Genomic DNA, 57671 nt, shown 5'->3' on the forward strand with positions numbered 1-57671 from the left:
CCTTCAAGAATGTGAGCAGCCCAACAGAGAATTTAAAGAGGAGGATTTTGTCGTTTGTAACCCGGATGGCAGACCCGTTAGCATCGGTAATTTCCATAAATTCTGGACAAGAATTCAGACCAAGACCAACATGCGTAAAATTCGCTTTCATGATCTACGCCATACGTGCGCCTCACTTCTTCTAGCGTTAGGGACTCATCCAAAGGTTGTCCAGGAATTATTAGGTCATTCATCAATCAAGATTACTTTAGATATGTACTCTCATTTAATGCCTAACATGCATAGTGACGCAGTCAACAAAATGGACGACCTTTTACGTTAAAGTCCTATAGCTTCCTCTTGTTGACTTTCATTATCTTTGATTTCCTACCAATTGCCCTACCAAAGTCCATCTCCCTGCACAAAAAAACCGCCAAGAACCCTTGATATGACTGGGTTTTTGGCGGTTTCACTGTATGAGGGACACTCTTCCTGCCCTGAAGGATTGTCATATTCATTTGAGCCGATATAAATACCGACGTGTATGACGGTATCTTATCATTATATCGCGCAAAAATCAATCATTACTAAATCACATAATTAAATTTACTTTATAATTGTAAGTTAAGTGCCGCATCCCTTATTTTTTCAGCACCGGAATCCATATTTCACTTCTAAATGTCGACGAGGCCACATCTTTACTCTCATTCCATAGAATTTCCGGACCTTCCATTTGCTCATAGTTCGCGGACGGGAACCATTCCGAATAGATGCGCCCCCATATATTCTGTAGTGTACCGGGGAAAGGTCCGATGGCTTCGAATACCGCCCAAGTTAAAGCGGGAACTTCAAGCTGCGCCAAGCTGGCCGGACACTCTTCTGTCGTTGCCGCGCCAATGTAGTGATCCAGCTCCCCTTTTTCTTCCATTCTGCCTTCGGAAAAGTTCGCGGATGCGCTGATCAGCCCCCTAGGCTCCACATTGGAAAGTCCCTTAAGCCTGCAGATTGTTTCGCTATCCAAGCTTTCCCACATCGCCGCAATCTCCGGGTTAACCCCTTCGAACTGGATCGGGACTCTTTTCTTAATCCCCACAATGCGAAAGGCTTCTTTCTCTTCGATCCGATAGTTCATTTCACTTCCTCCTTTAATGGTTAACTGGAAGGTCATCGGTGGAAAAGCTTTAAGCAAATAGCCGTTATTTCTCGCTTCTGATGGTGTAACACCATGCAGCTTCTGAAAAGCTCTCGCGAAAGCGTCCGACGAGTCATAGCCGTATTTGACCGCGATATCAATGATCTTTACGCTGCTCCCTTGAAGCTCAAATGCCGCCAGAGTAAGACGTCTGCGCCGAATATATTCAGATAGCGTGATACCTGCGAGGAAGGAAAACATTCTTCTAAAATGAAAATCGGAGCAGTGGGCCGTTTTGGCCGCTTCTTTAATGTCGATGTCGCCTGCGATATTTTCCTCGATATATTTCAACGCACTATTCATACTTTTGAGCAGATCCATGAATCTAACCTCCTTTTCATCATTAAAATAACAGAAAATGAAAACGTTCATCCGACAATTCGTGCCTGATTATGCAGGCAAGACAGCCCCATTGCGGATTCTCACCGTAGGGATCTTATGCTGTGGGCGTACACTAATAAAGGCAGATGGCGAACTCCGCCATCCGCCTTTATATTTGGCGCCGTATACGATTGAATCAGGCTCCCGACACGGACAACGAGCTGACCTTGAGCGATGGAGAGGTGCAGCTGCCGATAAACCGCAGATCATTTCCAATCTCCTCAATCCCATTAAGCAGCTCAAAAAAATTGCCCGATACCGTAATCTGGTTCACCGGTCTTACGATTTCACCGTGCTCGATCAAATAGCCTATCGCCGCCAAGGAAAAGCTGCCCGAAGTCGCATTCGTCCCCGCATGCAAACCCTGAAGCTCCACGATCAGAATTCCCCGGTCCGTTTTACGGATGATTTCCGCAAGGCTAGCTGCTCCGGGTGCGATATACAGGTTATGATGCGAAACTTCGACCAGGCCTTTGTATCCGCCCTTTGCGGCATTAGCCGTGTTTGCAGCTCCAGCCTTTCGGGCCGTTTTACGGTTGTGCAAAAAGGTAAGCAGTCTGCCGTCCTTAATCAGCTCATGCCGCGCGGTGGCGCTGCCTTCCGCATCGAACGCCTTGCTTGACGGCACATTAACCATCAGCGGGTCATCGATGATCGATATATTACTCCCCGCCACCTGCTCGCCCAGTTTGCCTTTTAGGCGGGAAAATCCTTTGTCCACCGACTCGGCAGAGAACACCGAAGCGAAGCTTGACAGCAGTGAGGTCGCAGCGTCATTTCTAAAAATAATGGGATAATTGTCCGACTGCACCGTCGACGCTCCCAGCTTGGAAACAGCCTCCCGGACGCCTGTCAGCGCCACGGCTTCCAGATCAATATCATCAAAGCTGCGCAGAGAGAAATCGAACCAGCCCCCGGTCACGGTCTCCTTCGCATCCTTGGATTCTTTAGCCAGCACATAAATGCTCGCAGAGGCCGAGCTGTGCTGTCTGTGGCAGTTGAGCCCTTTCGTATTGCTGATCAGTACTTCGCTTTCGCTGACCGAGGCGGCGGAGCGCCTAACCATATCAATGCGGTGGTCGGCGTTCAGGGCAATGCGTTCCATCGCAAGGGCGGCTTCGATCAATTGATCGGGGGGAGTCTTAATCAGAGAAGCCGAATAGGTATTCACGGAATGGTAGTGTTCGGAACCGGCAAACAATTCTTCCGGCTCCTCGTTCTCCAGCACCTCGGCATTGCTTCCCGCTTCGTCAAGCAAATAAGCAATGGATTCATTATCCAGCCTCTCGGTGGATGAGTAGCCCATTTTGCCGCCGATAAGGCCGCGAAAAGACAGGCCGCCGCTCTCGACGATGTTGTACGCATCAATTTCACCTTTAAGCACCGAGACCGAGGTGGACCGGCCGTTCGCATAGTAGATTTCCATTTCGGTGAAGCCCGCTTCCCGGCCTTTGGCAAAAAGAACTTCCTGAAACTCTTCAATATTCAACGTTACTCCCCCTTTCTTCCCCCGACCGTCATTTCCGACACCCGGATGGTGGGCTGACCGCAGTTAACCGGCAGGCTGCCGCTGACGGACCCGCACATACCCTGTCCGTGTTCGAGGTTATTGCCGACCATGTCGATTTTGCTTAAGCAATCGATCCCCTTGCCGATCAGGGTCGCGCCCTTGACCGGTTCGGCGATTTTACCATTGCGTATGATATAGGCTTCCTGAACGGCAAAATTGAAATCGCTCGTAGCCGTGTTAACCGAGCCGCCGCCCATGGACTTGGCGTAAATGCCGTATTCGGTATTGGCGATAATCTCCTCGCGGGTCGAAGTTCCATTGCTGATGAACGTATTGTTCATCCGCGACGCCGGAGCGAATTTATAGGATTGCCGGCGGCCGGAGCCCGTGGAAGGCATGCCCATTCTGCGGGAGCCCATCCGGTCAATCAAATAGCCCTTCAGTATGCCGTTCTCAATCAGGACGTTGCGCTGCGTCTTGGCGCCCTCGTCGTCGATATTCAGCGAGCCCCAAGCATTGGCAATCGTGCCATCGTCGACTGCGGTTACTAGAGGCGAAGCGACCCGCTCGCCGATTTTACCCGCGAAGACTGACGATCCTGGAGCGACGGCGGTCGACTCCAGCCCATGGCCGCAGGCTTCATGGAACAAGACGCCGCCAAACCCGTTGTCGATAATGACGGGAAGCCTTCCGCTGGGAGCATTGCCCGCTTTGACCATCGTGACCGCAATCCGGGAAGCCTTGCGGGCATGCTCTTCGATGTCCAGACTCTCCAGAAACTCGTGACCGGCATAGGCGCCCGGCCCGCTGAAGCCGGACTGTTTCTGGTCGCCATCCTCCGCCACCGCGCTGATTCCCAGTCTCGTATAGACCCGTATGTCCTGAACCAATAAGCCCTCGGTATTGGCGATCAATATATTTTGTAATTGATTCATCGCGTGAATTTTCGTCTGGGCGATGCTTGGATCATATGCTGTCGCCGTGCTGTGGGCGCGCCGCATCAGTTCAATATTGCGCTTTTTCTGCGAGCTGTCCGGCATAATTCCGATGTAATGGCGATTATCGGTGACTGTCCGCCGAAGATCCATTACCCGGCTGCCGGCTGCGCCACCGCGAATAGCTGCCGCCGCCGAACGGGCCGTGTCGATCAGATTCTCCTCGCTGCTGTCGTTCGTGTACGCATAGACGGAAAAGTTACCCTGCAAAACCCGGATGCCTACTCCGTAATCTCGGCCGGACAGGGAGCTTTCCAGCATTCCTCCCACCATCTCGAGCCGTCCGCTTGTCTTATCCTCGGCGAAGATTTCCGCAAAATCAGCGCCGGTTTCAAGCGCGGCGGTAAGTACTCTATATATCACTTGTTCCTGCAGCATACTCTTCCTCCCCGCTCTCTGGATTCTCTTGCACTTCTTTACCAGTATAGCTTATCATGAACGCTCAATGCCCTCAAAAAATCAGGAAATCCGTGTAATCCCGTCCTTGCATGGTTGTTTAGCAAAAAGCGCCCGGGTTGGCTCCCGGGCGCTTACCGACTCAGCCGGCTTGAATGAATGTTAGGCCGGCCGTTATTTCGTTTTCTTGTTATGGGTCAACCAACGGTTGAGGATGAGTCCGACCAGGATAAGGCCCAGGCCGCCCATGTATATCGGAAGCGAGCTTCCTTCACCGGTCTTCGGCAGGTTGCCGGAGGCGGGACTTGGCGACGGATCGGAAGGACCGCCTTTGGGAACGTCATCCTCGTCAATATCGACCCCGCCAAGCGGAACCTCTCCATCCGCAGGCACTTCCGTCGGCGTTACACTTGGCACCGGTGAAGGCTGCGGCTCACTTGAGTTCGCCGGACCTGCCGGAATTTGCTCATCCGGGATAATGACGGTCGAAGCCGTAGGTGTAGCTGATGGAGCCGGTGTAATTGGCGGCGTCACGGATGGCGATTCAGATGGTGCAGCTGACGGGTTCGCGATCGGCGGCTCAGACGGCGTAGCCGACGGCGGCTCAGACGGCGCAGCCGACGGTGTCGCAGTCGGCGGCTCAGATGGTGCCTCAGACGGCGGCACCGATGGCGCAACCGACGGGGTCACGGACGGCGGCACCGATGGTACGGCCGACGGCGTCACAGACGGTGTAGCGGACGGCGTTGGCGACGGTGTTACGGATGGTGTCGGCGAAGGGAGCTTATGATTGGTTATTGGCAGTACAATATTTGCCCCTGCACCAACGGTCACCGGACGCTCGGCCGCATCGAGAACATAGCCTTCGGGAGCCTTCGTCTCGACCAATACATAACTGCCGGACAAAATACCGTTAAATAAAACCGTGCCGTCCGCCCCTGTCGTCTTCGTTCCGATTAACAAGCGTTCGCTTCCGTTCAGACGATACAAATCAAATGTCGCTCCAACTAGCAGCTTCAGGTGATCGCCCTCGTCCAGCTTCTTGATCGTCAGCAAGCTTCTTGAACCGCTGCCTGTTCCAGAGCCGCTGGATACGCCGACGATAATCTCCGTCGAAGTTTCCTTCGTCACTTCCACCACATTGTTGCCGCTGAGCGTTACGGCATTCGTCACGGTTTCTCCGCTGCGGGCCGCAATCAGCGACTGGTACTCCAGGATATACGCCGATTTAATGTCCTTCAAGAAGCTTAAGACGAATGTCTGCCGGCCTTCGTTCGTTGTGGTGATATCGAGCGTATAATCCGTTCCCTTAACAAGCTCCGGTACGGCTTTGGATAGCGTTCCGTCCTGAGCAACCGTCGTAGGATAGAGATGGAACGAATCGGTCAGCAGCATTTGATTCGCGCTTCCGACATCCGTAATCTTCGCATCCTTTATGAAAGATTGGCCCCTGTTGATAGGAATGGTCCAGTTAATCTTGTCGCCAGCCTGTGCTCCGCTCTTGACGACATATTCTCCGCCATATGGAATGGTCACAACGCCAGTCAGATCTCCCGATACCTTCTTATTTCCGTCATAAATGCTTGCCGTATTATAGACCTTGCTGCTGTTAATCAGCTGTCCTTCGAGAGTCGTTTTGAACTCAACATAGAAAGGATAGTTGACCGGTTCATCAAATTTCACTCTCAGCACATTGTCGTTGCCCAATGTAACCGTATACTTCACGTTCAGATCGGACATTTTCCAGGTCAGGCCGTTCGGCCATAAATATAACTGTTTGATCTTCACCGATCCGGGTACCAGTTGCTGCGGCGCCTCAATGGCGTCAACAATCTCCGCATTTTGCAGCGGCTTGCCGTTGTAGTTGGCTCCGATCGACCATGTTATTTCCTTGGACGCCGCATTGTACTGCCCATATTTGAATCCGTTGTTCTTGACCTCGATCCGGGGATTGAATACAGCCTTTGCCGAAGCGGTTCCGCCCTCCCAGGCAACGGTTGCCGTATTATAGAATTTATCCCCGCCGTCCTTGATGCCGTAATAGTCAAAGCGCAGCTTATAGCTGATCGTATATTTTCCGGTAATCGGCTTTTTGAAAGCTACGGTGAATCCTTCCCCTTGCACAATCGGCTGGGCATACTCCAATGTATATTCCGAAGCAGGCACCACGGTTCCCGCAGCGCTCTTGACGACCAACGACTCCGGAATAAAAGTAAGGCCGCCGGAAGGGAAGGTATCCTTGACGACAACGTTACTCATCGGATAGTTGTCTTCGTTGAGCGTAATTTTCCAATCTACGGTTTTGTTGCGGTAATCGGCTCCGGCGGCATCGACCGTTTTATAAATAATGACGGGGTGAATATCCTGATTGTATTCCGCTTTATAAGTGCCTGAGGTTACCGTGTTGTATATTCTTTTGGAGTCAAATAGACGCCCTTTGTTCTTGGTCTTGTATTCAATAAAATAAGGCGTGTTCACATCCCGCAAAAACTGAAGCTTAAACCCGGTTTTTCCAGCTGCGGATGCCGGTGTAACCGTATAATCCGTTCCTTCCGCCAGCTGCGAGCCTACCGTCGCTTTTCCATCGGAATCCACGCTCACATTATAGACTTTAACGGAATCCGCAACCAATTCCTGACTGTCATTGAATAAATCCTTGAGCACCGCATCTGTCTGCGGAATCATGCCATAGTTATAATTGTAATTGATCCCCCAGGTGACAGTCTGAGTTGAGGGTTCATATCCAATTGGATATTTCTGCAGGCTTGGCGCGCGTTGAACCGCAACTGTTGCCGAGGCGGTCACCGGAGACAAATTGTCGCCAGAGAAGGATGCCGTATTTGTAAATTTTGTTTTGGTCAGATCGGTAATCGCTGTGGAAAACACAATACGGTATGCGCCCGTGATCGGCGAATCGGCAAACTTCAACTTAAGCGTGCCATTTTTAACATCAAAGGTGTATTTGGCTGAATCAACGAGAGGGCCTTGACTCACCGTCCCATCCAGCTGAACATCAAGCTGATAGACGGCGGCAGTCACCGTGTCAACGGTCAATCCCGCCGGAATGGGATCGCTCATCTCCGCGCCATAGACGGATTCCAGCGTCTTGTTCACATCCACCGACCACTGAATGCTCTCCGCATTGTACCCCTCGGGCGTTCCTTTTTTCTCAATGGTGGACGCGACATTCGGCTTGAAGCGCAGGGTGACCACTTGGGTATCCCCGTTGACCGGGAACAGGATCTGTTGAACCGTACTTCCTTTGATTACCTCTTTATCGAACTTGGTGCGGAAACTCAGCGTTCCATGCACATTGTCATGGTTCTCAATAAAGCTGTTGAAGGTCATGACAACAAGATGGTTATCCTTGTTCACAGTGAAGCTGCCCACGTCGCCTTCATCGGAAGCCAGCGGACCGCTGATATCGTTGAAGAGCTTGAACTGGTCCGGCAGATGGAAAGTAAACGCGTCCCCGGCCTTATAACTATGCCCATCCTGCAAAGCCCAGGTATAATTCAACGTGACCTCCGAGCCCTGCTCGTAGACATCGCCCGTAACTGTCTCTCCTCCGGGACCATAGACCGCCATTGAAACACTGGTGATAATATTTGTGTCGTTCTCGATAGCTCCCGCCTTGACTTCAGTCGTGAACCCGAGGCCATAGCTGTATTGGGCAACCAGCATCAGGATCACGAGCCACATAGCGATTCTTTTCTTCATCAATTTCCGCAACGTCATCCCTTTCTTCCCCTCTCCCATGTCAATTGACGGTAAAGTACCGTGTTCAAATATATAAATTGGATTGCTCGCTAAACAGGGGAATTGTCCGTTACAATTAATACAGCAGAACTGACGATAAAAGAACCATTTTTCTTGTTTGCGCACTTATGTATAGCTCATCACGCATTAATCATCACACTCCTTCATGTTCTTGGCCGGTAAGTCAGGAGCGGCGACAGCACCGTGTATCCCTAATTTGTATTACCCACTTTTTCACTTTCGATCTTGGTTTTTTTGTTTTCTAAAGGAGGAATTATTTGGGGGTCTGTCTTCCGTATCGCAGCAGCCTATACCTGTTCTTAATAAGGAATAATTACAGTCTACTATAAAGAACATGGTCTGCACAAGAAGCCGCGGGATGGAAAATGGTGGGGAGCTGGAAGATAGAGCGTTTAACCGTCTAAAAAAGCCCGGCTGCATTCCGAATAACTCGGAGCATGCGGCCGGGCTTATGTTTTCTGATTGAGCTTGGACTGAGAATGTACTTACGCTTCGTACACTTCCACGGAAGTCATTTTGTCGCGGCCTTGGAAGGCGTCGACGTATTCCATGCCTTTTACTACTTTGCCGAATACGGTATGCTGGCCGTCAAGATGCGGCTGCGGAGCATAGCAGATGTAGAACTGGCTGCCGCCCGTGTTGCGTCCGGCATGCGCCATGGCCAGCGTTCCGCGCTCGTGCTTGTTCGGGTTGATCTCGCAGTTGATCGTGTACCCTGGGCCGCCGGTGCCGGTTCCGTTCGGACAGCCGCCTTGGGCCACGAAGCCCGGAATAACACGGTGGAACACCAGACCGTTATAGAAACCGTCATTCGCCAGCTTTTCAAAGTTAGCTACGGTATTGGGAGCATCCTGATCGAACAGATCGAGCAGGACTTCGCCGCCGTTTTCGAGAGTGATTTTCGCTTGTTTTGCCATATATAAATACCCCTTTCACGTTGGACAAAATGTGCAATACTTTTACAGTTTACTATGAAAGTCTTCCCAAAGCAAAGCATGCAAAGCCGCCTCTGATGCCTGCATTGTCTTCCCCGGCCGGACAGGAGGCACAGCAGCAGTGAACGGCAATGCGCAACTAAAGCCGGGAATTTTGGGGCAGTTATCGCCCGGCGCCCGGCACGGCAAAAAAGCCATCACGGCACAGGATGTGCATGATGACCTTTAAGCCCGCGCTACACGCTTTATTTCGTTACCGGCAGTTTCGCGATACGCTCAGGAATAATATCATTGGCAATCAGATCGCTATGGCTTTCGCGCTTGACCACAAGATCGCTTTGTCCGTTCTGCACGAATACAACGGCCGGACGGGCGATACGGTTGTAGTTACTCGCCATGGAATAGTTATAGGCGCCTGTGCAAGCTACGGCGAGCAGATCGCCGCTCTTCGCCTCCGGCAGCTCCACATCCCAAATCAGCATATCGCCGCTTTCACAGCATTTGCCCGCAATGGAAACCGTCTCTACGGCTGGGTCATTTGCGCGGTTCGCCAGCAGCGCTTCATATTTCGATTCGTAGAGCGCTGGACGCGGATTGTCGCCCATTCCTCCGTCAACGGCAACGTACTTGCGTACGCCCGGGATCGTCTTGTTCGTGCCGATCGTATAAAGGGTCGTTCCCGCGTCACCGACAATGCTGCGTCCCGGCTCCACCCAAATTTCAGGCAGCTTGGCGCCGATTCCGGCAAAATACTTCTTCACCGCGCCCGTGATGGCAGCGACATATTCGGATACCTGCAGCGGCGTGTCGCCTTCGGTATAACGGATACCGAAGCCTCCGCCAAGGTTGACCACGCTGAACTCGGTGTTCAGTTCTTCCTTCACGCGGCGGGCAAAGTCGGCTACACGCTCAACCGCCATTTCAAAGCCATCCGTCTCAAAAATTTGGGAGCCGATATGCGAATGTACGCCCAGCAGCGTCAGATTGTCCTTGGCGGATGCCTGTTTGACCGCTTCAAAGGCCGAGCCGTTGCCAATATCGAAACCGAACTTCGAATCGGTCTGGCCGGTAGCGGCATAGGCGTGATGCGCATGCGCCTCGACGCCTGGCGTCACGCGCAGCAGAACATTGACGTTTGCATTCTTACTCGCCGCGATGGCTTGCAGAAGCTCCAGCTCGACGAAGTTGTCGACGACGAAGCAGCCAATTCCCGCGTCCAGTGCCATCTCGATTTCAAACGGCGTCTTGTTGTTGCCATGAAAGTGAATCCGCTCCGCCGGAAATCCGGCCTGCAAAGCTGTGTAAAGCTCACCGTCGGAGACAACATCAAGGGAAAGCCCCTCTTCATCCGCGATCCGGCACATCGCCATGACCGAGAACGCCTTGCTGGCATAGGCTACTTGAAAACCAAGCCCGCTGGCGGCAAAAGCGTCCATATATTCGCGGCAGCGGCGGCGGATCAACTGTTCGTCCATGATATATAGCGGAGTACCGTATTCGGCTTTGAGTTCCGTAACGTCGCACCCGCCGATTTCCAAATGACCGGCATCGTTAATCCGGCTCGTCCCGTGTAAAAACATATTCGCAATCCTCCGATTTCTGTGAGAATATCCATCCCAGTTTTTTATGGTATTCAGTATACCAGAGGAAGGGAACGCCATAGAATGGACAAATATGCAGTTGATTTGTATTATCCTACGATTTGTCCTTATTACCGTCGGACAAAGGCATGCGCGTATTATCCCTCGTTTTATCAAAAGACGGCCTTGTTTTGGCAGAAAGCACCGGCACGCGGAACAGAATCGCCCCCATCGCCTTTGCATTAAATGGTATGAATGGCCACAAATACGATGAGTTGTAGGAACGGTTGACCGTCAGCAAAATGATGAACAGGGTCGAGGCGATCACAAGTCCGGCAACGCCGAAGAAGCCTGTGGCCAGAAGCAGGAGCAGCCGGACAATCCGGTTGGCCAGACCAAGCTCATAGCTAGGCGTGGCAAACATGCCGATAGCGGCCACGGCCATATATAAGACAACCTCATTGACGAACAGCCCTGTTTTTACGGCAATGTCTCCGATCAGAATCGCGGCGATCAGGCCCATGGCCGAACCTAGCGGTGTCGGCGTATGCACTGCGGCCATGCGCAGCAAATCCACCCCGAACTCGATAATCAGAAACTGGGCGAGCAGCGGAAGCTTGGCATTTTTCTGCGGACCGATAAATTCGAGCATCGGGGGCTTTAGCTCGGGATGGATAACTAGCAGCATCCAGAGCGGCAGCAGGAAGATCGAAGCGAAGATTCCGGCGAGCCGCACCCATCGCAAATAAGAACCCATGAGCGGGGTCTGGCGGTTCTCTTCCGCATGCTGGCATAAATCGAAAAACGTTGTCGGGATAACCATCACGCTCGGGGACGTATCTACGAATAGGACTACCCTGCCTTCAAGCAGATGGGAAGCCACAACGTCCGGCCGTTCGGAGTAACGGACCATAGGATAGGGATTCCAGTTTTCCCCTATAATTGCTTCCTCCAACTGCTTGTCGGCCAGCGGAATGCCTTCGATGTTTATACTCTTCATTTTGTCTACGACCGCTTTGACCTGCGTTTTATCCACAATATCGTCGATATAGGCGATGGACACATCCGTTTGCGTTCTCCGGCCTACCTTGTGCAGTTCGAATTTCAGTCCCGGATCGCGCAGCCTGCGTCGTACAAGGGCGATATTGCTCAGCAGCGTCTCCGTGAACCCGTCGCGCGCGCCCCGCACCACCCGCTCGATGGATGGCTCCTCAGGTCCGCGAACCGGATAAAGCCGTGTATCCATGATAATGACCCGGGATTCACCCTCGATAAACAGAACGCTCATCCCCGCCAACGCCTGGTTGATCGCCACGCTTAGCTCTTCTGCCTTTTCAACTTGGATATGAGGGATGTACTCATGCATAAATGCGGCTAAGGCGTCGGAAGACATGTCGTTAGGGGTTAAGTAGGTAAGCCTTTTTAGAATCTCATCCAGAACGACGTCTTTGGCAAAGCCGCTGATTAATAAAAGACCTGTTTTTCTTCCTCCTAAGAACATTTCCCGGAACACTACGTCGAAAGATGCTCCAAGGCCCATCACTTCGGTCAGAACCTCTTTCGTCTGATCAAGCGTTTCCGGAATCTTGTCCTCGCCATGCCAGTATATAATCGATTCTTTTACCGAATTCGACAGTTCCTTATCCCTTTTCTCCTGCTTGGGATCTTTAGGCTGACCCGAACCTGCCTGAGCCTGCTCCGAAGAAGATTCGTCACTGGTATCTTCACCAGGCAAAATACTCTTGATAAAGCCGGACAATCCTCCTTCGGAGCTCTCATCCGGAGCTTCCAGCTCCCGGGATGCTTCCATGTCGCCTGATTCGGCGCTGTGCTTCACCACGAACCCTGTCGCCAAGTCAACCGCTTCAGCGCTTACACCTTCACTGGCACCCATCGCCGCTCCGCTCTCCACAGCTTCCCGCTGCTTGTTGGCGTCTGCCATTGCGCCGCTTGCCACGGCGCCCTGCTCAGCGTCGGTGCCAGCCGCCGCACCGGTTTCTCCGGCGCCCAAGTCCTCGCCTGAACCTGCCGCCAAGTTGCCAGCTCCAGCGCTCTGCTCCTCCCCGGCGCTTGCCGCGCCATCTTCCACGGCTCCTTGCTCCGCCCCGGCATCTGCCGCCGCGCCGCTCTCCTCGGCGCTCTGCTCCACAACTGGATCAGATACCCCGCCGATGTCCCCAGCGTTCTCCGCATCCGAAAGCGGCTGCTCCGGCCCTTCGCTGTCCAAGTAATCACCGCTATGAATGTATTTGCTCATCTCTAGCCCTCCCTTTACTGTCGATACACAAACCAATCAAATAAGGAACCCGCCACTTTGCCAAACACCATCGCCATCAGCAGACCGAACAGATGTGAAGTCATATGAAGGCGTTTAGCCAAAATTGGCAGCACGTTGAGAACTTCCGTCAAGGCAGCGGCAAGCATGCCGACAAAGATGCCCCCGAACAGGCCGACCGCCGCTTCAACCGCCGGGCCTGCCGCAATCTTCCAGTTCCAAAAATCGCTCACCGTGCCAACCAGCGACCCGCTGACCATCGCGCCCTCATACCAGTGAACCTTATCGTAAGATTTCGTCAGCTGCGCCAACCGCGGAATCATGTCGAGCACGACGAACAGAGCGATCACCCCGCCGCCGACGGCGATGCCTCCCGCAATGCCAAGGATCAAATTCAGGCCCACCTCAATCGGAGCCGTCATTTACACTTCCTCCCTTTCGCTTGCTCCGCCTTCATCCCGCTTCATTTTCCGGTATTCCTCATGAACAACGTACTGGTCGATATTTTTCTGATACAGGAACATTTCCACCTCAAGCGGGGTCGGCTCCTCATTCCATTTTTTCTTAAACAGATGATTGAAAAAGATGACCATACCGAATCCGATACCGATGGAATAAGCCAGTTGGAACAGATAAGGATGCTCGTCCCTACGGCCGGTCAGCATCTCTACAATCCGGATTTGAACCTCCTGCATGCTCACGTCCGCATGAAAATTCATAATGGTCAGCGCCGCGCCAAAGAACAGCAGCAGCCAGACAAGCGCAAACATGGCAGGTGACGGCTTCCGCTCACCCTTGGATTCGATGATCTGGACAATCGTCCTGCCTTCTCCAATCGGCTCGATATCGGCATCCGGCACCAGCTTCTTTACCAGAGGAATGACCTTCAGCAAATCGATGAGGATCAGGTTTCCGTCACTGTACTCCGGCTGGACCAGAAGCAGCGATTTCAGCCGCTCCTCCCACTCCGGGGGGGCGATCAGGTAAGCGACGTCGCCAAGCTTCACACCTTTACCTTGAGGAAGCATCACCCGATTCTTCAGTTGTATGTAGATGGCCGAACCAGAGTCGGTCTTCATCATCCGCTTGTCCTCCTAAATCAAGCAATCTCATACAGGGCCGCCCGTCCCGGACGGGAATGATCTTACTTAAGGCTCTAAACTGAACGCCAGTGTGCCAGAATAACGGTAGTATGGATGAAAAGGGTTATTTTTACTCTAGTCCAGCGGCATCCCGAAACTTTTCGCGGTTGAATGAGTCTATACTTCAATAGCAAAAGAAGGAGGAACAACCAAAAAAATGAAGTTATTATCGCAAGTCTTTATCCGAACAATTCTGGCGGCTGCGGTGCTGCTGGCCCTTAGTGTACAAGTCCTGTCTCCCGTACATGCCAAATCCGAAAACAGCGTGCAGGATTACGCGGTGGATGCCTCAAAAGGAGTCGAGATATACTCGGTCAGCTACGTGGTTGACGGAAAGTACCAAAATGCGGTGGTATATAAGCAGCAGGACGGCACTTTTGCGAAATGGCAGGAACCGTTCCATTTTTTCAGAACAGCAGAGGATGGCTCACTGATAATCGGCGGGTCGGATGATCCCGAAGGCGGCTATGTATACGATCCGGATCGCCAAGCCATTGTCCATAAAAATATCTATTCGCTGTCACCGGACGGGAAATGGGGAATTCTGGAGCGTTCCCGTTATCTTTATGTAAAGAATCTATCGCCATACAGCGACTATATTGCCAAGCTTAACGACTATTATTTGAAAAATATGAAGACCGGCGATGTTTCTTTGTACAAAACTATGCGGACAAGCTTTCGTACGGGTTGGTACGATCAACACACGCTGCTGGAGTCCGGTTATGACAGCCAGACGAAACAAAATTTGATTACGGCCTACAATCCAGAGACGGGAACAAGAACCACTGTCCTTGCAGGCTCGATGTATGCCTTCAACAATTCCATCTCCAAGCTGGTGTATGTGGAGAATGAGTCGCACCGTCTGCTGCGGGTGTACGATCTGAAGACGTCCGCCTCCCATCTTCTCACGAGTGAAGCAAAGCGGTCGGCCATCTATCCTTCCGCCCTTTCCAGACCGGCATCGGCCCTTCCTGTTGGAATTAACCCTGCCGAACTACCCGTCGTCCCGGTTCCCGTTATTGAAGAATATGAGTATACGGCGGAAATCAACGGCCTCAGCATCCCGGTAAGCACGGTGTTTGAGGCGAACGGCAAACGCTGGATTCCTGTGCGGCCGCTCGCGAAAGCCTTGGGCTGGAAGGTGGAACTCATGGATCAGCCGGGAACCTCCTATAAAGCCTTGAACTATCAATATACAATCTCGAAGGGAGCGGCAAAAATCACTCTCACACCTGCCAACAGCTTTAGTACCGGCGGCAGGCTGTTCATGAATCCTGGTCAGCTGGCATCGCTTGGCTGCGGAGACGTTAAGCTGGTTCCCCGTATCAACTGACTGTTCTCATAAAAAAACGTCCAAGCCTGCAGCGATAACTGGTCATACCCCTGTCAAGTAGACAATGAAAAAAGGCTAAGCAGCCAGCGCGTGCCGGTACTCAATCGGTGCGCGCTGTTTGAGTTTGGCCTGAAATCGCTGGTAATTGTAAAAATAGATATACTCCTCCACTGCTTGATGTATCTCGGTTTCTGACTTACACTGGTGGAGGTACAACTTCTCCGTCTTGAGATGCGAAAAGAAGGATTCGATGCAGGCGTTATCCAGGCAGGTTGCTTTGCGAGAGTGGCTGCCCTTGACGCCGAATTCCTCGAGTCGCGTGTTGTACGCCGCAGACGTGTACTGGAAGCCCTGATCCGAGTGGAGCACGGCCCCGGACACGTCTCTTTTTCGTGTCCATTGTTCGACCGTATCCAGGACGAGCTTGACGTCATTTCGCTCTGAGATCTGCCAAGCCACAATCTCATTGTTAAACAGGTCCTGAATGGCGGACAAGTAATAAAAGCGCGCACCGTCTGAGATATACGTAATGTCAGTCACCAGCTTCTGCTGTGGCCCTGCCGCATGAAACTGACGCCTCAGCCGGTTCGGGTAGACCACAGAAGGCGTGTAGCTCGAGTACTTTCGTTTCTTCCGGATCACCGAGGGAATCGACAACTCCTTCATTAGTCGCCATACTTTCTTGTGATTGACGAGATAACCCGCCTCCCGTAAAGCGGTTTTCATCCGGGGATATCCGAAGTAGGGATGAATCAAGTGAATCGCTAGCATATGCTCTTTGATTTCATGATCCCGCGAATGAGTTTCTTTACGCTTTGACCCGCTTGCTCGCCACTTGTAGTAGCTGGCTCTAGGGATTCCGGCAATGGCTAACAGACGTGTCACGCCGTGCCGGTCGCGTAACTCCTCTACGATTTGGTAGTTGTCCTGCGGACGGGGGCGACCTCCCTGACCAGATTTGGGTACCGCTTTTTTAGATAATCTACCTGCGCTTTCAGATAATCCCGTTCTTCCTCGACGCTAGCAAATTTCGTGCGTTGCCGCCCTTTAAGAGGGTTGGTTAATCCCTTGCGGGTGTCATACGCTTCCCCCGTTTTGTACTTCTTCACCCACTCCTGAAGTTGGGTCTTACTCCGGATTCCCAGTCGGGCTGAAACCGTCGTGTAACTGCCCGTCCCCTCCAAATAGGCCTGAACCGCCGCCGTCTTAAACTCTTCTCCATAGGTTTGAAATTTCTGTCCCTTTTTGGCCATACAAATATCCCCTCCAAGTTCACTCTATCCTCATGATACCATGAGGACTTTTTTGAGTGTCTACCTGAAGGGGATAATATCAAACCGGCTTGGACGTTTCTATATTCGAGCATTTGCCCTGGGGCTGTCCCCTCAGGCGTTCCATGGCATTTTATTTAATTCGGCTGGCTCGCCGCCTCAAGCGGTTCCCTTTGCTGGCTGGAGATAAAGAACAGCGCGGTCCAGATCATCGCAAAGCCCAGAACCTGCGGCCAGGTGACAAGCTGGTGGTAGACGATCCAGTTCAGTACTAAGCTGGTCATCGGGAAGCTTAGCTCTGCAAATGTGGCAAAGGAGGCTTTGGTTGTACTCAGCCCTTTGTAGTACAGCAGCATGCTGAGCAGCCCGGGAAGAAGCGCCTGCAGCAGCAGATTGACCGCCACGGCTGCGGAGGAACCGAGTCCGCCATGCAGCTGCCAAGGCGCTCCCTCCACCGACGTAAGGACAAATAGGAACGGCAGCGCCAGAACAAAGCGCAGTGAAGTAACAGTCTCGTACTTCATTGTCCCAAGCAGATAACGGCCCATGACGGTCGAGCCGCCCCACAGCGCAGCTGCTCCAAGTGCCATTATGCTGCCGATTCCGATGAAGCTGGCGGCCTCTCCGAATGGCATGCTCCAGCCAAAGGTCAGCAAATAAGTGCCAAGGAGCGCAACCAGAAAGAGCGGAGCGAAATAGCGGGGCAGCCGTTCCTTCAGCAGCAGAGCAGCAAGGCCGACTGCGAACAGCGGCTGCAGCTTCTGAAGCAGCACCACGGCATTAATGTCGCCGCTTGAGAGCGCCTTGGTGAACAGGATGGTCGCCACGGCCGATCCGCCCCAGGATACGAAGATCAGGGCGGCCGCATGCCGGAGCCGGATTCGCTTCAGCTCGGCACGGTGGCGCCACAGCACGGGAGCGGCAGCCAGAAAGAGCACCACATGCTCCAGCAATACAATTTGCGACGAAGTCAGGGACTTCAGCAGCAGGATGCGGAACAGCGGATCGACGCCCCACAGGGCCGCCCCCAGAGCCACCAGCCAGAATCCGCCGTGCAGCGGTGTTGTCCGCACCGTTTGAGTTTGCGAAGATGCCGTTACATTACTCATGATCATTTCTCCTTGTCGATACAAAACCTCGTTCCAGACCAAAAACCCCCGGACTGCCAAATTGAGCAATCTCGGGGGTTATACCGATAAAAACGTCCATAAGAAAAGCACCGATTGGTGCCCTTTCGAAGATGCCGCCGAATCCTTCATTCGCGGTAGCTTTTCTTGCGATTAAAGAATTGTTCAGCTCCGCTGAAAACTTATAAATTCTTTAATCTTAGCAAAAAGCCGTTCCTATCCTTTGATCCTCTCTCCTCCGGACTTTACCGTCGGCTCTGGATTTCCACCAGATCAGTCCCTCCTTTCCAGCTTGGAAAAAAGAGAGTCGCGGGCTGCGGTCCGCCTTCGCGAACCTCACCGCCGGTCAGGAATTTCACCTTACCCCGAGAATCTTGTATTCCGTAATTTTTTTCACAAACCTAGCATATTCCTTTTTTCCTGATTCGTAAAGAGTTTTGTGCAAACGGTTGGCTATTACGAAATATATTTGAACACCAGCCGGCGTTTCTCCGGGTCAGGGTCCTTCACCACACATGCGGTTTCATCAAAAATAAGGGTGGCGCGCTCCGTAAGCCCGTACTCCGGCCACGGAAGCTTTCCGGTATCCGGACTTCCCTGGTGGGCAAACGAGGTCCAAGCACTCTGCATCGCACTCGAAAGCGACTTCATCGCCGGGCTGATTGCCAGTCCCAAGCGCCGCAAGTGCGACATATTTCCAAACACATAGGGGATCTCTGCGGTATGTACCGCTCTGGTGAGCAGCGGATGCTCCTCCACTCCCCAATCGAAGCGGTACATATAGACCGATCCGTGCTCCAATTGGCTCTCCACAAACGCAATTGCGCCGCCCCAGAAGAACAGATCGGTCAAGATTCCCGCTGGCCCCTCCCAGTTCGCGGGATAATGTGCGGCAAGCCCTGACAGATCCGGTGTACCCAGCGCTTGCTGAAGCGCCTTTAGCGATTCTTCGATTGCCGGTACCTGCGTGTCTTCACGGAAAAAATAGTGGCCTTCGTGGCGGTTCGTTCCGATCAGCAGCGGAATGCCAGCCGCCGAACCGTTCGCAACGGCCCGAATCGGCTCTTCCGGCAGCGTCAGGGGATCGATCACCGGCTGAAAGATCATGGCGGGCGAACCGCCGGTCAGCCGCTGTACTAGCCTTCCAGCGGCTTCCATAATAGCTTCGGCCGGAAGCTCCAGCAGCTTCCCTGCGTTCGCCCGGTCTATGCCCAGCTCGGCGAGCAGCGCTAAGGCAACTGCCTCCCCCTGCTCGGGACGAAACGCCTGGGATGGGCCGCTCTGCATAATCGCTCCGGTAAGCAGGCCGCGCGCAGCCGGCATCGCCAGCAGCGCGGCGATGCTCATGCTTCCCGCCGACTCGCCGAATACCGTTACCCGCTGCGGGTCGCCGCCAAAACCGGCAATATTGCCGCGAATCCATTCCAGCGCGGCGATCTGATCCAGCAGTCCCACATTGGATGAATAACCATTACCCAGGGGGGCCAGGTGAAGAAATCCGAACGGCCCCAGACGGTAATTGACCGATACGACAACCACATTTCCGCTGAGGGCAAGAGCGGCTCCGTCGAACAGCGGCTGGCTGCCCGCTCCGGTCAGGAACGTCCCGCCGTGAATCCATACCATAACAGGCAGAGACTCCGCCCCGGCGGGGGCCCATACATTCAGGTATAGGCAGTCCTCATCGTAGACCGGCGCTTCTTCGGGAAAGCGGGTGCCTTTCCGGTCAGGCGGCTGGTGGCATACCGGGCCATAGGCGAAGCAGTCCCGCACCCCGTCCCAGCTCGCCGGAGGCTCAGGCGCTCTGAAACGCCGTTCGCCGGCGGGAGGAGCGGCGAACGGAATACCGCGCCAGATGTTAATGCCATGGTCTTGTATGCCGCGTACTTTTCCGTATATCGTTGCAGCTTCAGGCTCTCTCACAAGCGATCATCCTTTCGTCAGTTTGTCTTATGGCTGTTCTTTGCCATCCTGGGACGAGTCGTACAGTCCGGAACGGAAACGGAACCACTGAAAAATATGCGTGACCACTACCTTCAGCACGGCGTACCCGGGCACGGCCAGAATAATGCCGACCACACCGAACATTTTGCCGGCAAAAACAATCACGAAAATGATCGTAATCGGATGAATCTTCAGCGTCTTGCCCATGATCTGCGGAGAGATGAACTTTCCTTCAATCAGCTGAACGGCTGTCCAGACCATAATCATTTTCAGCAGCATGAATGGCGAGGTGACCAGTGCCACGACAAGCGCGGGCGTAATTGCGATGGCCGGACCCAGATAAGGCACAACGGCCGTACAAGCGGCAACAATGGCGAGCACAAGCGAATATTTCAGGCCGATGATCAGATAGCCGATGTAGAGCAGCGCTCCGATACAGCAGCTAACGATGATCTGCCCGCGGATATAGGAAGAAATCTGCTGGTTCATCTCGGACATGACCATCCGGGTCTGCGGCTTTAGCGCGGTAGGAACCATATGCAGAATATAATCGGGGAAACGTTTGCCGTCCCTGAGCATGTAAAAAAGGATAAACGGGGTCGTTACAATTCCCAGTATGATCTCGGTAAGCGTTCCGACCAAGCTGCCCACACCCGTTAGAGCGTTGCGTAGAAATGTAGTCAGCCATTCGGACACTCTCGTTGTCAGCGAGCTGACGTCTGCTCCCATGCTCTGCTGCAGCTGATCGAATAGCCGGCTGCCCGTTAAATCACTGATTTCCTCCTGGATTTGGGCGCTGTAACGGGGGAAATTGTCAATTAGATCCATGAGCTGACCCTTGATAATCGGAATGACCGTCAGCAGAATAACAGTTATGACACCGATTATAAGAAGGTACAAAATCACGATCCCATAGGCGCGCTTAACCTTGCTCTTACGCTCCAACCGGTCCACCAGCGGATTAAGTAGGTAATAAGCGACCCCCGACAAAATAACAGGCAGCGCCACCGTATGGAGCAGCACCGACAACGGAATGAAGATGAACGGTATCCTCGCGAATACAAGCACATTGAGTCCGATCAGCAGCAGCACAAGCAGGAAAACGACGAATTTATTGTTCAGAAAAAATTTACGGAATCTCTCCGGCCAGATTTGCATTCTTTGCATCCACAAGCCTCCCAATGCGGCGATTAATCAAGCGTACGTCGGCTTTTTTAATAGCATAGTCAACTTGCGGAGGGCAAGTCAAATCGGGCGGCCTTATTGGCGAAACTTTATATCCGCGATCCTCCCTGCGGCGACAAAGCCGATCGACTGATACACTTTATTGGAGTCCGGATTTTTGGCGTCCGCATACAGCATCGGCGTTAACCCGTCCCGTATGCAGGAACCGCTAACGGCAGCCACAATCGCGCTGGCATATCCTTTCTTCCGCTCGCCTGGCGGCGTGTACACATCGTTAATCCGGGCATGCCGGGCCGTCCGGTGAGCGATTCTCGCCATAGAGACCGGTGCGCCGCCTACATTCCACAGGTATAACCCTCCCGTCCCGATAGCCGCCGTGGCCGCTTTATAGACCTCGTCGGGCATGGGCGTGACACCGAATACTTCCTTTGAAAAAGCGGACATATTAGCCGCAACCCTTTCCGTATGCCGCGCATTCGCCCGTTCGATATATCCATTCACGTCTGCCGGAGGTCTAACCCCGGGACATATGTACGCTTCCAGCAACATATACGGCTGAGCCTTAAGCCCGCAGCCTTCCGCATAATAACGTGCAAAAGACTCTGCGGTCCCGGGATCGGAGGATATCCCAGGAAATGCTTGGGACCGCACATGCTCCGCCAGCTTCCGGAGCATTTCATCCTTTCGCTCTTCCGTTAGCTCATGGGAGAGCCACAACCAGGGATTGAAGCCCGGAGTCTGGGCGAATATCAGATCTTCACTCTTGGTCTTGATCCGCAGCGCTTCCGGACTCCCGCAAATCAGATGCAGCAGGTTATAACGGATCTCGTCATTCAAGAACATTTTTCCATTTAGGATGGGATCACGGTCGGCAAGCTTTACGAACATCCGGCTGGTTCACCTCTCTTCTTTCTTTTTATCCAACAACTCGATGATAATGCCCCGCACCGCAAAAAGAAATAACCCGCAGACGGCTATTTTGCCGACTGCGGGTAAGGCGGAAGACCTGCGATGCTCTATTTTTTCCCCTTTTTCTTTCCCTTCATTCCTTCTTTGGCTGAAGCTGTCATGCCATTCTTCCCGAATGTGTACAGGATATTTTTTTTGAACCGCTTTCCCACCAGCGATTTTCTGACAAGCAGCTTGACCCGCTTTGGCGACATATCCCCGTACCAGACCCCTTCGGGATAGGAAATAACGACCGGCGAATTTCCGCACCGTCCGGCGCAGGAGGTAAACGTTGTATGAATCAGAGCCTCCCCGCCCTGCTTCTCAATTTCTTTCTTGATCGCCTGGGCGATCTCCCCGCTCTTGCGCTTCTTGCAGCTGCTCCCCCCGCAAACAAGCAAATGGCATGCCGTACCCTGCAAATTCCATGTCGTCATAACCTTCACTCCTCTCTATATCTATTAATACCCCTCAATAACCTTGATGCCCCCTAGACGAGGGTAAAAGCACATACTATGCTATACTTTTTTATTATAAAGGGAAAATCGAATGAGCAGCAATGGCAAGCTTACTTGGAGGGACCTATGGCTGAATCGGGAATAGAAACAAAGTTTGAGCAAGTGGTGCACCGGATCGATACCGAAGGCAAACTGCTTGGCATAATGGAGATGGAAGGCGGCGTATCCGCCCAGGTAACAGCGCTTAACATTTTACGGAGCGATGGTGAAGTTGCAGCAATGATTCTTCGCCGGCACGGCGAGGCTGATCTTAGGCGAAATCCGCAGATTGCGGCTGCCGAATACAAACTTTTACAACTGCTGAAATCCAAGGGGGTTCTCGTACCGGCGCCTCACTTTCTCGACCTATCCTGCGAGATTTTCCCGACGCCGGATTTCAATCCTTCCTGCTTAAATCACTATCTGTTCCAATTATCTGCCCATCTCGCCTATATCCACAGCGTGGACTGCTCAAAGCTTCACTTGGAGTTTCTGCCTAAACAAGAAGAAATAATCGCAGAAATACTGGATATTCATTCTGTAAAAATGGATAAATCGCTGAATGAGGGCATGATCCGGGATACGTTGAGGTCAGTCTGGCCCTTACCTCAGATTAATCAAAATGTCATTCTGCATGGAGATTATTGGCCGGGAAATATTTTGTGGAAGGACGGCAGGCTTGCCGCCATTATCGACTGGGAGGACGCGGCTGTGGGCGATCCTTTGGCGGACCTTGCCAATGGCCGGCTTGAAGTTCTGTTTCATTTTGGAATAGACGCCATGAATGCATTCACCCGGCAATATCAATCGATGATGACGGTCCTTGATTTCACAAACCTCCCTTATTGGGATTTATTTGCGGCATTACGTCTTTCCAAATTTCCAGATTGGGGACTGGAGCAAGTCACCGAGAACACTATGCGTAAAAAACACAAATGGTTCGTCAACCAAACCCTTCATGCAATTGGCATCTAAAGATCCGTCATAATCCTAACACATTATGAAATAAATATGCCGCTTGGATGCATTCTCATATTGAACGTTCTCTGCATATCCTTTATAATTCAGTACATTATATGCGGCTATTTTACGGCCTTCGAAAGGAACTGAAAAACGTTATGACACAAAAGCTTAGAGCCGGTATTGTCGGCGGAACCGGCATGGTCGGCCAACGCTTCATTGCTCTTTTAGAAAATCATCCGTGGTTTCAGGTAACCGCAATCGCTGCCAGCGCGAACTCTGCGGGCAAAACGTACGAGGAATCCGTAAAGGGCAGATGGAAGCTCTCCACCCCAATGCCTGACAACGTTAAGAATATTCCCGTTCAGAACGCTTCGCATATTGAGGAAGTTGCCTCCGGGGTCGATCTGATTTTTTGCGCTGTCGATATGAAGAAAAATGAAATCCAGGCCCTCGAAGAAGCCTACGCCAAAGCGGGCGTTCCCGTGATTTCGAATAACTCGGCCCACCGCTGGACGCCGGACGTCCCGATGGTCGTTCCGGAGATCAATCCCGAGCATTTGGAGGTTATCGCCGCCCAGCGCAAGCGTCTTGGAACTGAAACCGGGTTTATCGCTGTCAAGCCCAACTGCTCCATTCAGAGCTATGTGCCGATGCTGACCGCCCTGCGCGGCTTCCAACCGACACAGGTGGTTGCCAGCACCTACCAGGCGATTTCCGGAGCTGGCAAGACATTTACCGACTGGCCGGAAATGCTGGACAACGTCATTCCTTACATTGGCGGAGAAGAAGAGAAGAGCGAGCAGGAGCCGCTCCGCATCTGGGGAACTGTTGAGGACGGAGCGATTGTAAAAGCATCCGGCCCTCAAATCACCACCCAATGTATCCGCGTTCCGGTTACGGACGGCCATCTGGCTACCGTATTCGTCTCTTTCGAGAACAAGCCTTCCAAGGAAGAGATTCTCGAAAGCTGGAAGAACTACAAAGGCCGCCCGCAGGAGCTGGAGCTGCCGAGCGCGCCGAAGCAGTTTATTACGTACTTTGAAGAAGACAACCGGCCGCAGACGAACCTGGACCGCGACCTCGAGAACGGCATGGGCATTTCCGCCGGCCGCCTGCGCGAAGATTCACTGTACGACTTCAAATTCGTCGGCCTGTCCCACAATACGCTTAGAGGCGCCGCCGGCGGCGCCGTGCTGATCGCCGAGCTGCTGAAAGCGGAAGGCTATATTACGGCCCGCTAAAACAATGGCTAACGCTTAAGCCCATATAAATGCCCATCTCCTTGTTATCGGAGACGGGCATTTTGGGTTGGTGGTAAATACAGCCGTGTTCATCGCTCAGACACTCGCAAAGCCGTCCTCAGAAAACAGCCCCAAGCGGACGCTTCTATTCGATCATAGCATAAGACGGATTTTGTGCAACACCAAAAACCCGAGCACTCGGGCTCGGGCTTGATTGATTTAAGTATGTACCCCTCAGATGCTGGGCCGCCGGATTTACTCGGCCGGAGGAGTGAATGTGCGGGCAGCAAACTCCGCGTCCATCATATAGAAAGCGTTACTGTCGTTCTCGATCCGCTTCAGCTTTTGAATAATGCTGCTGAACAGCGCTTCTTCCTCGACCTGCTCGTCAATGAACCATTTCAAGAAATAGATCGTGGCATGCTCACGCGCGTCAAGCGCCAGATCGGCCAGATGATAGAATTTGCTGGTGTTCTTCTGCTCATGAGCGTAGCTTACCTCAAAAGCTTCCAGAACGGAAGCATAATCATTCTTCGGCTCCGGCAGTGCCGCTAGGGTAGCCCGCTGATCCCGGTCATTCAGGAATTTGTAGATCTTCATTGCATGGAAACGTTCTTCTTCCGCCTGAATCAGAAAAAAGTTCGCGAACCCGTCCAGACTTTCGCCCGAACAATACGCCGCCATCGCCAAGTACACATGCGCCGAATAAAACTCAAAATTCATTTGCTCATTTAACGCTGTTGCCAATTCCTCTTGCATGCAGCCACACTCCATCCTTTTTTATATTTTCCCCTCTATCATAACATGAAGTCTATTTTCAATGCCTGACATGGGAGAGGAAAACATGACGAATACGAGAAAAATATTCAGACCGTACGCCCCCCGGAAGAATTGAGAGATTTAGCTGATAGAACCTGATTAATAACCTTTGTCACATCTTCCGGATATTCAGTAATGAAGAAGTGCCCTCCGTTCATTTCGTAAATATGAGAGGAACAATCTGAGAGCTTTTTCCATAAAAGTAAATCCTCAAATCTGATATTATTATCGCTTCTGCCCGTTAGTATCGTCATGTCACAGGCGATAGACTCATCTTTCTCTACAAATTTATAGTTCTCGATCATTTGAAAATCGTTTTTTAATATTGGCAGAATTACATCAAGAATATAAGGGTTATCAAGAATTTCATCAGGTGTTCCCCCAAAAGCCCTGAGGACATTAATAAAGTCACTGTCAGCCATACCTGAATAATTCGTATCCGATTCTAATTGGGGCGCTTGCCTGCCTGACACAAAGAGGTGCAGCGGTTGGTTTCCTCCTGCGCGCCGAATTGCGTAATAAACTTCATAGGCCAGCCAACTGCCCATACTATGTCCAAATAATGCATAGCAGCCATCCTCTATGTAACCCTTGATTTGCTGGTAAACATCCTGAACCGCCTCGTTGAAAGTTTCATAGAACGGTTCCTTGAATCTTCTTCCCCTTCCCGCCAACTCAATTGGAATCAATTCGATGGAAGGATCAATAAATGGGCGCCATTTGTTAAACAATGAGGCTGAGCCTCCGGCATAAGGAACACACAACAGTTTAACGCGCTGCATAGTTTCCTCCCGAGACCTCAACAAATTCCCTGAACAGTTCGAGACAATCAATCCTCTGTATGTCTTCGGGATGATTCGGGTTTTCAGAGCATAATGTAACCTTATATTCGGGGAAAAGATGGAATGCTTTGAAATAGCAATCCGGTTCTTGCACCGGACAGCCGTCTTTCTCCGACAGCTCAACACCGTTCTCGTCAATCCGGACAGAGAAAGAATTGAGCGGCATGGACAGTCCTTTACCTCTAAACTTGATATAGCTCTCCTTCGCGGTCCACAATTGATAGAAATAAGCGATGCGCCTATCTTCGGATATTTCCTTTATCGCCTTATTCTCCCTGCCGGAAAAGAAGCGGTCGGCTATAGCTAGGTCTATAGGCTTGATCTCTTCTACATCGATTCCTATGGGATGCTGGTCAATGGCGCAAAGAACATAGTCTCCCGAATGCGATAGATTATAATGATAATCCGGATAGGCGGCAAGAAAAGGCTTGCCGTATCGGTTAACCGTGAACCGAAGAGATTCGTTGTCAACTTTATGTTCCCGAAGGAACAAAGTTCGAATCAAGGCTTCCGCTATTACGCTTCGGATACGGTCATCCTTTCTGGAAAAACGGAGTGTGCGGTTTCTCCTCTCTTCCGACAGACGATTCAGTACCTCATGATAATCTGTTCCTGGTGACTTGGGGATTTTCACGCCATAAATACCGACCAACACCCTCATCTCCTTAAAAATATTAATAAAATTTTTTATAATTTATCCTATATTTTCAAATATGCACCCATTGTAAATTATGTTTTTGGAACTGTCTACTACTATATTCGGCAAAAAACGGCAATTAAACGGCAATAAAATGAATACTATGCCAAAGCGGACACAACAAAACCCGTAAAAAGCAGCCTTCGCCAAGGCTTCTTCTTACGGGTCGTCCGTTCGGCAGCCATTCACTGCGCAATCTGGTCCTTGATGCTCTGCAAAATCTTCTTCTCCAGCCGCGACACCTGAACCTGGGAAATGCCAAGGCGGCTTGCGACCTCGGACTGGGTCTGGTCACGGTAGTAGCGCAGGTAGACGATCAGCCGTTCACGCTCGGTCAGAGAACCGATGGCTTCATTCAGCGCAAGCTTATCGAACCACTTCTCCTGAGACTCGTCCGCAATCTGGTCGATCAGGGTAATCGGGTCGCCGTCATTCTCGAACACGGTCTCGTGGATCGAGGTCGGCGGCTTGTTCGCCTCCTGGGCGAAGACGATTTCTTCGGGCGTGACGCCCAGCGCCTCAGCCACCTCGCCGATTGTCGGCAGACGGCCATTCGTTTTGGACATCTCGTCCTTCATTTTGCGTACCTTGTTGGCCATTTCCTTTAGCGACCGGCTGACCTTGAGCGTGCCGTCATCGCGCAGAAACCGCTGGATCTCGCCGATAATCATCGGCACGGCGTATGTTGAGAACTTGACGTCATAGCTGAGATCGAACTTGTCCACGGACTTCAGCAGACCGATACAGCCGATCTGGAACAGGTCGTCAGGCTCATACCCCCGGTTCATAAACCGCTGCACCACCGACCAGACAAGCCGGATATTGCAGCCTACCAGCGTGTCGCGGGCAGTCGTGTCCCCGGCCTGGCTGAGCGCGATCAGCCGTTTGACCTCCGCATCGTCCAAATAGGTCTGCGGAGCTTTTTTTGATTCTGCATCCATGGCTCCATCCCCTAATTATACAAAGCTTTTTTTGAGACGATCGTCTTCTTCATCCGGATCGAGGTCCCCTGCCCGGGTTCGCTGGTGACTTCAAATTCGTCCATGAAGTTCTCCATGATGGTAAAGCCCATACCCGAACGCTCCAGCTCCGGCTTGGATGTGTACAGCGGCTGCTGCGCCAGCTCCAGATCGTCGATGCCCTTGCCCTTGTCCTCGATCACAAGATGCACCGTCTCCCCTCTGATAACCGCTGAGATGTACACAATCCCCGTTGGATCGCTGTCATAGCCGTGAATAATGCAGTTGGTGACCGCCTCCGACACAACCGTCTTCAGATCGTTCAGCTCATCCAGAGTCGGGTCGAGCCTGGAGACGAAAGCCGCGACGACTACGCGCGCGAACGACTCATTTTCCGACAATGCCGCAAACTGGACGCTCATGTAATTTTCCGCTTGTGCTTGTGTCATAACGCGACCTCCAAATCCGAAAGCGCTGCAGTCTCATCCTGATACAGCGGCATGATTTTCAGCAGACCCGACATTTCCAGAAGCCGCTTGACCGGCGGGTTAGCGTCGCAGATGACCATTTTTCCGCCTTTGCCGCGAATCAGCTTGTACCGTCCCAGAATAACGCCCAGCCCCGAGCTGTCCATGAACTGAAGATCCTTCAAGTTCAGCACAAGATGCTCCACCTGCTTCCGCAAAATCGCTTCATCCAAGTCCATTCTCACAAAATCGGCAGCGTGATGGTCCAGTTCCCCGGTCAGACGAACAACCAGCACACCCCTGTGATGCTCCAACTGCACATGAGAATTCATATTCGCCACTCTCCTCTTCGTTGCTTTGAAACGGCCTTTAGCAGCTTACAACGTCTTCAAGGACAACGATTTCTACGCGGCAAAGAGCGAATCCTGCCTCACGACAAAACTAGAAGAAAACTCTCATCGTTCTACAAAAGGATCGGGACAACCCGGCAAAAACCGCCTAATGTCCATTTAAGCAAGGGAAGACGTGTTCCGCGTGTACGCGCTGCCCGTCCGTCAGTTCACCTTGAACATCGAGCCCGCCGTCCGCTTGAACAGCTTCCACCAGCCGGCCTTGGCAATATCTTCGGGCGCCTTCAGCTCATACTTCTTCACTACCGTGTTACCCTGATAAACAACCAGCTTGCCGATGGTCTGCCCTTTGGATATTGGAGCCTTGACTTTATCCAGAATGACGGTTTCATGACGGATGCCTTCCTGGGTAATTCCTTTTTTCAGCAAAATGGTGTAGTCCTCTTGCGCCTTGATCGGCAGCTCGGCTTTGACGCCCTTCCCGATCTTGAGCGTGCCCAGCGTCTCGCCGGCCTTATGAATCGTATGGACTTTGTACAGCGAGAACAGGAAGTCGAACATGCCCGAGACCTCGCTGTTGCGCGTCTTCGTATTGGGCTCTCCGAGCACAACGGCGACCGCCCGCAGCCCGTCTCTTGACGCGGTTGCCGACAGACAGAACTTGGCCTCCGAGGTATAGCCGGTCTTCAGCCCGTCCGCCCCGGTATAGAAGCGCACCAGCTTGTTCGTATTCACGAGCCAGAACGGCTTCTTCGAGTCCTTGCGCAGATAATCCTGATAGGAGCCGGTGTATTTGATAATCTGGTTATGCTTCAGCAGCTCGCGGCTCATGACCGCGATGTCATGCGCAGAGGAGTAGTGGTTCTCGGCAGGAAGCCCATTGCAGTTGGCAAAATGCGTATCCTTCATGCCGAGCTCCTCCGCCCGCTTGTTCATCAGGTCGACAAAAGCGCTCTCCGAACCGGCGAGCTTCTCCGCCACCGCCACGGAGGCGTCGTTGCCGGAAGCCATCGCGATGCCCTTCAGCATCTCGTCGACGGTCATCTCTTCACCCGGCTCCAGAAAAATCTGCGAGCCCCCCATTGACGCGGCGTACTCGCTGGTCCGGACCCTGTCGGTCAGCTTCAGGCGTCCGTCATCCAGCGCTTCAACGGTGAGCAGCATCGTCATGATCTTCGTGATGCTTGCCGGAGGCAGCTTATCATGGCTGTTCTTCTCGTAAATGACGGTTCCGGTCCCGGCATCCATCAGAATGGCCGAGCGCGCCTGCGGCGCCAGATCAACCGCCTTGGCGGCACCGCCGGACTTCTGCCCCTTTTCCTCCGCGAACGCCGAGGCCGCCGGGCTCACAGCGCTAAATACGATGCACAGCGCCAGCAAACATAAGCGAAATCTTGTCATCAAAGTTCCCCTCCTGAACGTTAACCTTCTTATCGCAGGTACTGTGTTCCAGTTTCGTCAGAAAAGGGTGGAAATATTCCATAATTTTGCTTGCAAGCAGGATTATTTGCGGCACAGCCAGAATTTTTTAATGGACTAGCTCGAGCCTGGTTCATACACTGCATGAGAAACCACAGATGGAGGAAGAATGTTGAGAACTCACAATTTAACGGACACACTGAACAAGACAGCCGGAGAAATCGGTTTTTCGGGGACTATTGCGCTTAAAATGCCCGGGAACGACCCGCTTGTACTTCCATATGGTTTCGCACAAAGAGAGAACGGCATTCCCAATACAGCCTATACTTCGTTTGGAACCGCTTCCGGCGGCAAGCTGTTTACAGCGCTCTCGATTTGTCAGCTTGCAGAACAAGGCGTATTGAAGCTTGACGGACGGATCGGGGACTACCTCAATCTAAAGGAATATTTCCCCTATTTCAGCACGGAGATAACGATCCACCATCTGCTCACCCACTCCTCCGGGATCAGCGATTATTTCGATGAAGAAGTGATGGACGATTTCGAGCAGTTGTGGGAGCTGCACCCAATGTATAGGCTTAGGACCCCCGGGGATTTTATACCGCTAATCCGGGATCTGCCGATGAAATTCACTCCGGGCGGACGGTTTCACTATAACAATGCGGGGTACATTGTACTTGGGCTTGTCATTGAGCAGGCGGCGGGTATGCCATTTGCCGATTATGTGGAAAGCCGGATTTTCCAGCCTTGCGGGATGACAAGATCAGGCTACTTTTCACTAGACAGGCTGCCGGCGGATACGGCAACAGGCTATATTGATGAGGAGGACGGTACCTGGAGAAGCAATATCTACTCTATTCCCGTCAAAGGGGGCGCGGATGGCGGCGTATTTTTGGCAGCGCCGGATATGCTTAAATTCTGGGATGCTTTGATGAACGGCGGCCTGTTGGGAGCGGATCTGCTCGCACGCCTGCTGTCCCCGCAGATCGCCGATAAAGAATGTGAATATTACGGCTATGGCATCTGGATTACGAAACGGGACAACAAGTCGGTGAAATACCATATTATGGGTTCTGATCCCGGCGTCTCCTTCCGCTCTGCCTTCTATCCCGGGTCCGAGCTCGCATTGGCAGTGACATGCAATAAAAGCATGGGAGCGTACCGTATGATGCGGATGATTGAAGAGGAACTGCTAACAGAGGGGCTGGCTTGGAAGGTATTTTGAACTCCTCAGACGGATTAATGAAAAGCAGGGGTGTCCATAAGCCATAGAAATGGCTGCTGGGACACCCCCGTTCTCGCCGGGTCAGAATTCTATTCGTCAACCGAATTTATTCCTTAATCCGAACCTGCGTAATCTCTCCGACATACAGGCGATGATAATCTTTATTAGGGTACATCTGATGAATGCTTTCATCCAGAAACTTAGCCGGGTCCAAGTCTTGATAGTAGAGCTTGCGGCATTCAAGCACAAGTCTGGCTTCCTGGAAATATACGATTCCCGGCGTGTCCTCCACCGGAGTGATATCCGCAGCCGCCGCTTTATCCGTGTCTCTTCCCGATGCGCTGCCGCAGATTTCCAGCGCACTCCGGTAATCCTCCGTAAAAAACGACAGGGAGAACGTGTCGGCGGCTTCCATGAATTCGTAAGTATAGCGGGTTGGCCTTACCACGCAAAAAGCGATGTTTTTATGCCAGAGGATGCCGAGTCCGCCCCAGCTGGCTGTCATCGTGTTATAACGTTCCGCTCCTCCAGCCGTAATCAGCATCCAGTCTTCCCCAACCAATTTAAATACATTATCCGTCAGTTCTTGCGGATCCAACAATTTAAACGCTTCGCTCATTCCTTCTCCTCCACCACATGAATTACAATCAATCCCAGTATACTCCATTAATACCGGGTTACGCCATCCTTTGTAACGATGGCATAGACGAGTGGCGGAGGGGTTACCGGCTGAGCGGTAATGCGGTAGGCTTCCAGCACCTTGTCTTCGGCTTCCTTCACCTTGCTGCCCGAAGCGTCGTTGATATGCAGGACGGCCAATGTGTCACCGGCGGAGACGGCGTCTCCGACCTTCTTCGACAACACGATGCCGACGGCCAGGTCGATAACGGACTCCTTCGTCTCCCGTCCCGCACCGAGCAGCATGGCGGCGATGCCGATTTCTTCGGCCTGGATCGCCTCGATATGGCCATCCGCTGCTGCTTTAACCTCAACCTGCCTGCGGGCGGCGGGCAGCAGCGAAGGCGATTCAATCTGGGCCACATCCCCGCCCTGGGCCGCGACGATTACTTTCAGCTTCTCAAACGCGCTGCCGTCCGCGATGTGCTCCTGAAGGATCCTGCGGGCTTCCTCCGTATCCTTCGCCTTGCCGCCGAGAACCAACATCTGGCTGCCAAGGATCAGGCATACCTCCGTGAGATCCTTCGGACCATGGCCGCGCAGCGTTTCGATGCCTTCTTTTATCTCCAGCGCGTTGCCGATGCCGTACCCGAGCGGCTGGTCCATGTCGCTGATGACGGCGACCGTGTTCCGGCCAAGCTGGGTGCCGATATCGACCATCGCCTGCGCCAGCGCGATGGAATCATCCAGCGTCTTCATGAACGCGCCGCTGCCGGTCTTGACGTCCAGCACGATGGCGTCCGCGCCGGCGGCGATTTTCTTGCTCATGACGGAGCTGGCGATGAGCGGAATGGATTCCACGGTCGCGGTCACGTCACGCAGGGCGTAGAGCTTTTTGTCGGCTGGGGTAATATTGCCAGACTGCCCGATAACCGCCGCGCCAATTTCGCCGACCTGGGCGAAGAAGCGCTCGCGGTCCATCTCAACGGAGAAGCCGGAGATGGACTCCAGCTTGTCCAGCGTGCCGCCGGTGTGACCGAGGCCGCGCCCGGACATTTTGGCGACCGGTACGCCAGCCGATGCCACCAGGGGGGCGAGAACAACAGTCGTCTTATCACCTACGCCGCCGGTAGAGTGCTTGTCCACCTTGATGCCCGCGATCGGGCTAAGGTCGACCTGGTCGCCGGACTTGGCCATTTCCAGGGTTAAATCGCCGGTTTCACGGGCGTTCATGCCCCGGAAATAGACGGCCATCGCCCAGGCGGACATTTGATAATCAGGTATTTCCCCGCGGCTGTACCCCTGGATGAGGAAAGAGATTTCCTCGCGGCTCAGCTCGCCTCCGTCTCTTTTCTTATGGATAATGTCGATGGCCCGCATATTAGATTTGTACCTCGCGCACGAAAGCGCGGACAAGGCCGATAAACTTCGGTTTAGTCAGATTCGCAACCTTGACTACCTGCTCATGCGTCAAGGGCTCCAGTTCGTCGCCGATCGCCATGTCAGTGATACAGGTAATGCCGAGCACTTTCAGTCTGCTGTGGCTCGCGGCGATCACTTCGGGAACGGTCGACATGCCGACGGCGTCGCCGCCGAGAAACGCGAGCATATTCAGCTCGGACGGAGTCTCGTAGGTCGGGCCGCTGATGCCTGCGTATACCCCTTCCTGAAGCTTCAGGCTTTCTCCGTCCGCCCCCTTGATTTCCGGCGCCAGCTTCTTGGCAAGCGCGATATATTCCGGGTCGTAGGCGCGGGACATGTCCGGGAACCGCACGCCAAGCTCCGGATCATTCGGTCCGATCAGCGGGTTATCGCCTGTCATGTTCAGATGGTCGGTGATCAGCATCAGGTCGCCGGCTTTGAACGCCCGGTTCATGCCGCCGCCCGCATTGGTGATAACGAGCGTGCCGATGCCAAGCTTGGCCAGAACGTAAACGGGCAGCACAACCTTGCGCATCGCGTAGCCTTCGTAATAGTGGAAACGTCCCTGCATGATGATGACATCCTTGCCTTCCAGCTTGCCGATAACGAACCGTCCGGCATGTCCTTCCACCGTCGAGCGCGGAAAATGAGGAATCTCTTCGTAAGGCAAATATACGGCATCCTCAATCTGGTCACCCAGATCGCCAAGGCCGGAGCCGAGGATCAAGCCGATGACCGGCTCATAAGTGCCCAGCTTGGATTCTACATAGGCGGCGGCTTCCTTCACTTGTAAGCCGTAAGCTGCGGCCTCCGGTGCATTGATTGCGGATTGTGTCATTGTGGATTCCTCCTCTACATATTCGGAATAAGAGCAAGCACAAGGCTCAAGAAGCGTTCGCGCACCCGCTCCGCTGTCTCCATGACCTCGTCATGGGACAGGGGCTGGTCGAGAATGCCCGCAGCCATGTTCGTAATACAGGAGATGCCGAGCACTTCGATACCAGCATGGCGGGCGACGATGGTCTCGGATACAGTGGACATGCCGACCGCATCGGCGCCCAGGCGGCGCAGCATGACAATCTCAGCCGGCGTCTCATAGCACGGTCCGAGCAGGCCCGCGTAGACGCCTTCCTTGAACGTAAAATTCTGGGCCTTCGCCGTTTCGCGCGCGGCCGCGATCAGCCGGCGGCTGTACGGCTCGGACATATCAGGGAAGCGCACGCCGAGCGCGGAATCATTCGGTCCGATCAGCGGATTGCGGCCCGTAAGGTTAAGATGGTCGGTAAGGAGCATCAAATCCCCCGCCGAGAAATCCGTATTCACTCCGCCCGCGGCGTTGGTCACGAGCAGGCTGGTTACGCCGAGCTCCTTCATCACGCGGACAGGAAACGCCGTCGTCTCCGGTCCGTAGCCCTCGTACATATGAAAGCGGCCTTTCATCATCACGACCTTACGGCCTTCGATCGTGCCGATCAGCAGCTCTCCTTCATGTCCTTCAACAGTGGACACCGGAAAATGGGGGATGTCCTGATAAGGAATACTGATTCCGTCTTGGATCAAATCGGCCAAAATACCGAGGCCGGAGCCGAGAATCAGCCCGATTTCCGGCGCTTCCGCCCCTTTGCTCTTGATGTACCCTGCCGCTTCCTGAATCGCGCTGAGGCTTACTGTGTTCGTCATGAATGCTCCTCCTTAAATGTAGGCGTGTGCGTAATAATGATGCTGATTCCGAAAAATCCCATGCCGCCGTCCGGCGGGTTACTTCAGCTCACCAAGGAAGCTTGTCCCGTACTGCGGCTCCGCCGCTGCGAAATTTTCGGCGATTGTCGCCGCCACATCGGAAAAGGTCTTGCGAACGCCAAGACTGCTTGGAGTCTTAAGCTTCGGACCATATACAAGCAGAGGCACGTATTCGCGGGTATGGTCGGTTCCGCTGTGTACGGGATCATTGCCGTGGTCGGCGGACACAATCAGCAGATCGTCCTCGCCCAAGGCGGACATCATATCCGGCAGCGCCTTGTCGAACACCTCAAGGGCACGGCCGTAGCCTTCCGGATCACGCCGGTGTCCATAGAGGGAATCGAAATCGACCAGATTCGTGAACAGCAGCCCCTCAAACGGCTTGCGAAGCTGTTCAATCGTTACTTCGATACCATGTTCATTGCTCTTGGTCGGGTAAGAAGCCGTCACACCCTCGCCCGTAAAAATATCATTGATCTTGCCTACGGCGATCACATCTTGGCCGATGTCGGCCAGCGCGTTCATCACCGTTGGCTGCGGCGGCTTCACCGCATAATCATGCCGGTTCGGCGTCCGGGTAAAGCTTCCGGGCTTGCCGATGTAGGGCCGGGCAATGACACGCCCCACCGAGAATTCCGGAGCCATCGTCAGCTCCCGGGCGATATGGCAGGCGCGGTACAGCTCGTCCAGCGGGATGATCTCCTCATGTGCAGCCAGCTGAAAAACGCTGTCCGCCGACGTGTAGACGATCCATGCTCCCGTCTTCATCTGCTCTTCTCCGTATTCATCAAGAATTTCGGTGCCGGAGGCCGGTTTGTTGCCAAGCACCTTGCGGCCTGTGGCAGCCTCGAACTTCTGTATAAGCTCCGCCGGGAATCCGTCCGGATACGTATTAAACGGCGTCTCGATCTTCAGGCCCATCAGTTCCCAGTGGCCGGTCATCGTGTCTTTGCCAACGGAAACCTCCTGCATTTTTCCATAATAGGCTTCCGGCGCAGAAGCCGGCTCAAGCGGCGGCAGCGGGGCGATATTCGCCAGGCCCAAACGCTGCATATTCGGCAGCTTCAGCCCAGGGTTCCGCTCCAGAATATGGCCAAGCGTATGTGCGCCCGCATCGCCGAAACTGGCGGCGTCAGGAGCCTCTCCGATGCCGACGCTGTCAAGTACGATAAAGCAAATCCGTTTAAAAGAGGACACTTCCGTCCACACTCCCTTTAGCGTAAGTAATGGTTACAATGATAGGTTTCCCCGGAAAAAGACGTTAGCGCGCCCGGGGATGATGTTTTTCATAAACTTCTTTCATATTTGCGCGGGCGATGCCGCTGTACATCTGCGTCGTGGAAATATCGGCATGTCCGAGCATCTGCTGCACGGAGCGCAGATCGGCCCCTCTTTCCAGCAGATGGGCGGCGAACGAATGCCGCAGCGTGTGCGGCGTAATATCCTGCCGGATATTCGTCTCCTTCGCATATTTTTTGATTATTTTCCAGAACCCCTGCCGGGTAAGCCTGCCGCCGAGACTGTTCAGGAACAGCGCCGGTTCGTTCTTGTCTTCGCGCAGCAGCTTGTCCCGGCTGTCCCTGGTATAAGCCTCCACGCATTCCGACGCGATGACCCCAATCGGAACCACCCGTTCCTTGCCGCCAAAGCCGGAGCACCGCGCAAATCCCAGGCTGGGCTGCACATCGCCAACATCAAGCATAATCAGCTCGGACACCCGGATTCCGGCCGCATACAGCAGTTCGAGCATCGCCTTGTCCCGCAGTCCGTGCAGAGTCGTGAGATCGGGTGCTGCCAGCAGCCGCTCCACCTCTTCAACGCTCAGCACCATCGGAGCCTTCTTCTCGGACCTCACCGCTTCCATTTCTAGCGTCGGATCGGCGGCGATCAGCCTTTCTTTTAGCAGAAATTGAAAAAAGGCGCGGATCGAGACCTGGTTCCGGTTAATGGTCGCCGCCGCCCGGCCCGCCGCTTTAAGCCCGCCGAGATAGAGCGTAATCAGCGGCTTGCGGATATCGTCCACGGTTAGGACGCCCCGCCCTGCGGCATAGTCCAGAAACTGTGAGACATCGCGTCCGTAGGATTCCAGGGTGCTGGGCGACACGTTTTTTTCACGGGAAAGATACTGCAAAAAGGCCTGCAAGTGTGACTTCATTGGTCTACTCTCCCACCCTAGCGCGCCGCAGATGCGGTTAAGAATTCGGCGCAAAAGGCGCCACGCCGCGCAAAACTTACAGTCCCCGGAAGAACCTCCGTTTCTAAACGTTTCATTCGACAACTTACGCAATTATTCCTGCCCGGAGCAGATTTACTCCCCGTACCAATAGTACAGGCGAAGCCTTTCTCCCGGATTCATTGCCTCTCCCCCGGACTGAATCTCGTGAAACGCCCGAACCGCCGAGCCTTCCGGTATATCCGGATCGGGTACCGGATTGATCCAGCTGTGAAACAGGTCCATTATATTATAGAACAGGCAGCTCAATGCGACAAATATCACAATGTAACAGAGCCGTCGAAGCGCTTTAGGTACGGAAATGATCATTTTGCATTCCTCCCGCGAAGAACTTTTGACCCCTGCAAAAAGCCGGGTGCCCTTATCGCTTTGCCGCTGATACGGACAATCCCTTCCCCTCACTTTATGCAGCTTCCGGCCCGCTTATGTATATTCCGGCGTTATAAGAAGGCTTGCTGACGCCACCAAAAAGCTCTCTCCGGCAGAGTGCCGGGGAGAGCTACTGGGTGTATCTTTATTAACTTTATGCTAATAACTTAATAGGTCTATGAATTTACTCAGAACGTTTGCCTTCCGAATTGTTCTTCTCCCTACAGCGGTAGCAGATTCCGTGAAAATCAAGCCGGTGATCGATGACCGAGAAATTGAATTCCTTAAACAGCTTCTCTTCCAATGGCGCAAGCCAGTCTTCACGGACCTCATCCATGCTGCCGCATTGCACACATATCATATGATGATGATGATGCTTGGAAGTATCCGTCCGCAGATCATATCTGGCGACGCCGTCGCCGAAGTTGATCTTCTCTACGATATGAAGCTCGCTGAGGAGTTCAAGGGTACGATATACGGTGGCGAGACCAATCTCCGGAGCCTTCTCCTTTACGAGCATGAACACGTCTTCGGCGCTGAGATGATCATCCTCATTCTCGAGCAGTACGCGTACCGTCGCTTCCCGTTGGGGTGTAAGCTTGTATCCTTGGGATTGCAGTTGCTGCTTAATTTTATCGATCTTGTCTTCCATAATCATTCTCCCTCCCCCCAGGAAAATAGCGCTGCGTTCTCTAAAAGTCACTTCTTTCATTATAGGGGGAGTAATCTTGAGAAGTCAAACGCTTTTACTGTCCGCTGTATTCGGACGCCGCCTGCACCAAAGAGGGGGTTATCCAGCGCATCATTTAAATGAAATTGGAGGTTTACAATTTCGATGGTTTGACCAACATTCATCTTCACATTGTCCGCCTACAAAATAGGTCCGTTTGTTTGTGTATAATGAGTTTACTTGCTGTGAAGTCAGTATATCGCATGCCTGGCTCTTCGACCCCGGGAGAGCTCAATCCCACTCGCCTTGTAACGCAAGATTGAATATGATCTTCCGTACTTTCGACAACGTCGACCTCTCCAGTTTACTCTTTTCGAGGCTCAATCACTTTCAGGCCTACGATCTAGCTGTCTACGCCTAACGTCTGAAATTACTTCCAGCCGTCTAAGACTCGCTATTGGTGGCTTGGCTCTAGCCTTTCCAAGCAGGATTTCCACCTGCTAAACTTCACAACCTAGGCTTGGTCGCACCGAAAGTTGAGTTATTAAATTTCTTTTCTATATCTTTAGCAAATTTCCCGCCCTCATCGGCTAAATGTTTTCTCATAAAGAATCCACCAAAACCATTTATCCATGCTGCAAAAGCCAGTAGCCGAGATGGAAAGTCCGCTCCAATCGTACAACTAAATTCGCAAACGTTGTTATCAATAGGCGTGACCTTCATTTCCCATGGAACTCCAACAATGGCTGGTATCCATCGCCATATATATGCTTCTGTCCTGTCAGAGTAGAAACGCAAATGATCCTCTGTGTGCTCTTTTAATTGATAGTGCTGAACAATCATCTCATTCCCCATATTTTCTACATTAATCATATAGAATTCACCATCTTCAAAATAACTGCCCATTGCCTTGTGGGCTTTTGAGAATGATTCATATTCAGCTGGAGTCATCTCAGTTACCCATTTGTACAAATCCACATTTTTAGCTGCAACCTGCAATTTAAATTTCTTTGTTATTCTCATATTCATTATCCTTCTTTCCTGTAATTTTTCTTGTGAGTCGATCGTGCCAATTCATAATCATTTCAAAATATTCTTTGCCAAACATCAACGTCGCGTGCCCATATACATCCATCTCATGAACGTGTTTCTCTTCTATCAAGGCAAGCTTGTTAAATTCAGTGGCGACAGTGGTTTGAAAGCTGGCAATCAATTGAACAACCTCAAGATCGTCAAGATATCTATAGAAGAAAAGCTTATTCAAATACTCATAATTAAAAGGTGAAAAAGTACATGGTGTTTTTAACCATTCTATAAATTTACTCTTCCCTTTTTCCGTGATACCATATGATTTTTTGAATCTGCCTTCCTCTACTACTTCTTCATACTTGATAAGCTCCTCCTTTTCCATTTTTTTCAGCATAGGATATATGCTTCCGAAGCTGGCATCTATAAAGTTGGAGGTACTTAACGTCATCTTCTGCTTGATTTCATATCCTGTCATATCCTTTTCGCAGAGGAACCCAAGTATTACATAAATCAACATAAAATCTATCCCTTCTTTCCTGGCGTAGTGAATTATCTTTCTGAAATCAAAGGAACTTATCTCTGTTTATATATAGCTAAGTTATATATATACAATCGAAATATATCGTTTCGATACATAAAACATATAGGTTGACGATCGATTTGTCAATAGTATTTGCTAAAATTTTATTTAGAAAGATTATTTAAGCTACGCTGGACTAGAATCAAAGAATGGCAGTATTGCGCTTTCAATATAAACAAAAAAATCCAAAAGGATGTTATCCCTTTAGATTTCTCAAAGTAAACTGTAATTTCCAAAAAGTCAACTCCAGCACTGGATACCGCTTTACCCAGTTACATCTAGGCTTACTTGCCAATTTCAAGCTGCGAAAGTTGAGTTTGTAACTCTCCACATTAAAAAAACCTATTAATACCAATACTTATAAGCCTTTTTAAACAAGCATAGGGGTTATCCAGCGCATCATTGTCGGCGTAACCCATGTCTCGAAGGAGGATACGCCGAGAATTAAGACGGCCATAACAAAGGACAGCAGCGTATACATGGCAAAAGGACGCCCGACACGAAGCGGACGGCGAGCGGTCACCCTGCTACGGATCATAAGCAGCGAGAATGCGATGGCTGCCGCACTGCATACGAGAAGCGCCGGGATCACCACCAGGTTATGCGGAGCGACGGACACTAGCGCGAACAGCAGGCCATGCCATGAATATTGGCTTACCAGGCAGCCGACTGTGAAGCCGATGAGCACACCCTTGAGAAAATCCAGGATAAGTATGCCTGGGAGGCCGATTACCGACAGGCCGAGAATCCAGATGAGGCCGATCCATTTCAGATGAAGGCCCGCGATGCTCCAGAACGATTCCGGCGCGGCGGGTAGCCCGTGCTGATCCACGGTCATAAAGAAATTGCCCAGATAGTCGCTGAGCTCCTGCTGCTGGTCCATCGTCAGTGCGCTGACGATCAGGGCGCCGAAGACGACCCCCACCAAGAATAATACGGCGACAAAAATATAAAGCGGCGTCTGCTCCTTAATCATATGGCGGAAGTTCCGCATCGGGACGTTCTCCTCTCATGGTCACATGTTACACCATATGAAGAAACGCCCCGCTCTATGACTTGTCCTTGGGCGTAAGGGCTACTCTGCCGTACGTTCCGCCCCCGCCGGCGGTAAGCTCCAGACTGCCGGAGCGGGCGGCGGCGATCTTCGCAGCCAGCTCCAGACCGGCCACGGCAGCCAGTTCCTCCTCGCCGGCTTCATGCAGGATATTCATCTCGGTGCCGAAGGCCTCCAGCAGAAGATTCATCTTCGCCTTCCCAAGACCCGGAATAAACTCCAGCGGAACCTGATAACGGTAAGGCGGGCGATGCTCCGGAACGACCGGCTTCTCCCGGTCCGCAATGTTCAGAATCCGGTCCAGCACGCCCTGCACCAGCTTTACGCTCCCGCAGTACGGACAACGCTGCGAGGTCGCATAAGCTTCGTCGATAATGCTGCCGCAGCCCGCGCAGTACGTCCGATGATACTTGCCAAGCCGGGGGTTCAGCCCGTAGTTGGCCGTAACCCTACGGCCTTCGCGGCCTTCGAGCGCGAGCCGCAGCTCCGCAAACGAAGGGGCGGCGAGCTCCATTTCATTGTATTCGCGTCCGATCTTGCCCAGCGAATGAGCGTCCGAATTCGTCAGAAACGTGTACGGATCGAGTTCCGAAATATAGCCGGCCATTTCCGAATCCGCGCTGAGGCCGAGTTCAACTGCGGCGATCCGCCGGAGGTCGAAAAGCTCGGCCATCCGCTCGGCGGCGCAGCCATACAAGCCTTTATGCGGCGTGAAGATGTGGGCGGGGATCAATATCCCGCCGCGCCCGTATATTTCGTCCTGAAGCTCCCGGGAGGGGACATAGATACGCTGGGAGCTTAAGTTAACGTTCCGCATATGGCGCCCCATCCAGCGGCTGAATTCGGTCATCGTCTTAAGATCGGGCATGTAGGCCAGCACATGGTATTCTTTGCGCCCGGGCTCGCGGATTTCAATCTCTGTCCCGAGTACGATTGCCGTTCCACGGTACAAGATGCCGCCGCCCTCGGCCTCCGTCATCTCTCCATCATGGAGACAATCCAGAATATCCCGCTGAACGGCGGGCGAGTGGCTGTCGATAATGCCGATCAAGCCGATGCCCTTGCGCTCCGCCGCTTCCCTGGCGATCCCCGCAAAGGTTAGATCGCGGCTGCCGCTGATCTTCACCGGCTGTCCCTCGGAGGTTCTGCCGATGTGGACATGCAGGTCGCAGTAGCAGCGGACAAGCTCCGGCGCGGAAGAAGATGCGGCCGAGGCCCCCTTCCGCTTCTGCTTCTCCTCCATGAATCCCCGATTCAGATCATGCATCCCTTGTCCGGAAGCCGGTTCGGCGGGATTCCGCCCGGCCCCCTTTCCGCGTTCCAGTCCCGTTAAATTCAAGCCTTGCCGCGCTCCTTTATGCCCTAGTTCCATTTCCCGGTCAGTGTATACAGATGCCAGGCGTAGACCGCCATCATCGTCTTCGCATCGGCGATCCGCCCGTCGGCAATGTATTCGTACGCTTCTTCCAGCGTCAGCTCGAACACTTCCAGGAATTCGTCCTCGTCAAGAGCCATCGCCCCGCTCTGCGCATTTTCCGTCACATACAGATGAATAATCTCGTTAGCGAAGCCCGGAGAGGTGTAGAACGATTTCAGCAGGAACAGATCGCCGCCGTGAAAGCCCGTCTCTTCCTGCAATTCCCGCCCAGCGGCTTCCAGCGGATCTTCGCCGGGGTCCAGCTTGCCCGCCGGAATCTCCACTTCCGTGCGTCCCATCGGCTGGCGGAACTGCTCGACAACGAGCATTTTTCCATTATTCAGGGCCAGAACCGCCACCGCTCCCGGATGCTTAACCACTTCCCGGGTTGCGGTATTGCCGTCCGGCAGGGTTACCGTGTCCACCTGAAGCGTAATAATTTTGCCTTCAAAAATGGGCTGGGTGGATACCGTAGTCTCGTCCAGCGCCGGATTGGCCGGCCATACTTTTTTCAATTCAGTTCCTTGATTTTCCATATTTATCAGGTCTCCTTTATCTCTGGTCTGCATACGGTGTATTATAGCAAACTTCAAGAGAAAGAAGGAAATCGTCATGGATAACAGGGTAGGCCGTACGCGCCGTACAGGCTTGTTACTCTCGGGAAAACCGGAGCAAATCCGCAAGCAGCTGCTCGCTTTACAGCAGCGGTTCGGGCCGGATATGCCGCTGGCTTATGTGTTGTCACTGCACAACCGGGAATATATCGACCTCCACTCGGAGAACCGCCTGCAAGAAGATGTAGCACCCCAGGCCATGTAAAAATTAGGATGCCCTCTCGGGCTGATCCGGCCGCCCTCTACCTTAGCCGATCGGCACCACAGGCTCCGGCAGTCGGCCTTCCCTCGTGATCTTCCCTTCTTCCGAAACACTAAAAGAAGCTGCTCCATTGGCTGGCATTCCGGCCCATGGAGCAGCTTCTCGCCGCATTACCGCCGCCAGCAGCTTCTTCCCATTACGGAAATTTGGCCGGACGGCTGTCTGCCGCTATTTTTTTGCGCTTTCTTTGACAAGCGCCACTACCAGCTCAGCCGCCTTGACAATGTCAGCCGCCTTGATCCGCTCTTTGGTCGTATGGATATTCTCATATCCAATGGACAGGTTAAGCGTCGGCACGTTCAGTCCGTTGAACACGTTGGCGTCACTGCCGCCGCCCGACGAGAACCGTCTTGGTGTCAGCCCAACCGAGGCGATAGCCCGCTCAGCCAGCTGCACAATAGGGTCATGCTCGTTAAAGCTGAAGGCCGGGTAAATGATTTCGCTGCGGAATTCACATTTCGCCCCGTACTCGCGCACCGTCGTTTCCAGCGCCTCGCGCATCTGAGCCAGCTGCAGATCGACCTTGTCCTGGACAATGCTTCGCGCTTCGGCCTCCAGCTGCACATAATCGCAGACGACATTCGTCGGGCCGCCGCCGGCAAATTTGCCGATATTGGCGGTCGTCTCATTGTCGATGCGGCCAAGCTTCATGGCAGCGATCGCTTTGCCTGCCACCTGGATGGCGCTGATACCATCTTCGGGATTAACGCCGGCATGGGCGGATTTGCCGAAGATCTCCATCTTGATCTTGGCCTGCGTCGGAGCAGCTACCGCGATGGCGCCGATTTCGCCGTTGGAATCAAGCGCAAAGCCGAAATCCGCGTTCAAATATTTCGGGTCCAGCGAACGCGAGCCAACCAGCCCGGACTCCTCGCCCGCCGTGATGACGAACTGAATTTGCCCATGCGGAAGGTTCTGCTCCTTGATTACGCGAATCCCTTCAAAGAGCGCGGCCAGACCCGCTTTGTCGTCCGCCCCAAGAATGGTCGTGCCGTCGCTCGTAATCCAGCCGTCTTCGCCGAGCGCCGGTTTGATTCCCTGACCCGGAACGACCGTATCCATATGGCAGGTGAACAGCAGCTTGGGAGCGCCCGCTTCCACATTCTCCGCAGGCCATGTGACAATCAGATTGCCCGCGCCGTGCCCGGTTCTTTCCTGTGAATCATCTTCTACCGCTTCCAGCCCGAGCTCCTTGAATTTGGCGATCAGATGATCAGCGATGTTCCGTTCATGCTTCGTCTCGCTGTCGATCTGGACAAGTTCCATAAATTCCTGAATCAATCGGTCTTGTTCTATCACTGGACTTTCCTCGCTTTCAAGTATACGTTACAATAAGTTGTAGCCGGTTCGCCGGCAAAGCGCTGTATGCCCTAATTTTAAACCAATTCCAAAGGAGTCACACATGCAACGTCAAAAATGGTTCCGTGTCTTTATCTATGTAATGCTGATCGCGATGGTCGCTTCCACGCTTATGATTGTTATCGAGCCTTTTCTCGCTGGATGACGAAGCTTCGCGGCTTCCCCCGCTAATTACACAGCGGTCCGGATTCTCCGGGCCGCTGTTTGCTCTCTTCTTCGTTCATTGTCCGGCCGTGGCCTTCGCCCAATCCGACTCAATCCCGTCATAAGGGAACCGGTTAAGAAAATGGGGCACGAGCGCCGCCGCGACTTCTTCGATCTCGAACCGGCGGCCTGTGCATTCTTCCAGCGAGGTCACGCCGTACTGTGAAATCCCGCAGGGGATGATTCCCCGGAACCCTTCCTCAGCAATGCCCTCCCGAATGTTAAAAGCGAAGCCGTGGCTGGTCAAGAAGCCTTTGCGCGTGCGGCTCTTATTGAATTTCACGCCGATGGCGCAAATCTTCACATTGCCTACCCATACTCCGGTATACTCCGGCTTTCTGCCGCCCTCGATGCCAAAGGTGGCAAGGTAATCGATAATCACCTGTTCCAGCGACCGCAGATAGCCGTGGAGGTCTACTCTGCCCTGCTCGCCGATCCGCAGCAGCGGATAGCCGACCAGTTGCCCCGGCCCGTGATAGGTAATGTCCCCGCCGCGGTCGATTTCAAACAAGGAGATCCCTTCCTCCCGCAGCTGATCGGCGTTAAGCAGAAGATGCTCGGGATGATTCTGCGACCCGATCGTATAGGTTGGCGGGTGCTGCAAAAGAATCAGCCGCTCAAGGCGCTCGCCGGCGTCAATGGCGCGAACCGACTCTTTTTGCATATGCCAGGCTTGGCTGTATTCGATCATGGGAAAATAGGATATTTCCAGCTTCCGAGGTTCTATGCTGTCCATGCTTCAACATCTCCTTTGCCCTTGATTCTTTGCGAAGCCTTAAAAGCCGGCCTACCCTTTGTCCCGGGATTCCCCAGAACCTGGCAAGGCCGACTTTCGTATCGCGCCAGTGCTTAATAGACGTTCGTATCCATGCTGTAGCTCTCGATATTATCCTTCACCCGCTGCAGAAAGCGGCCGCAGATGACGCCGTCGAGAATCCGATGGTCCAGCGACAGGCAAATGTTGGCCATCGAACGGACAGCGATCATATCGTTGATGACGACAGGCTTTTTCACAATCGATTCAAAAGTCAAAATAGCCGCCTGCGGATAGTTAATGATCGGATAAGACAGAATCGAGCCGAACGAGCCGGTGTTGTTAACGGTAAAGGTTCCGCCCTGCATATCCTCTACGCGCAGCTTGCCTTCACGAGTCTTGACTGCCAGTTCTTCAATTTCCCGGGCAAGGCCCGCCACGTTCTTCTGGTCTGCCTTCTTGATAACCGGGGTCCAGACCGAATCCTCGGTGCCAACCGCCAGCGATATATTAATGTCCCGCTTGACTATGATTTTGTCAACCGCCCAGACGGAGTTCATAATCGGGTAATCCTTGATCGCGCTGACGACGGCCTTCATCAAGAAAGCAAGATACGTCAGGTTGATCCCTTCTCTGCGCTTGAATTCATCCTTCAGCTTGTTGCGCAGCAGCACAAGGTTCGTCACGTCCACCTCGATCATCGTCCAGGCATGCGGAATTTCCGAGACGCTCTGACGCATCCGTGAAGCGATCGTATTCCGGATCGGCGTCACGTCGATCAAATACTCGGAACGGCCGCTCTCCACCTCGATTTCAGGGATGCGCGGCAGCTCCGACAGATGCAGCCCGGAATGCCGGACGGGCGGCAGCGTCTCCAGCGGCGCAGGCGCGCTTGCCGCCTGCCCAGCGGCAGCCGCGCCCTGCGGCTGCGCGGCTGCGCCGTACGCGCCGCCCGCCGCAGGCTGCGGCGCGGGGCTGCTCTGCGGCGCAGTCACCGCCGCCGCAGCAGGTCCGTTCGCAAGGAACGCCAGCACGTCCTTGCGCGTGACGCGTCCGCCGAGGCCGGTGCCCGGCACGGCGGACAGATCAATGCTGTGCTGCGCCGCGAGGCTCTGCACAGCGGGGGAATAACGCGCCCGCATCGGCGCGTTAGGGTCGTGCGCGGCATAGGCTGCGCCGTATGCCGCAGGCTGCGCCGCCGCTGTATGCGCGGCGGCGACGGCCGCGCGCTGCGGCTCTTCGGCGCGCGCGGGAGCGACGGCTTCGGCAGGGGCCGAAGCCGGGGCCGCCGGAGCGGATACCGCGATCCGGCAGATCACTTCGCCGACCGCGACCGTCTGCCCTTCCTCCGCCAGAATATCGCCCATGACGCCGTCCACCGTGGACGGCAGTTCGGCGTTGACCTTATCCGTAATCACTTCGCACAGCGGCTCATACTGTTCCACCGGATCACCCGGCTTCTTCAGCCATTTGCCGATTGTCGCCGATACCAGCGACTCCGCAAGCTGCGGCATCGTAACATCCGTCAACTTCTTGTTGTCGGTCATACTTTCACTCCTTAAACATGCTGTTCTCGCAAGATGGTTACTTGATACCCACCATTTCCTGGTCCTAATACTGCGCCAGACGCAGCATTTCCGCTTTCACTTTGTCCTTGCTGAGCATGAAAAATTTCTCCATCGGCGGGCTGATCGGCATCGCCGGAACATCCGGCCCGCACAGGCGGAAGATCGGCGCGTCAAGCTCGAACAGGCACTCCTCGGCGATGATCGCCGCTACCTCGGCGCCTACGCCGCCCGTCTTGTTATCCTCATGCACGATCAGCACTTTGCCCGTCCGCCGCACAGCTGCCTTGATGGCCTCGCGGTCCAGCGGCTGCAGCGTGCGCAGATCGAGAATATGAGCCGTAATGCCCTGCTCATTCTCCAATTCCTCCGCCGCCTGCATCGCAAAATGCAGTGGTAGGCTGTAGCTGATGACCGTGATATCATCACCCTCCCGGAGCAGGTTCGCTTCGCCGATCGGAACGGTATAATCGCTCTCTGGAATGTCTCCCTTGATTAGTTTATAGCATTTCTTATGCTCGAAGAACAGCACCGGGTCCGGGTCGCGGACGGCCGCTTTCAGCAGCCCTTTCGCGTCATATGCCGAATACGGCGCGACGATCTTAAGACCGGGTGTGCCGAAGAAGATCGATTCAGTACACTGTGAATGGTACAGGCCGCCGAAGATGCCGCCGCCGATCGGCGCGCGGATCACAACCGGACAGCTCCAGTCATTGTTGGAGCGGTAGCGGATTTTGGCCGCTTCGCTGATAATCTGGTTGGTCGCCGGCAGCATGAAATCGGAGTACTGCATTTCCGCAATCGGCTTCATGCCGTACATCGCCGCACCGATCGCCACGCCCGCAATCGCCGATTCAGCTAACGGCGTATCCAGCACGCGCTCTGCGCCGAATTGCTCTTGCAGCCCCTTGGTTGTCGTGAACACGCCGCCCTTAACGCCAACGTCCTCCCCAAGGACGAAGACGGAGTCGTCGCGTTCCATTTCTTCCTTCATCGCCAGCCGGATGGCGTCGATATATTCCATCATTGCCATGAGCTACACCCCTCCCTCGGTTTCGCTGTACACATGCAGCAGCGTATCTTCCGGTTTCGGGAACGGCGCATTGTCGGCGTATTCGATTGCTTCTTTGAGATCCAAATTGCACTGAGCAGCCAGATCGCGTTCTTGCTCCTCGCTCCACAGGCCAAGCTCCGTCAAATACTCCCGGAAGCGGGCTACGCCGTCTTTTTTCCAGTTCTCCTCGACCTCTTCTTTGGTACGGTATGCCAGGTCGTTATCGGAGGTGGAATGCGGGGACAGGCGGTACATCATCGCTTCGATCAGCGTCGGGCCTTCACCCGCTATCGCCCGTTCACGGGCTTCCTTGACGGCGCGGTACACTTCCAGCGGATCGTTGCCGTCCACGCGAATGCCCGGAAAGCCATAGCCAAGCGCACGGTCGCTAACCTTCCCGCCAAGCTGGCGGTGAGCCGGAACCGAGATCGCGTACTGGTTGTTCTCGCACATAATAATAACCGGCAGCTTATTCACCCCGGCAAAGTTGCACGCTTCATGAAAATCCCCCTGATTACTTGAACCTTCACCGAACGTGACGAAAGAAACAAACTTCTTCTTCTGCATCTTGGCTGCCAGCGCAAAGCCGACCGCATGGGGAACCTGTGTCGTAACAGGGCTTGAGCCGGTAACGATACGCAGCCGCTTGCTGCCGAAATGGCCGGGCATCTGCCGTCCGCCGCTGCTGGGGTCCTCCGCCTTGGCGAATACCGACAGCATCAGCTCGCGGGTCGTCATGCCGACAGACAGTACGAATGCATAATCCCGGTAGTAGGGTAAAAAGTAATCGTTCTCCCGGTCGAGCGCGAAGGCGGCCGCCACCTGCGCCGCTTCCTGGCCGATGCCCGAGACGTGAAAGTTAATCTTCCCGGCCCGCTGAAGCAGCAGGCTGCGCTCGTCGTATTTGCGCGCAAGCAGCATATATCGGTACATGTCGATCACTTGGCCGTCGGTCAGTCCAAGCGGTTCATGCCTGTTCACTTTATTTGCAGTACCTTGCGTATCCATAGTAGAGGTACCTCCTTAGTTCTGACCCCGATCCCGCCGTAGGAAGACCATTTGTTGATCTGATCTTAAAACCTGGTACTAATCGGGTGTGAGTCTATTATATAGCGTTTGACTTCAAAAAGAAAAGCCGATCAGCGCCCGTTTGCGCGTGTATGACTCGGGGCCGGATGCATGAGTCCCCGCTTCGGCCCATTTGCGGGCGCTGCAGAACTTTTCCGTGAGTTGCCTTCGCTGCCTATCAAATGCCGATGGCCTTACCGTCAACAGCAAGCATCGCTTCGCCGACAATTTCGGAGAGTGTGGGATGCGCATGGATCGCCTCTCCGACTTCCCAAGGCGTCGCATCCAGCAGTTGGGCTAATGCGGCCTCGCCGATCAGATCGGTCACATGAGGCCCGATCATTTGCACACCGAGAATGTCTCCGCTTGTCTTATCGGCGACTACCTTCACGAAGCCGTCCTTCGAACCGTACACAAGCGCTTTGCCAATCGCCGAGAACGGAAATTTGCCGGTTGCGACATCGTGGCCCAGCGCTTTGGCCTCCTTCTCCGTATACCCTACACTCGCCACCTCCGGCCGCGTATATACGCAGCGCGGGACAAGGTGGGTATGGTAGGGATGCAGCCGCTCTCCGGCCAAATGATTGACCGCCATAATGCCTTCATGGCTGGCAGCATGAGCCAATTGCGGCCCCCCAATGCAGTCTCCAATCGCATAAATATGCGGCTCGTTCGTCTGCATGCTGGCGTTCACTTCAATGACACCTTTATCAAAGCGGATATCCGTGTTCTCCAGGCCGATATTATGGATATTGGCCTCTCTTCCCACCGATACCAGCAGCTTGCCGGCGGTCAATACCTCGGTTTTGCCGCCCTTGGTCACTTCCACGCTGACGCCTTCTCCGGTTAATTGGCATGTTCCAGCGTTCACCGTTACGCCCGTCATTACGGTTACTCCGCGTTTTTTCAGCAGGCGCTGCAGTTCCCGCGCCACCTCGGCGTCTTCATGGGAAAGCAGCTGCTCCGCCGCTTCCACGACGGTGACCCGCACGCCAAAGTCAGCCAGCATCGACGCCCATTCCACACCGATCACCCCGCCGCCGACAATCAGCATCGAGGCCGGCAGCTCCTCCATCCGAAGCGCTTCTTCGCTGCTCAGAATATACTGCCCATCCGGCTCAAGTCCCGGAATGATCCGGGGGCGCGACCCGGTAGCGATGATCAGATTGACCGGAACTACCGTCTCCATCTCGCCGTCCTCAAGCTCTACCGCGACCGCCCCGCTGCGCGGAGAAAAAATCGAAGGGCCGATCACCCGCCCCTTACCTTTAAGCACCTGAATTTTATTTTTACGCATCAAATACTGGACGCCCTGATGCAGCTGCTCCACAACCGCTTCCTTGCGGCGCTGCACTTTGCCGAATGCCAGCTTGATGCCGGAAACTTCAATCCCGTATTCCTCGCTTTCCGCAATATCCGCGTAGACCTCCGCGCTGCGCAGCAGAGCCTTGCTTGGAATGCAGCCGCGATGCAGGCACGTCCCGCCCAGTTTATCCTGTTCGATGACAACAACCGACTTGCCGAGCTGAGCGGCCCGGATCGCCGCCACATAGCCTCCGGTTCCTCCCCCGAGCACCGCTACGTCACATGAAATGGTCATAAAAATATATCCCCCAGTTCTTTACGCATCATTCGCATAATCCACTCTATTGTACTCCCTTTTGCCCATATCACAAAATGCCTTTGCGCCATGGACATTTAAAATTCGAAGCGTTATCATAAATATGAGTAATTTGCAAAATGCTGTTAATCAATGTTCCGTTTATTCCCAGATATAGGTTATAGAGAGGACGGAAACGGTCATGAAACTGCTGCTCTCCCGCTTTATTGCCATCCTTATTCTGGTGCTGCCCGGTCTGCTGGCCATGAAGGGCTTCCTCATGATGAAAGACGATCTGTTCGACTACCTTGCGATGCACGGCGACGAGACGGCCGCGCCTGTGTTCGCCTGGCTTCATTTTACAGGAGGACTTGTCATGTTCGCGGCGGGCATGAGCTTTCTGGGCGGCTGGATTCTGACCCGGGACCGCAAGCGGAATTATGTCGGACCCCGCTTCAAGGAGAAGCATAGATCCGGAAAGAGGCGGTCTTCCAAACCCGCTTCCTGATCCTAATTTCAATAATGAATCTTGCGGAGGTGCTGGGTTGACAAGATACCATCAGCTGGACTCTTTAAGAGGTCTGGCGGCGCTGACTGTTGTCGTCCATCATTTTGCATTTATCTTCACAGGATTGCTGTGGCTGGATGCGTTAAATTACACACCTTTGCGAGTCTTCAAAGCGGGACATGAGGCGGTCATCTTTTTCTTTGTCTTAAGCGGATTTGTCCTGTCGCTGCCCTTTTATTCCCATGGAAAAAAAGTGAATATCCCGCATTTTTTCATCAAGCGGCTGTGCAGAATCTATATTCCTTACATCGTGGCCGTCGGGTGCTCGATTCTGGCTTACCTGGCCTTTTATCGTCCGGGGCTGGAGTCCGGATTCAGCTCTTTTTTTCATGATGTATGGAGTACGCCTTTGTCCTTTTGGCTGATTGTGGATCATATCATTCTGGTCGGCAGCTTTAAGGATTACGCATTGGACCCCGTCCTGTGGTCATTGTCCGTCGAACTGCGAGTCTCCCTCGTCTTCCCCTTCATCATGCTCTTTATCAAAAGATTCGGCTGGAAGTCAAATGTCGCTCTGGGCATACTCTTGTCAGGTACGGCGCTTCTGCTCAACAATCTGGCGCATCCGGCAAATTCGCACCCCATCTCTTCCAATCTCTACTTTACCCTCCACTACATTTCGTTCTTTATCCTGGGTGCCCTGCTTGCCAAATACCGGGTAAGTCTCGTTTCAAAAGTGCTGCGTTTAAGTGTTAAAATGAAATATGCTCTATTGTTGTCCGGTCTGACCGTGTATACCTACGCCGGTATCGGCGATGCTGTACTCAAACGGTTGTTCTCCGTAAGCGGGGTTTGGCTGTCTCTGGCGGCTGATTGGGGAATCGCGGCTGGCGTGTGTATTCTGATTACGGCGGCCTTGTCTTCACCCAGGATTTCAAATATTCTCGAGAAAAAACCGGTCAAATTTGCGGGTGCGATCTCTTACAGCCTGTATCTCTACCATTCGGTGGTGCTGTTCTCCTGCATTTACGCTTTCCATAATCTGCTGCCCATGTGGGCGACGCTCTCCATCGCTCTCGTCCTGTCGCTGCTGGCTTCCAGCCTGTCGTACTATTATATTGAGAAGCCTTCAATTGAGCTGGGAAAAAAATGGACAAGCGGCCCCCTCCGCAAGCTGAAGGAAGCGAAAGAAGCCGTTTAATCTATACTGCCGGTTCCAGTCCCGAATGCGAAAGGAGTTTCTGCTATGTATGAATTGAAGACAAAAGAAAATGACAGCAGTGTCATCGAGTTTATAGAAAGTGTGGAGCATCCCCAAAAGCGTGAAGACGCTTATAAGCTGCTCGATATTTTTACGGAAACGACCGGATTCCCGGCAAAAATGTGGGGAACGAGCATTATCGGATTCGGGTCCTATCACTACAAATACGCCACGGGCCACGAGGGCGATGCGCCGCTCGCCGGTTTTTCGCCAAGGAAGGCCAAGATCAGCCTGTATTTGGCGGCCTATAATCCGGAGCGTGAAGCTGTGCTCGCGGATCTCGGAAAATATACAGCGGGAAAAGGCTGCGTCTATATCAATAAAATCGCGGATATTAAGGTTGACGTGTTAGAAGCGCTGATCAAGCAATCAGTGTCTTTTCTGAGGAAGACTTATCCGGGCGAGTGAAATCTATATAAGATGAACTCAAGATTTTCCCATCAGATGTCAGTCGTAACTACGAGGAGTGTTTGGACAGAAAAGGCAAAATCATGGACATCCGCGTTCCTCCACAATCTCTTCTTCCTATTCGTACAGCGCGTCGCGCAGACGGCTGGACATCGTCTGTCCTCCGGCTGCCTTCACCGCCGCCTTCCGCAGCGCCCTGTTGCTCCGTTCCAGCTCCGCAAGGCACGCCGTCAATTCTTCCAGCAGCGCTTCCGCCTCAGCCGTCAGCTTGCCGTCCTCTTTCAGCCTCGCAATCCGCTCCTGATATGAATCAAGCTTCTCCGCCATTCTCATCCGCTCCTTTCTCTATAGTTTCCACAATCATCCGGTTCATTTCGCGCAAAATAACCCGCACTGTCAAAGACCGGCAGGTTCCCATACAGATATATTAACAGATAGCGTGAACAAATAACCAGTTGCTAATATCTATAACGGGGCTTTTTTCGGCTGGCCTCGGCGGCTGGGAGTATGCTAATCTATTAAGGTCGCATTTTCGGATATTGGATATTAGGTCTTCTTTAAGAAAGGACAGATGGACGGTGGCACAGTTATTTTTCAAATACGGGTCAATGAACAGCGGAAAATCGATCGAGATTCTTAAAGTTGCTCATAATTATGAAGAACAAGGCAAGTCGGTGCAGATCTTCACCTCGGCTATCGACAACCGGGATGAAGTCGGCTATGTCTCCTCGCGGATCGGACTCCGCAGACAGGCTATCGCCATTGACGATGATACGGATATTTTCGGAATTGTGAGCGCAGGCCGGCCGAAGCCCCACTGTGTGCTGATCGATGAATGCCAATTTTTGAATAAAGAAAGTATTCTGCAACTTGTTCGCATCGTTGACGAGCTGGACATTCCGGTGATGGCCTTCGGCCTCAAGAATGATTTCCAGAACAATCTATTCGAGGGCAGCAAGTATATGCTGATTTATGCCGATAAAATCGAGGAAATGAAGACGATTTGCTGGTTCTGCGAACGCAAGGCAACGATGACGCTAAGGGTCGAGAACGGGAAGCCTGTCTACAGCGGCAAGCAAATCCAGATCGGCGGGAACGAAGCTTATTATCCGGTATGCCGCAAATGCCATAAGAATCCGCCGCTGTGAGCGGACAAACCAAAAGATGCGCTAAAGTATAGCCTCCGGCGCGATTTCATTTCAAAGGACAGCAGTGCGGAAGGGGCTGGATGAAAAACTTAAAAAGGCCGTGACTTTCTACTTTCGTAGAGAATCACGGCCTTCATACCCGTTACAGCTTCATATTGCTGCTGTGGCCGGGTGACAGCTTGGCGTTCGGGTCGATATACACCTTGGCGTTGTTGACAGCGGTTGGAGCTTCGCCGAATCCGACGGCAATCAGCTTGATTTTACCGGGATAGGTCGTCACGTCGCCCGCGGCAAAGATGCCCGGGATACTCGTCTCCATCCGGGAGTCGACAACAATGGAGCCGTTCACGATGTTCAGCCCCCACTCGCTGATCGGTCCCAGCGAAGAGATGAATCCGAAGTTGACAATGACGGCGTCGACGTCAAGATTCATGCTTTCTTTCGTTTTTACGTTGCGGAGGGTCACTTTCTCGATTACATCTTCCCCCTCAAGCGCTGTGATTTCCGTCGGAACCAGTACATTCACGCTCGATTTCATCAGTCTTTCCACACTGTGTTCATGTGCCCGGAATTTATCCCGGCGGTGAATAAGCGTTACGCTTTCCGCAATCGGCTCCAGCATGAGCGCCCAATCGACCGCGGAATCGCCGCCGCCGCTGATCAGCACCTTTTGCCCTTTGAACTGATGCAGATCACTGATAAAATAGTGCAGATTTTTCTTTTCGTATTTTGCCGCTTCCGGCAGCTCCAGACGGCGGGGCTCAAACGCGCCGACGCCGGCGGTAATGAGAACTGAGCGCGCAAAGTGTACCGCCTTGTTCGTACGGATCTCGAACAGCCGCTCCTCCAGCTTGATCAATTCGACCACTTTCTCCTCTAGGCAAACTTCCGGCGAGAAGTGATCCAGCTGCCGCTGCAGCGAATTGACGAGCTCTTGAGCCGTTACCTTAGGAAATCCGGCCACATCGTATATATATTTTTCCGGATAAAGGGCGGCAAGCTGTCCCCCCAGCTGGGGCATGCTCTCGATTATTTTGACGGAGGCTTGACGGATTCCGCCGTAAAAGGCGGCAAACATTCCGGCCGGACCGCCGCCGATAATGACGATATCCACCGGTTCAACAGATAATTGATCTTGGCTCACAATGTAACATCCTCCTGTTATAAAATCTGACTAGTCTTGTGAAATTATACGCCTACCGTTTCTTGACGCCTGTAACATCGCTGCCGTAGGTTACACCAAGCTCACCCAGCCATCTGCGGTAAGCGATGCTGACTCTGTCAGCTTTCAGGTGAAGTTCCGCTTGTAAGTCAAGAGGAAGCTCCTCTGGCTTCTGGCTTTCCACAATCCCGGCGTCCTGCTCGATAACCCGCTTCTGGAAATCCCGGAAATATTCATCCGGTTGATCCAGCGCATAATTTCGGGTGACCAGCGCGAAGACCGTGGTTTTTCTTTCGTCATGCGGAAGCACTGTGAACAACATGGAAAGAATCTGATTATTGGAATAATTCACTTTTTTCAGTCTTGCCGTCATGGGGCGCAAAATTTCAAAGGTATAATAAATCGTTGCATAATTACCCGAACCGTCCGCGTCGGCATACACGGGAATCTCACCCGAAACATAGCGGTTCTCCTTCCAGTTCACACCGTAATCAGGGATTTCCGGAAAGGCGGAGTCACCCAATAATCCGTCGTGGACGAATGCCAAATGGCTCGCATCCAGAAAATTTTCAACGACTCTCGGCGCAGCCGCGTACAGGATATATGGTTCCGCATGAACCGTCCGGAAGGCCGGGTCCTCATACTCCTCATAAAAAGGAACCGGAGTCTCGTTCTCCGAAGCGCCCTCTTCAAGCTTCACCCAGACCACGCCGTATCTTTCCACACATGGGTAAACGATCGCTTTGGCCTTTGGCGGAATCGTCTGCTCGGCGGGCTGCTGGGGGATTCTGACGCATTTCCCTTCCGTGTCATATTTCCAGCCATGATAAGGACATACAATACAATCGTCCACCACTTTACCCAGCGACAGCGCCGCGCCCCGGTGAATGCATAAGTCCTTAAACGCCTGTACCCCTTCCCGTGTTCTGAACAGGACGATCCTCTCTTCCAGGACAGTAACAGGGACCGGTTCAGTTCCGATATCCTGCGAATAAGCTACAGATATCCAATCTTTTGCCAATACTTGATCCTTTATCATTTGGGTCCCTCGCTTTTATTCGTGTTATTTATGGAAACGCGAATAACCACAGGAACAAAGAGGAGCAGAAGGAATGCTTGCACCGGGAGCAAACATGCTGAACCCGAAAAGCAAATATTCTGGATCTGCTTCCTCTTGTAGCCTGTGGCAATTACGGTTGCCTGTAGAAACGCCCATACCCGATTAATGAGCTTATACAAGATTTGCAATGACATTTATCATAACATCTATTTTTTAAGTATCCTAACATCACACAAAAACAGTGTCAACAAAAAGTTTCAGCCATTCAAATTTTCTCGTCGAAAAGAGGGCATTTATCCGTTGTTCTCAGGCAGACATAAGATCGGCCGGGGTTAAATTATCCTTTCTCCGCGCCCGCTGTCAAGCCTTCGGTCAAGAGACGCTGCAGCAGGATGAACAAGAACGTAATCGGAACCGCGATGAGCACGCATCCGGCCGCAAAGCTGGTAAAGTCCGTAGCCTGCCGTGAACTGATCATATCGAACAGCCCGACGGCCAGCGTCTTCGTCTCCGGCGTCCGCAGCACGAGCTTCGCAAAGAGGAAATCGGTGAACGAGCCGGCAAAAATACTCAGCGCCGTATACACAATCAGCGGCGTGGACAGCGGCATGACAATCCGGAAGAAAATGCTTAAATGGCCCGCCCCGTCCATACGCGCCGCTTCCACCAAGCTTTTGGGAATGGTGTCGAAGTAGCTCTTGGCAAAGAGAAAGAACAATGGCGCTCCTGCTGCATAGACGAGAATGACCGCTAGATGCGTGTTAAGCAGATTCAGCAGATTCAGCAGAATGAATACGGCGATCATACTCATAAATCCGGGGAACAAGCCCAGCACCATCAATGTGCTCATCATCGTTTTCCGTCCGGTAAACCGGAAGATCGAGAACGCATAGCCGGGAAGCAGCGTCAGAACAGTGCCGATCACAGTGGTAGTCAGCGCAATCTTCAAGGTATTGGTATACCACCGGGCAAAATCATATTTGCTAAACAGATTCGCATAGTGCTCTAGCGTAAAGGCTGTCGGAATCAGCGTTTCGCTGAATAACGAGTTGCCTGTCCG

The 57671-nt window shown here is 53.1% G+C and carries 57 protein-coding genes and 2 riboswitches (2 of these 59 running past the window's edge); of the genes, 11 read left to right on the forward strand and 46 right to left on the reverse strand.

Annotated features, from left to right (window positions below):
* Positions 1-322, forward strand: the 3' portion of a protein-coding gene (locus VK70_RS13490; RefSeq protein ID WP_233277686.1) for a tyrosine-type recombinase/integrase. Its footprint begins 5 nt before the window's first position; the window shows 322 of its 327 coding nt (coding positions 6-327); its start codon lies beyond the left edge, outside the window; its stop codon occupies positions 320-322.
* A 297-nt stretch (positions 323-619) separates the two neighbouring features.
* On the opposite strand, the gene VK70_RS13495 is transcribed toward VK70_RS13490, so the two are convergent.
* The 9 genes from VK70_RS13495 to VK70_RS13540 form a co-directional block, all read right to left on the reverse strand.
* Positions 620-1492: an AraC family transcriptional regulator gene (locus VK70_RS13495; protein WP_025695908.1), complete on the reverse strand. Its 873-nt coding sequence runs from the start codon at positions 1490-1492 to the stop codon at positions 620-622.
* A 196-nt stretch (positions 1493-1688) separates the two neighbouring features.
* Positions 1689-3041, reverse strand: coding sequence for a TldD/PmbA family protein (locus VK70_RS13500; RefSeq protein WP_025695907.1), 1353 nt, complete (start codon positions 3039-3041; stop codon positions 1689-1691).
* A gap of 2 nt (positions 3042-3043) precedes the next feature.
* On the reverse strand, positions 3044-4435 hold the full coding sequence (locus tag VK70_RS13505; protein WP_046723389.1) for a TldD/PmbA family protein: 1392 nt from the start codon (positions 4433-4435) through the stop codon (positions 3044-3046).
* Positions 4436-4627: 192 nt separating this feature from the next.
* A complete protein-coding gene (locus VK70_RS13510) occupies positions 4628-8191 on the reverse strand; it encodes a collagen binding domain-containing protein (protein ID WP_052756007.1) in 3564 nt (1187 codons plus the stop codon).
* 527 nt (positions 8192-8718) lie between these two features.
* Positions 8719-9150, reverse strand: coding sequence for a peptidylprolyl isomerase (locus tag VK70_RS13515; protein ID WP_025694299.1), 432 nt, complete (start codon positions 9148-9150; stop codon positions 8719-8721).
* Between the two features lie 263 nt (positions 9151-9413).
* Positions 9414-10748 carry a diaminopimelate decarboxylase gene (lysA, locus tag VK70_RS13520; RefSeq protein ID WP_025694298.1) on the reverse strand — a complete coding sequence of 445 codons (1335 nt, stop codon included), beginning with the start codon at positions 10746-10748 and terminating at the stop codon, positions 9414-9416.
* Positions 10749-10863: 115 nt separating this feature from the next.
* Positions 10864-12558, reverse strand: coding sequence for a spore germination protein (locus VK70_RS13525; RefSeq protein ID WP_081754730.1), 1695 nt, complete (start codon positions 12556-12558; stop codon positions 10864-10866).
* 461 nt (positions 12559-13019) lie between these two features.
* The gene (locus VK70_RS13535; protein ID WP_025694296.1) at positions 13020-13445 is read right to left on the reverse strand and encodes a stage V sporulation protein AB; all 426 of its coding nucleotides are present in this window, start codon (positions 13443-13445) and stop codon (positions 13020-13022) included.
* Positions 13446-14102: a stage V sporulation protein AA gene (locus VK70_RS13540; RefSeq protein WP_025694295.1), complete on the reverse strand. Its 657-nt coding sequence runs from the start codon at positions 14100-14102 to the stop codon at positions 13446-13448.
* Positions 14103-14322: 220 nt separating this feature from the next.
* Between VK70_RS13540 and VK70_RS13545 the strand changes: the two genes are divergently transcribed.
* Entirely contained in the window at positions 14323-15498 is a 1176-nt protein-coding gene (locus VK70_RS13545; protein ID WP_025694294.1) for a hypothetical protein, read from the forward strand.
* A 75-nt stretch (positions 15499-15573) separates the two neighbouring features.
* On the opposite strand, the gene VK70_RS13550 is transcribed toward VK70_RS13545, so the two are convergent.
* The 7 genes from VK70_RS13550 to VK70_RS13580 all read right to left on the reverse strand — a co-directional run bounded on the left by VK70_RS13550 (position 15574) and on the right by VK70_RS13580 (position 22410).
* Positions 15574-16413: an IS3 family transposase gene (locus VK70_RS13550; RefSeq protein ID WP_036640882.1), complete on the reverse strand. Its 840-nt coding sequence runs from the start codon at positions 16411-16413 to the stop codon at positions 15574-15576.
* The gene (locus VK70_RS29535) at positions 16407-16751 is read right to left on the reverse strand and encodes a helix-turn-helix domain-containing protein (RefSeq protein ID WP_025695928.1); all 345 of its coding nucleotides are present in this window, start codon (positions 16749-16751) and stop codon (positions 16407-16409) included. Before VK70_RS29535 ends, VK70_RS13550 begins: the two co-directional genes overlap by 7 nt.
* A gap of 155 nt (positions 16752-16906) precedes the next feature.
* Positions 16907-17878: a DMT family transporter gene (locus VK70_RS13560; RefSeq protein ID WP_025695383.1), complete on the reverse strand. Its 972-nt coding sequence runs from the start codon at positions 17876-17878 to the stop codon at positions 16907-16909.
* A gap of 240 nt (positions 17879-18118) precedes the next feature.
* A riboswitch (FMN riboswitch) is annotated at positions 18119-18273 on the reverse strand.
* 79 nt (positions 18274-18352) lie between these two features.
* Positions 18353-19819, reverse strand: a complete 1467-nt coding sequence (locus VK70_RS13565) for a carboxylesterase/lipase family protein (protein WP_046723391.1) — start codon at positions 19817-19819, stop codon at positions 18353-18355.
* 27 nt (positions 19820-19846) lie between these two features.
* On the reverse strand, positions 19847-21007 hold the full coding sequence (locus VK70_RS13570; RefSeq protein WP_025694374.1) for an AI-2E family transporter: 1161 nt from the start codon (positions 21005-21007) through the stop codon (positions 19847-19849).
* 93 nt (positions 21008-21100) lie between these two features.
* Positions 21101-21913 carry a GNAT family N-acetyltransferase gene (locus tag VK70_RS13575; protein ID WP_046723393.1) on the reverse strand — a complete coding sequence of 271 codons (813 nt, stop codon included), beginning with the start codon at positions 21911-21913 and terminating at the stop codon, positions 21101-21103.
* 128 nt (positions 21914-22041) lie between these two features.
* The gene (locus tag VK70_RS13580; RefSeq protein ID WP_025694751.1) at positions 22042-22410 is read right to left on the reverse strand and encodes a (2Fe-2S) ferredoxin domain-containing protein; all 369 of its coding nucleotides are present in this window, start codon (positions 22408-22410) and stop codon (positions 22042-22044) included.
* A gap of 147 nt (positions 22411-22557) precedes the next feature.
* On the opposite strand from VK70_RS13580, the gene VK70_RS13585 reads away from it, so the two are divergent.
* Positions 22558-23445: a phosphotransferase family protein gene (locus tag VK70_RS13585; protein WP_233277687.1), complete on the forward strand. Its 888-nt coding sequence runs from the start codon at positions 22558-22560 to the stop codon at positions 23443-23445.
* A 143-nt stretch (positions 23446-23588) separates the two neighbouring features.
* Entirely contained in the window at positions 23589-24674 is a 1086-nt protein-coding gene (gene asd / locus VK70_RS13590) for an aspartate-semialdehyde dehydrogenase (RefSeq protein WP_025699113.1), read from the forward strand.
* 255 nt (positions 24675-24929) lie between these two features.
* Here asd and VK70_RS13595 read toward each other — a convergent pair whose 3' ends face one another.
* The 7 genes from VK70_RS13595 to VK70_RS13625 form a co-directional block, all read right to left on the reverse strand.
* Positions 24930-25433, reverse strand: coding sequence for a ferritin (locus VK70_RS13595; RefSeq protein WP_025699115.1), 504 nt, complete (start codon positions 25431-25433; stop codon positions 24930-24932).
* Positions 25434-25540: 107 nt separating this feature from the next.
* The gene (locus VK70_RS13600) at positions 25541-26275 is read right to left on the reverse strand and encodes a thioesterase II family protein (RefSeq protein WP_025699117.1); all 735 of its coding nucleotides are present in this window, start codon (positions 26273-26275) and stop codon (positions 25541-25543) included.
* Positions 26262-26987, reverse strand: a complete 726-nt coding sequence (locus tag VK70_RS13605; protein WP_025699118.1) for a 4'-phosphopantetheinyl transferase family protein — start codon at positions 26985-26987, stop codon at positions 26262-26264. The genes VK70_RS13600 and VK70_RS13605 overlap by 14 nt, the downstream gene beginning before the upstream one ends.
* 230 nt (positions 26988-27217) lie before the next feature.
* Complete coding sequence (gene sigF / locus VK70_RS13610) at positions 27218-27973, reverse strand: RNA polymerase sporulation sigma factor SigF (RefSeq protein ID WP_025690402.1); 756 nt, start codon at positions 27971-27973, stop codon at positions 27218-27220.
* 11 nt (positions 27974-27984) lie between these two features.
* Positions 27985-28440 (reverse strand): anti-sigma F factor, encoded by a 456-nt coding sequence (gene spoIIAB / locus VK70_RS13615; protein WP_025699119.1) that lies wholly within the window; start codon positions 28438-28440, stop codon positions 27985-27987.
* Positions 28437-28790 carry an anti-sigma F factor antagonist gene (spoIIAA, locus tag VK70_RS13620; protein WP_036642454.1) on the reverse strand — a complete coding sequence of 118 codons (354 nt, stop codon included), beginning with the start codon at positions 28788-28790 and terminating at the stop codon, positions 28437-28439. Before spoIIAA ends, spoIIAB begins: the two co-directional genes overlap by 4 nt.
* 222 nt (positions 28791-29012) lie before the next feature.
* Positions 29013-30209, reverse strand: a complete 1197-nt coding sequence (locus tag VK70_RS13625) for a D-alanyl-D-alanine carboxypeptidase family protein (RefSeq protein WP_025699120.1) — start codon at positions 30207-30209, stop codon at positions 29013-29015.
* Between the two features lie 187 nt (positions 30210-30396).
* On the opposite strand from VK70_RS13625, the gene VK70_RS13630 reads away from it, so the two are divergent.
* Positions 30397-31452, forward strand: coding sequence for a serine hydrolase domain-containing protein (locus VK70_RS13630; protein ID WP_025699121.1), 1056 nt, complete (start codon positions 30397-30399; stop codon positions 31450-31452).
* Between the two features lie 106 nt (positions 31453-31558).
* Here the strand turns inward: VK70_RS13630 and VK70_RS13635 are convergent, their stop codons facing one another.
* The 13 genes from VK70_RS13635 to VK70_RS13695 all read right to left on the reverse strand — a co-directional run bounded on the left by VK70_RS13635 (position 31559) and on the right by VK70_RS13695 (position 43120).
* On the reverse strand, positions 31559-32071 hold the full coding sequence (locus tag VK70_RS13635) for a flavin reductase family protein (RefSeq protein ID WP_025699122.1): 513 nt from the start codon (positions 32069-32071) through the stop codon (positions 31559-31561).
* Between the two features lie 47 nt (positions 32072-32118).
* Positions 32119-33450: a pyrimidine-nucleoside phosphorylase gene (locus tag VK70_RS13640; RefSeq protein WP_025699124.1), complete on the reverse strand. Its 1332-nt coding sequence runs from the start codon at positions 33448-33450 to the stop codon at positions 32119-32121.
* A gap of 1 nt (position 33451) precedes the next feature.
* Positions 33452-34330 carry a purine-nucleoside phosphorylase gene (locus VK70_RS13645; RefSeq protein ID WP_025699126.1) on the reverse strand — a complete coding sequence of 293 codons (879 nt, stop codon included), beginning with the start codon at positions 34328-34330 and terminating at the stop codon, positions 33452-33454.
* A 14-nt stretch (positions 34331-34344) separates the two neighbouring features.
* Positions 34345-35172, reverse strand: coding sequence for a purine-nucleoside phosphorylase (locus tag VK70_RS13650; RefSeq protein ID WP_025699128.1), 828 nt, complete (start codon positions 35170-35172; stop codon positions 34345-34347).
* Between the two features lie 78 nt (positions 35173-35250).
* Positions 35251-36429 (reverse strand): phosphopentomutase, encoded by a 1179-nt coding sequence (deoB, locus tag VK70_RS13655; protein WP_025699130.1) that lies wholly within the window; start codon positions 36427-36429, stop codon positions 35251-35253.
* 64 nt (positions 36430-36493) lie between these two features.
* The gene (xerD, locus tag VK70_RS13660; protein WP_025699131.1) at positions 36494-37387 is read right to left on the reverse strand and encodes a site-specific tyrosine recombinase XerD; all 894 of its coding nucleotides are present in this window, start codon (positions 37385-37387) and stop codon (positions 36494-36496) included.
* A gap of 153 nt (positions 37388-37540) precedes the next feature.
* Positions 37541-37774: a DUF4227 family protein gene (locus tag VK70_RS13665; protein ID WP_025699132.1), complete on the reverse strand. Its 234-nt coding sequence runs from the start codon at positions 37772-37774 to the stop codon at positions 37541-37543.
* A 244-nt stretch (positions 37775-38018) separates the two neighbouring features.
* Positions 38019-38486 (reverse strand): ferric iron uptake transcriptional regulator, encoded by a 468-nt coding sequence (fur, locus tag VK70_RS13670; RefSeq protein ID WP_025690388.1) that lies wholly within the window; start codon positions 38484-38486, stop codon positions 38019-38021.
* A gap of 525 nt (positions 38487-39011) precedes the next feature.
* Positions 39012-39527, reverse strand: coding sequence for a hypothetical protein (locus VK70_RS13675; protein WP_052756049.1), 516 nt, complete (start codon positions 39525-39527; stop codon positions 39012-39014).
* Positions 39505-40050: a PadR family transcriptional regulator gene (locus VK70_RS13680; protein ID WP_025699135.1), complete on the reverse strand. Its 546-nt coding sequence runs from the start codon at positions 40048-40050 to the stop codon at positions 39505-39507. The genes VK70_RS13675 and VK70_RS13680 overlap by 23 nt, the downstream gene beginning before the upstream one ends.
* Positions 40051-40483: 433 nt before the next feature.
* On the reverse strand, positions 40484-41107 hold the full coding sequence (gene spoIIM, locus VK70_RS13685) for a stage II sporulation protein M (RefSeq protein WP_025690385.1): 624 nt from the start codon (positions 41105-41107) through the stop codon (positions 40484-40486).
* Positions 41108-41162: 55 nt separating this feature from the next.
* The gene (locus VK70_RS13690; protein WP_046724271.1) at positions 41163-42410 is read right to left on the reverse strand and encodes an endonuclease Q family protein; all 1248 of its coding nucleotides are present in this window, start codon (positions 42408-42410) and stop codon (positions 41163-41165) included.
* 119 nt (positions 42411-42529) lie between these two features.
* Entirely contained in the window at positions 42530-43120 is a 591-nt protein-coding gene (locus tag VK70_RS13695; protein WP_036642934.1) for an NUDIX hydrolase, read from the reverse strand.
* Positions 43121-43196: 76 nt separating this feature from the next.
* Here VK70_RS13695 and VK70_RS13700 point away from each other — a divergent pair, with 76 nt between their 5' ends.
* Positions 43197-43403: a hypothetical protein gene (locus tag VK70_RS13700; RefSeq protein WP_046723402.1), complete on the forward strand. Its 207-nt coding sequence runs from the start codon at positions 43197-43199 to the stop codon at positions 43401-43403.
* A gap of 225 nt (positions 43404-43628) precedes the next feature.
* Here VK70_RS13700 and VK70_RS13705 read toward each other — a convergent pair whose 3' ends face one another.
* Positions 43629-44759 carry a M20/M25/M40 family metallo-hydrolase gene (locus tag VK70_RS13705; RefSeq protein WP_025694076.1) on the reverse strand — a complete coding sequence of 377 codons (1131 nt, stop codon included), beginning with the start codon at positions 44757-44759 and terminating at the stop codon, positions 43629-43631.
* Positions 44760-44862: 103 nt separating this feature from the next.
* On the opposite strand from VK70_RS13705, the gene prli42 reads away from it, so the two are divergent.
* Positions 44863-44964, forward strand: a complete 102-nt coding sequence (prli42, locus tag VK70_RS27890) for a stressosome-associated protein Prli42 (RefSeq protein ID WP_144415233.1) — start codon at positions 44863-44865, stop codon at positions 44962-44964.
* A gap of 75 nt (positions 44965-45039) precedes the next feature.
* On the opposite strand, the gene lipB is transcribed toward prli42, so the two are convergent.
* The 5 genes from lipB to lpdA form a co-directional block, all read right to left on the reverse strand.
* Positions 45040-45750, reverse strand: a complete 711-nt coding sequence (gene lipB / locus VK70_RS13710) for a lipoyl(octanoyl) transferase LipB (RefSeq protein WP_025694077.1) — start codon at positions 45748-45750, stop codon at positions 45040-45042.
* A 122-nt stretch (positions 45751-45872) separates the two neighbouring features.
* Positions 45873-47324 (reverse strand): dihydrolipoamide acetyltransferase family protein, encoded by a 1452-nt coding sequence (locus VK70_RS13715; RefSeq protein ID WP_046723404.1) that lies wholly within the window; start codon positions 47322-47324, stop codon positions 45873-45875.
* Positions 47325-47388: 64 nt separating this feature from the next.
* Positions 47389-48375, reverse strand: a complete 987-nt coding sequence (locus VK70_RS13720) for an alpha-ketoacid dehydrogenase subunit beta (protein ID WP_025695611.1) — start codon at positions 48373-48375, stop codon at positions 47389-47391.
* Positions 48376-48378: 3 nt separating this feature from the next.
* Positions 48379-49404, reverse strand: coding sequence for a thiamine pyrophosphate-dependent dehydrogenase E1 component subunit alpha (locus VK70_RS13725; protein WP_046723406.1), 1026 nt, complete (start codon positions 49402-49404; stop codon positions 48379-48381).
* A gap of 238 nt (positions 49405-49642) precedes the next feature.
* Positions 49643-51064, reverse strand: a complete 1422-nt coding sequence (gene lpdA, locus VK70_RS13730; protein ID WP_046723408.1) for a dihydrolipoyl dehydrogenase — start codon at positions 51062-51064, stop codon at positions 49643-49645.
* A gap of 202 nt (positions 51065-51266) precedes the next feature.
* Between lpdA and VK70_RS13735 the strand changes: the two genes are divergently transcribed.
* Genes VK70_RS13735 through VK70_RS13745 form a run of 3 tightly spaced genes read left to right on the forward strand, consistent with a single transcriptional unit; the run spans position 51267 to position 53241 of the window.
* Positions 51267-51572: a DUF2627 domain-containing protein gene (locus tag VK70_RS13735; protein WP_025697570.1), complete on the forward strand. Its 306-nt coding sequence runs from the start codon at positions 51267-51269 to the stop codon at positions 51570-51572.
* Positions 51573-51609: 37 nt separating this feature from the next.
* The gene (locus VK70_RS13740) at positions 51610-52773 is read left to right on the forward strand and encodes an acyltransferase family protein (RefSeq protein WP_025697571.1); all 1164 of its coding nucleotides are present in this window, start codon (positions 51610-51612) and stop codon (positions 52771-52773) included.
* A 45-nt stretch (positions 52774-52818) separates the two neighbouring features.
* Positions 52819-53241 carry a DUF1801 domain-containing protein gene (locus tag VK70_RS13745; protein WP_025697573.1) on the forward strand — a complete coding sequence of 141 codons (423 nt, stop codon included), beginning with the start codon at positions 52819-52821 and terminating at the stop codon, positions 53239-53241.
* Between the two features lie 117 nt (positions 53242-53358).
* Here VK70_RS13745 and VK70_RS13750 read toward each other — a convergent pair whose 3' ends face one another.
* Positions 53359-53568: a hypothetical protein gene (locus VK70_RS13750; RefSeq protein WP_025697575.1), complete on the reverse strand. Its 210-nt coding sequence runs from the start codon at positions 53566-53568 to the stop codon at positions 53359-53361.
* A gap of 251 nt (positions 53569-53819) precedes the next feature.
* On the opposite strand from VK70_RS13750, the gene VK70_RS13755 reads away from it, so the two are divergent.
* Positions 53820-54389: a thymidine kinase gene (locus VK70_RS13755; protein ID WP_025697577.1), complete on the forward strand. Its 570-nt coding sequence runs from the start codon at positions 53820-53822 to the stop codon at positions 54387-54389.
* 142 nt (positions 54390-54531) lie between these two features.
* Here the strand turns inward: VK70_RS13755 and VK70_RS13760 are convergent, their stop codons facing one another.
* From VK70_RS13760 to VK70_RS13775, 3 genes are all read right to left on the reverse strand, one after another.
* Positions 54532-55533 (reverse strand): NAD(P)/FAD-dependent oxidoreductase, encoded by a 1002-nt coding sequence (locus VK70_RS13760; RefSeq protein WP_025697579.1) that lies wholly within the window; start codon positions 55531-55533, stop codon positions 54532-54534.
* Between the two features lie 52 nt (positions 55534-55585).
* Entirely contained in the window at positions 55586-56590 is a 1005-nt protein-coding gene (locus VK70_RS13765; protein ID WP_025697581.1) for an aromatic ring-hydroxylating dioxygenase subunit alpha, read from the reverse strand.
* 118 nt (positions 56591-56708) lie between these two features.
* Positions 56709-56810, reverse strand: a riboswitch (purine riboswitch).
* Between the two features lie 138 nt (positions 56811-56948).
* Positions 56949-57671, reverse strand: the 3' portion of a protein-coding gene (locus tag VK70_RS13775) for a sugar ABC transporter permease (protein WP_025697585.1). It continues 111 nt past the right edge of the window; 723 of the gene's 834 nt are visible here — the last part of the coding sequence; the start codon falls outside the window, past its right edge; it ends in the stop codon at positions 56949-56951.

Origin of the sequence: Paenibacillus durus ATCC 35681 (genome assembly GCF_000993825.1) — a bacterium.
Taxonomy (GTDB): Bacteria; Bacillota; Bacilli; order Paenibacillales; family Paenibacillaceae; genus Paenibacillus_AQ; species Paenibacillus_AQ durus_B.

Excerpts from the sequence above, each read along its gene's own strand:
- VK70_RS13495 (WP_025695908.1), bottom strand. The coding sequence starts at position 1,492 with ATGGATCTGCTCAAAAGTATGAATAGTGCGTTGAAATATATCGAGGAA.
- VK70_RS13505 (WP_046723389.1), bottom strand. The coding sequence starts at position 4,435 with ATGCTGCAGGAACAAGTGATATATAGAGTACTTACCGCCGCGCTTGAA.
- VK70_RS13510 (WP_052756007.1), bottom strand. The coding sequence starts at position 8,191 with ATGACGTTGCGGAAATTGATGAAGAAAAGAATCGCTATGTGGCTCGTG.
- VK70_RS13515 (WP_025694299.1), bottom strand. The coding sequence starts at position 9,150 with ATGGCAAAACAAGCGAAAATCACTCTCGAAAACGGCGGCGAAGTCCTG.
- lysA (WP_025694298.1), bottom strand. The coding sequence starts at position 10,748 with ATGTTTTTACACGGGACGAGCCGGATTAACGATGCCGGTCATTTGGAA.
- VK70_RS13525 (WP_081754730.1), bottom strand. The coding sequence starts at position 12,558 with ATGGAAGCATCCCGGGAGCTGGAAGCTCCGGATGAGAGCTCCGAAGGA.
- VK70_RS13535 (WP_025694296.1), bottom strand. The coding sequence starts at position 13,445 with ATGACGGCTCCGATTGAGGTGGGCCTGAATTTGATCCTTGGCATTGCG.
- VK70_RS13540 (WP_025694295.1), bottom strand. The coding sequence starts at position 14,102 with ATGAAGACCGACTCTGGTTCGGCCATCTACATACAACTGAAGAATCGG.
- VK70_RS13545 (WP_025694294.1), top strand. The coding sequence starts at position 14,323 with ATGAAGTTATTATCGCAAGTCTTTATCCGAACAATTCTGGCGGCTGCG.
- VK70_RS29535 (WP_025695928.1), bottom strand. The coding sequence starts at position 16,751 with ATGGCCAAAAAGGGACAGAAATTTCAAACCTATGGAGAAGAGTTTAAG.
- VK70_RS13560 (WP_025695383.1), bottom strand. The coding sequence starts at position 17,878 with ATGAGTAATGTAACGGCATCTTCGCAAACTCAAACGGTGCGGACAACA.
- VK70_RS13570 (WP_025694374.1), bottom strand. The coding sequence starts at position 21,007 with ATGCAAAGAATGCAAATCTGGCCGGAGAGATTCCGTAAATTTTTTCTG.
- VK70_RS13575 (WP_046723393.1), bottom strand. The coding sequence starts at position 21,913 with ATGTTCGTAAAGCTTGCCGACCGTGATCCCATCCTAAATGGAAAAATG.
- VK70_RS13580 (WP_025694751.1), bottom strand. The coding sequence starts at position 22,410 with ATGACGACATGGAATTTGCAGGGTACGGCATGCCATTTGCTTGTTTGC.
- VK70_RS13585 (WP_233277687.1), top strand. The coding sequence starts at position 22,558 with ATGGCTGAATCGGGAATAGAAACAAAGTTTGAGCAAGTGGTGCACCGG.
- asd (WP_025699113.1), top strand. The coding sequence starts at position 23,589 with ATGACACAAAAGCTTAGAGCCGGTATTGTCGGCGGAACCGGCATGGTC.
- VK70_RS13595 (WP_025699115.1), bottom strand. The coding sequence starts at position 25,433 with ATGCAAGAGGAATTGGCAACAGCGTTAAATGAGCAAATGAATTTTGAG.
- VK70_RS13600 (WP_025699117.1), bottom strand. The coding sequence starts at position 26,275 with ATGCAGCGCGTTAAACTGTTGTGTGTTCCTTATGCCGGAGGCTCAGCC.
- sigF (WP_025690402.1), bottom strand. The coding sequence starts at position 27,973 with ATGGATGCAGAATCAAAAAAAGCTCCGCAGACCTATTTGGACGATGCG.
- spoIIAB (WP_025699119.1), bottom strand. The coding sequence starts at position 28,440 with ATGACACAAGCACAAGCGGAAAATTACATGAGCGTCCAGTTTGCGGCA.
- spoIIAA (WP_036642454.1), bottom strand. The coding sequence starts at position 28,790 with ATGAATTCTCATGTGCAGTTGGAGCATCACAGGGGTGTGCTGGTTGTT.
- VK70_RS13625 (WP_025699120.1), bottom strand. The coding sequence starts at position 30,209 with ATGACAAGATTTCGCTTATGTTTGCTGGCGCTGTGCATCGTATTTAGC.
- VK70_RS13630 (WP_025699121.1), top strand. The coding sequence starts at position 30,397 with ATGTTGAGAACTCACAATTTAACGGACACACTGAACAAGACAGCCGGA.
- VK70_RS13635 (WP_025699122.1), bottom strand. The coding sequence starts at position 32,071 with ATGAGCGAAGCGTTTAAATTGTTGGATCCGCAAGAACTGACGGATAAT.
- VK70_RS13640 (WP_025699124.1), bottom strand. The coding sequence starts at position 33,450 with ATGCGGGCCATCGACATTATCCATAAGAAAAGAGACGGAGGCGAGCTG.
- VK70_RS13645 (WP_025699126.1), bottom strand. The coding sequence starts at position 34,330 with ATGACACAATCCGCAATCAATGCACCGGAGGCCGCAGCTTACGGCTTA.
- VK70_RS13650 (WP_025699128.1), bottom strand. The coding sequence starts at position 35,172 with ATGACGAACACAGTAAGCCTCAGCGCGATTCAGGAAGCGGCAGGGTAC.
- xerD (WP_025699131.1), bottom strand. The coding sequence starts at position 37,387 with ATGAAGTCACACTTGCAGGCCTTTTTGCAGTATCTTTCCCGTGAAAAA.
- VK70_RS13665 (WP_025699132.1), bottom strand. The coding sequence starts at position 37,774 with ATGATCATTTCCGTACCTAAAGCGCTTCGACGGCTCTGTTACATTGTG.
- fur (WP_025690388.1), bottom strand. The coding sequence starts at position 38,486 with ATGGAAGACAAGATCGATAAAATTAAGCAGCAACTGCAATCCCAAGGA.
- VK70_RS13675 (WP_052756049.1), bottom strand. The coding sequence starts at position 39,527 with ATGAGAATAACAAAGAAATTTAAATTGCAGGTTGCAGCTAAAAATGTG.
- VK70_RS13680 (WP_025699135.1), bottom strand. The coding sequence starts at position 40,050 with ATGTTGATTTATGTAATACTTGGGTTCCTCTGCGAAAAGGATATGACA.
- spoIIM (WP_025690385.1), bottom strand. The coding sequence starts at position 41,107 with ATGCGGAACTTCCGCCATATGATTAAGGAGCAGACGCCGCTTTATATT.
- VK70_RS13690 (WP_046724271.1), bottom strand. The coding sequence starts at position 42,410 with ATGGAGGAGAAGCAGAAGCGGAAGGGGGCCTCGGCCGCATCTTCTTCC.
- VK70_RS13695 (WP_036642934.1), bottom strand. The coding sequence starts at position 43,120 with ATGGAAAATCAAGGAACTGAATTGAAAAAAGTATGGCCGGCCAATCCG.
- VK70_RS13700 (WP_046723402.1), top strand. The coding sequence starts at position 43,197 with ATGGATAACAGGGTAGGCCGTACGCGCCGTACAGGCTTGTTACTCTCG.
- prli42 (WP_144415233.1), top strand. The coding sequence starts at position 44,863 with ATGCAACGTCAAAAATGGTTCCGTGTCTTTATCTATGTAATGCTGATC.
- VK70_RS13715 (WP_046723404.1), bottom strand. The coding sequence starts at position 47,324 with ATGACCGACAACAAGAAGTTGACGGATGTTACGATGCCGCAGCTTGCG.
- VK70_RS13720 (WP_025695611.1), bottom strand. The coding sequence starts at position 48,375 with ATGGCAATGATGGAATATATCGACGCCATCCGGCTGGCGATGAAGGAA.
- VK70_RS13725 (WP_046723406.1), bottom strand. The coding sequence starts at position 49,404 with ATGGATACGCAAGGTACTGCAAATAAAGTGAACAGGCATGAACCGCTT.
- lpdA (WP_046723408.1), bottom strand. The coding sequence starts at position 51,064 with ATGACCATTTCATGTGACGTAGCGGTGCTCGGGGGAGGAACCGGAGGC.
- VK70_RS13735 (WP_025697570.1), top strand. The coding sequence starts at position 51,267 with ATGAAACTGCTGCTCTCCCGCTTTATTGCCATCCTTATTCTGGTGCTG.
- VK70_RS13745 (WP_025697573.1), top strand. The coding sequence starts at position 52,819 with ATGTATGAATTGAAGACAAAAGAAAATGACAGCAGTGTCATCGAGTTT.
- VK70_RS13750 (WP_025697575.1), bottom strand. The coding sequence starts at position 53,568 with ATGGCGGAGAAGCTTGATTCATATCAGGAGCGGATTGCGAGGCTGAAA.
- VK70_RS13765 (WP_025697581.1), bottom strand. The coding sequence starts at position 56,590 with ATGATAAAGGATCAAGTATTGGCAAAAGATTGGATATCTGTAGCTTAT.